The 55,519-nt window shown below is 69.9% G+C and carries 63 protein-coding genes, 1 pseudogene and 1 other annotated feature (1 of these 65 cut by a window edge); of the genes and pseudogenes, 40 read left to right on the forward strand and 24 right to left on the reverse strand.

The window, feature by feature from the left end; all coding sequences use genetic code 11:
• Positions 1–575 precede the first annotated feature (575 nt).
• The 8 genes and pseudogenes from HC251_RS24750 to HC251_RS24790 all read left to right on the forward strand — a co-directional run bounded on the left by HC251_RS24750 (position 576) and on the right by HC251_RS24790 (position 7,815).
• The gene (locus HC251_RS24750; protein ID WP_219942231.1) at positions 576–1,508 is read left to right on the forward strand and encodes a sterol desaturase family protein; all 933 of its coding nucleotides are present in this window, start codon (positions 576–578) and stop codon (positions 1,506–1,508) included.
• 25 nt (positions 1,509–1,533) lie between these two features.
• The gene (locus tag HC251_RS24755) at positions 1,534–2,241 is read left to right on the forward strand and encodes a zf-HC2 domain-containing protein (RefSeq protein ID WP_219942230.1); all 708 of its coding nucleotides are present in this window, start codon (positions 1,534–1,536) and stop codon (positions 2,239–2,241) included.
• Positions 2,238–2,708 (forward strand): cupredoxin domain-containing protein, encoded by a 471-nt coding sequence (locus tag HC251_RS24760; RefSeq protein ID WP_219942229.1) that lies wholly within the window; start codon positions 2,238–2,240, stop codon positions 2,706–2,708. Before HC251_RS24755 ends, HC251_RS24760 begins: the two co-directional genes overlap by 4 nt.
• A 95-nt stretch (positions 2,709–2,803) precedes the next feature.
• A pseudogene (locus HC251_RS26455) lies at positions 2,804–3,127 on the forward strand (copper resistance CopC family protein); the annotation flags it as partial.
• A gap of 143 nt (positions 3,128–3,270) precedes the next feature.
• On the forward strand, positions 3,271–4,413 hold the full coding sequence (locus tag HC251_RS24775) for a CopD family protein (RefSeq protein ID WP_255566802.1): 1,143 nt from the start codon (positions 3,271–3,273) through the stop codon (positions 4,411–4,413).
• Entirely contained in the window at positions 4,410–5,027 is a 618-nt protein-coding gene (locus HC251_RS24780; protein WP_219942227.1) for a hypothetical protein, read from the forward strand. Before HC251_RS24775 ends, HC251_RS24780 begins: the two co-directional genes overlap by 4 nt.
• A 493-nt stretch (positions 5,028–5,520) precedes the next feature.
• Positions 5,521–6,729 (forward strand): DUF4214 domain-containing protein, encoded by a 1,209-nt coding sequence (locus HC251_RS24785; RefSeq protein ID WP_219942226.1) that lies wholly within the window; start codon positions 5,521–5,523, stop codon positions 6,727–6,729.
• A 27-nt stretch (positions 6,730–6,756) separates the two neighbouring features.
• The gene (locus tag HC251_RS24790; RefSeq protein WP_219942225.1) at positions 6,757–7,815 is read left to right on the forward strand and encodes a hypothetical protein; all 1,059 of its coding nucleotides are present in this window, start codon (positions 6,757–6,759) and stop codon (positions 7,813–7,815) included.
• 19 nt (positions 7,816–7,834) lie between these two features.
• On the opposite strand, the gene HC251_RS24795 is transcribed toward HC251_RS24790, so the two are convergent.
• Genes HC251_RS24795 through HC251_RS24810 form a run of 4 tightly spaced genes read right to left on the reverse strand, consistent with a single transcriptional unit; the run spans position 7,835 to position 9,772 of the window.
• Positions 7,835–8,308: a hypothetical protein gene (locus HC251_RS24795; RefSeq protein ID WP_219942224.1), complete on the reverse strand. Its 474-nt coding sequence runs from the start codon at positions 8,306–8,308 to the stop codon at positions 7,835–7,837.
• 6 nt (positions 8,309–8,314) lie between these two features.
• Complete coding sequence (locus HC251_RS24800) at positions 8,315–8,506, reverse strand: hypothetical protein (RefSeq protein ID WP_219942223.1); 192 nt, start codon at positions 8,504–8,506, stop codon at positions 8,315–8,317.
• Positions 8,493–9,395 (reverse strand): cation diffusion facilitator family transporter, encoded by a 903-nt coding sequence (locus HC251_RS24805; RefSeq protein ID WP_219942222.1) that lies wholly within the window; start codon positions 9,393–9,395, stop codon positions 8,493–8,495. Before HC251_RS24805 ends, HC251_RS24800 begins: the two co-directional genes overlap by 14 nt.
• A complete protein-coding gene (locus HC251_RS24810; RefSeq protein WP_219942221.1) occupies positions 9,392–9,772 on the reverse strand; it encodes a helix-turn-helix transcriptional regulator in 381 nt (126 codons plus the stop codon). Before HC251_RS24810 ends, HC251_RS24805 begins: the two co-directional genes overlap by 4 nt.
• A gap of 312 nt (positions 9,773–10,084) precedes the next feature.
• Between HC251_RS24810 and HC251_RS24815 the strand changes: the two genes are divergently transcribed.
• The 12 genes from HC251_RS24815 (at position 10,085) to HC251_RS24870 (ending at position 17,335) form a co-directional block, all read left to right on the forward strand.
• Positions 10,085–10,666 (forward strand): DUF1775 domain-containing protein, encoded by a 582-nt coding sequence (locus tag HC251_RS24815; RefSeq protein ID WP_219945815.1) that lies wholly within the window; start codon positions 10,085–10,087, stop codon positions 10,664–10,666.
• Positions 10,667–10,716: 50 nt separating this feature from the next.
• The gene (locus HC251_RS24820; protein ID WP_219942219.1) at positions 10,717–11,280 is read left to right on the forward strand and encodes a hypothetical protein; all 564 of its coding nucleotides are present in this window, start codon (positions 10,717–10,719) and stop codon (positions 11,278–11,280) included.
• A 216-nt stretch (positions 11,281–11,496) separates the two neighbouring features.
• Positions 11,497–12,282, forward strand: a complete 786-nt coding sequence (locus HC251_RS24825; protein ID WP_219942218.1) for a DUF305 domain-containing protein — start codon at positions 11,497–11,499, stop codon at positions 12,280–12,282.
• The gene (locus HC251_RS24830; protein WP_219942217.1) at positions 12,279–12,428 is read left to right on the forward strand and encodes a hypothetical protein; all 150 of its coding nucleotides are present in this window, start codon (positions 12,279–12,281) and stop codon (positions 12,426–12,428) included. Before HC251_RS24825 ends, HC251_RS24830 begins: the two co-directional genes overlap by 4 nt.
• Positions 12,412–13,185: a CPBP family intramembrane glutamic endopeptidase gene (locus HC251_RS24835; protein ID WP_219942216.1), complete on the forward strand. Its 774-nt coding sequence runs from the start codon at positions 12,412–12,414 to the stop codon at positions 13,183–13,185. The genes HC251_RS24830 and HC251_RS24835 overlap by 17 nt, the downstream gene beginning before the upstream one ends.
• A complete protein-coding gene (locus tag HC251_RS24840; RefSeq protein ID WP_219942215.1) occupies positions 13,182–13,562 on the forward strand; it encodes a cytochrome c family protein in 381 nt (126 codons plus the stop codon). Before HC251_RS24835 ends, HC251_RS24840 begins: the two co-directional genes overlap by 4 nt.
• Positions 13,562–14,275, forward strand: a complete 714-nt coding sequence (locus tag HC251_RS24845; protein ID WP_219945816.1) for an SCO family protein — start codon at positions 13,562–13,564, stop codon at positions 14,273–14,275. Before HC251_RS24840 ends, HC251_RS24845 begins: the two co-directional genes overlap by 1 nt.
• Positions 14,272–14,760, forward strand: a complete 489-nt coding sequence (locus HC251_RS24850) for a copper chaperone PCu(A)C (protein ID WP_219945817.1) — start codon at positions 14,272–14,274, stop codon at positions 14,758–14,760. Before HC251_RS24845 ends, HC251_RS24850 begins: the two co-directional genes overlap by 4 nt.
• Positions 14,757–15,596 (forward strand): cytochrome c oxidase assembly protein, encoded by an 840-nt coding sequence (locus tag HC251_RS24855; protein WP_219945818.1) that lies wholly within the window; start codon positions 14,757–14,759, stop codon positions 15,594–15,596. Before HC251_RS24850 ends, HC251_RS24855 begins: the two co-directional genes overlap by 4 nt.
• On the forward strand, positions 15,593–16,246 hold the full coding sequence (locus HC251_RS24860; RefSeq protein ID WP_219945819.1) for a thioredoxin domain-containing protein: 654 nt from the start codon (positions 15,593–15,595) through the stop codon (positions 16,244–16,246). Before HC251_RS24855 ends, HC251_RS24860 begins: the two co-directional genes overlap by 4 nt.
• Before the next feature lie 127 nt (positions 16,247–16,373).
• Positions 16,374–16,973: a vitamin K epoxide reductase family protein gene (locus HC251_RS24865; protein ID WP_219942209.1), complete on the forward strand. Its 600-nt coding sequence runs from the start codon at positions 16,374–16,376 to the stop codon at positions 16,971–16,973.
• Positions 16,970–17,335, forward strand: a complete 366-nt coding sequence (locus HC251_RS24870; protein WP_219942208.1) for a hypothetical protein — start codon at positions 16,970–16,972, stop codon at positions 17,333–17,335. Before HC251_RS24865 ends, HC251_RS24870 begins: the two co-directional genes overlap by 4 nt.
• Before the next feature lie 36 nt (positions 17,336–17,371).
• On the opposite strand, the gene HC251_RS24875 is transcribed toward HC251_RS24870, so the two are convergent.
• A complete protein-coding gene (locus HC251_RS24875) occupies positions 17,372–18,463 on the reverse strand; it encodes a class I SAM-dependent methyltransferase (protein ID WP_219942207.1) in 1,092 nt (363 codons plus the stop codon).
• A gap of 60 nt (positions 18,464–18,523) precedes the next feature.
• Here HC251_RS24875 and HC251_RS24880 point away from each other — a divergent pair, with 60 nt between their 5' ends.
• From HC251_RS24880 to HC251_RS24890, 3 genes are read left to right on the forward strand one after another with little or no spacing between them, the layout of a single operon-like run.
• The gene (locus HC251_RS24880) at positions 18,524–18,841 is read left to right on the forward strand and encodes a helix-turn-helix transcriptional regulator (protein WP_304608316.1); all 318 of its coding nucleotides are present in this window, start codon (positions 18,524–18,526) and stop codon (positions 18,839–18,841) included.
• Positions 18,838–19,518, forward strand: coding sequence for a cation transporter (locus HC251_RS24885; RefSeq protein ID WP_219945822.1), 681 nt, complete (start codon positions 18,838–18,840; stop codon positions 19,516–19,518). The genes HC251_RS24880 and HC251_RS24885 overlap by 4 nt, the downstream gene beginning before the upstream one ends.
• A complete protein-coding gene (locus HC251_RS24890) occupies positions 19,518–19,865 on the forward strand; it encodes a DUF3703 domain-containing protein (RefSeq protein ID WP_219942205.1) in 348 nt (115 codons plus the stop codon). The genes HC251_RS24885 and HC251_RS24890 overlap by 1 nt, the downstream gene beginning before the upstream one ends.
• A 115-nt stretch (positions 19,866–19,980) precedes the next feature.
• Here HC251_RS24890 and HC251_RS24895 read toward each other — a convergent pair whose 3' ends face one another.
• Positions 19,981–20,397, reverse strand: coding sequence for a MerR family transcriptional regulator (locus HC251_RS24895; RefSeq protein WP_219942204.1), 417 nt, complete (start codon positions 20,395–20,397; stop codon positions 19,981–19,983).
• Positions 20,398–20,519: 122 nt separating this feature from the next.
• On the opposite strand from HC251_RS24895, the gene HC251_RS24900 reads away from it, so the two are divergent.
• Positions 20,520–21,740, forward strand: coding sequence for an MFS transporter (locus HC251_RS24900; RefSeq protein ID WP_219942203.1), 1,221 nt, complete (start codon positions 20,520–20,522; stop codon positions 21,738–21,740).
• Here HC251_RS24900 and HC251_RS24905 read toward each other — a convergent pair.
• The 4 genes from HC251_RS24905 to HC251_RS24920 all read right to left on the reverse strand — a co-directional run bounded on the left by HC251_RS24905 (position 21,737) and on the right by HC251_RS24920 (position 27,219).
• Positions 21,737–21,982, reverse strand: coding sequence for a helix-turn-helix domain-containing protein (locus tag HC251_RS24905; protein ID WP_219942202.1), 246 nt, complete (start codon positions 21,980–21,982; stop codon positions 21,737–21,739). The genes HC251_RS24900 and HC251_RS24905 overlap by 4 nt on opposite strands.
• Positions 21,983–22,014: 32 nt before the next feature.
• Positions 22,015–25,272 (reverse strand): MobF family relaxase, encoded by a 3,258-nt coding sequence (gene mobF, locus HC251_RS24910; protein ID WP_219945823.1) that lies wholly within the window; start codon positions 25,270–25,272, stop codon positions 22,015–22,017.
• Positions 25,273–25,606: 334 nt separating this feature from the next.
• Positions 25,607–26,781 (reverse strand): IS3 family transposase gene (locus HC251_RS24915; protein WP_219945824.1). Its coding sequence is split into 2 segments (ribosomal slippage): positions 25,607–26,511 and positions 26,511–26,781, totalling 1,176 coding nucleotides; the frame shifts between segments, so codons are not numbered across the junction.
• A 30-nt stretch (positions 26,782–26,811) separates the two neighbouring features.
• The gene (locus tag HC251_RS24920; RefSeq protein WP_219942200.1) at positions 26,812–27,219 is read right to left on the reverse strand and encodes a hypothetical protein; all 408 of its coding nucleotides are present in this window, start codon (positions 27,217–27,219) and stop codon (positions 26,812–26,814) included.
• Positions 27,220–27,367: 148 nt separating this feature from the next.
• Here HC251_RS24920 and HC251_RS24925 point away from each other — a divergent pair, with 148 nt between their 5' ends.
• From HC251_RS24925 to HC251_RS24935, 3 genes are all read left to right on the forward strand, one after another.
• Positions 27,368–28,060, forward strand: coding sequence for a hypothetical protein (locus HC251_RS24925; RefSeq protein WP_219945825.1), 693 nt, complete (start codon positions 27,368–27,370; stop codon positions 28,058–28,060).
• A gap of 310 nt (positions 28,061–28,370) precedes the next feature.
• A protein-coding gene (locus HC251_RS24930) for an IS3 family transposase (RefSeq protein WP_255566485.1) occupies positions 28,371–29,623 on the forward strand; the annotation gives its coding sequence in 2 pieces (ribosomal slippage) (positions 28,371–28,656 and positions 28,656–29,623; 1,254 coding nt in all).
• Positions 28,656–28,783: a sequence feature (AL1L pseudoknot), on the forward strand. (Overlaps the previous gene by 128 nt.)
• A gap of 17 nt (positions 29,624–29,640) precedes the next feature.
• The gene (locus tag HC251_RS24935; protein ID WP_219942198.1) at positions 29,641–31,098 is read left to right on the forward strand and encodes a bacterial transcriptional activator domain-containing protein; all 1,458 of its coding nucleotides are present in this window, start codon (positions 29,641–29,643) and stop codon (positions 31,096–31,098) included.
• A 17-nt stretch (positions 31,099–31,115) separates the two neighbouring features.
• Here HC251_RS24935 and lgt read toward each other — a convergent pair whose 3' ends face one another.
• The 3 genes from lgt to HC251_RS24950 form a co-directional block, all read right to left on the reverse strand.
• Entirely contained in the window at positions 31,116–31,943 is an 828-nt protein-coding gene (gene lgt / locus HC251_RS24940) for a prolipoprotein diacylglyceryl transferase (protein ID WP_219942197.1), read from the reverse strand.
• A gap of 100 nt (positions 31,944–32,043) precedes the next feature.
• Positions 32,044–33,396: an NAD(P)/FAD-dependent oxidoreductase gene (locus HC251_RS24945; protein ID WP_219945826.1), complete on the reverse strand. Its 1,353-nt coding sequence runs from the start codon at positions 33,394–33,396 to the stop codon at positions 32,044–32,046.
• 291 nt (positions 33,397–33,687) lie between these two features.
• Complete coding sequence (locus HC251_RS24950; protein WP_219942194.1) at positions 33,688–33,999, reverse strand: thioredoxin family protein; 312 nt, start codon at positions 33,997–33,999, stop codon at positions 33,688–33,690.
• Between the two features lie 54 nt (positions 34,000–34,053).
• Between HC251_RS24950 and HC251_RS24955 the strand changes: the two genes are divergently transcribed.
• The 3 genes from HC251_RS24955 (at position 34,054) to HC251_RS24965 (ending at position 35,373) form a co-directional block, all read left to right on the forward strand.
• Positions 34,054–34,467 carry a heavy metal-responsive transcriptional regulator gene (locus tag HC251_RS24955; RefSeq protein ID WP_219942193.1) on the forward strand — a complete coding sequence of 138 codons (414 nt, stop codon included), beginning with the start codon at positions 34,054–34,056 and terminating at the stop codon, positions 34,465–34,467.
• A 107-nt stretch (positions 34,468–34,574) separates the two neighbouring features.
• Entirely contained in the window at positions 34,575–34,904 is a 330-nt protein-coding gene (locus HC251_RS24960; protein ID WP_219942192.1) for a hypothetical protein, read from the forward strand.
• On the forward strand, positions 34,873–35,373 hold the full coding sequence (locus tag HC251_RS24965; RefSeq protein ID WP_219942191.1) for a hypothetical protein: 501 nt from the start codon (positions 34,873–34,875) through the stop codon (positions 35,371–35,373). The genes HC251_RS24960 and HC251_RS24965 overlap by 32 nt, the downstream gene beginning before the upstream one ends.
• Here HC251_RS24965 and HC251_RS24970 read toward each other — a convergent pair.
• Entirely contained in the window at positions 35,297–36,349 is a 1,053-nt protein-coding gene (locus HC251_RS24970) for a D-alanyl-D-alanine carboxypeptidase family protein (RefSeq protein ID WP_219942190.1), read from the reverse strand. The two genes, HC251_RS24965 and HC251_RS24970, sit on opposite strands and share 77 nt — an antisense overlap.
• A gap of 104 nt (positions 36,350–36,453) precedes the next feature.
• On the opposite strand from HC251_RS24970, the gene HC251_RS24975 reads away from it, so the two are divergent.
• The 6 genes from HC251_RS24975 (at position 36,454) to HC251_RS25000 (ending at position 42,636) form a co-directional block, all read left to right on the forward strand.
• Positions 36,454–36,744, forward strand: a complete 291-nt coding sequence (locus HC251_RS24975) for a hypothetical protein (protein ID WP_219942189.1) — start codon at positions 36,454–36,456, stop codon at positions 36,742–36,744.
• Positions 36,744–37,169, forward strand: a complete 426-nt coding sequence (locus tag HC251_RS24980; RefSeq protein WP_219945827.1) for a hypothetical protein — start codon at positions 36,744–36,746, stop codon at positions 37,167–37,169. Before HC251_RS24975 ends, HC251_RS24980 begins: the two co-directional genes overlap by 1 nt.
• Before the next feature lie 401 nt (positions 37,170–37,570).
• Positions 37,571–37,975, forward strand: a complete 405-nt coding sequence (locus HC251_RS24985) for a hypothetical protein (protein ID WP_219945828.1) — start codon at positions 37,571–37,573, stop codon at positions 37,973–37,975.
• An 877-nt stretch (positions 37,976–38,852) separates the two neighbouring features.
• A complete protein-coding gene (locus tag HC251_RS24990; RefSeq protein WP_219945802.1) occupies positions 38,853–40,289 on the forward strand; it encodes an SCO6880 family protein in 1,437 nt (478 codons plus the stop codon).
• 976 nt (positions 40,290–41,265) lie between these two features.
• Positions 41,266–41,580, forward strand: coding sequence for a hypothetical protein (locus HC251_RS24995; protein WP_219945803.1), 315 nt, complete (start codon positions 41,266–41,268; stop codon positions 41,578–41,580).
• Positions 41,581–41,832: 252 nt separating this feature from the next.
• A complete protein-coding gene (locus HC251_RS25000) occupies positions 41,833–42,636 on the forward strand; it encodes a toprim domain-containing protein (protein ID WP_219942267.1) in 804 nt (267 codons plus the stop codon).
• 3 nt (positions 42,637–42,639) lie between these two features.
• Here the strand turns inward: HC251_RS25000 and HC251_RS25005 are convergent, their stop codons facing one another.
• From HC251_RS25005 to HC251_RS25035, 7 genes are all read right to left on the reverse strand, one after another.
• A complete protein-coding gene (locus HC251_RS25005; RefSeq protein WP_219942266.1) occupies positions 42,640–42,954 on the reverse strand; it encodes a Fic family protein in 315 nt (104 codons plus the stop codon).
• 3 nt (positions 42,955–42,957) lie between these two features.
• Positions 42,958–43,254: a hypothetical protein gene (locus tag HC251_RS25010; protein WP_219942265.1), complete on the reverse strand. Its 297-nt coding sequence runs from the start codon at positions 43,252–43,254 to the stop codon at positions 42,958–42,960.
• Between the two features lie 22 nt (positions 43,255–43,276).
• Positions 43,277–43,987: an antitoxin VbhA family protein gene (locus tag HC251_RS25015; protein WP_219942264.1), complete on the reverse strand. Its 711-nt coding sequence runs from the start codon at positions 43,985–43,987 to the stop codon at positions 43,277–43,279.
• Complete coding sequence (locus HC251_RS25020; RefSeq protein ID WP_219942263.1) at positions 43,981–44,181, reverse strand: hypothetical protein; 201 nt, start codon at positions 44,179–44,181, stop codon at positions 43,981–43,983. The genes HC251_RS25015 and HC251_RS25020 overlap by 7 nt, the downstream gene beginning before the upstream one ends.
• Before the next feature lie 136 nt (positions 44,182–44,317).
• Positions 44,318–44,560 carry a hypothetical protein gene (locus tag HC251_RS25025; protein ID WP_219945804.1) on the reverse strand — a complete coding sequence of 81 codons (243 nt, stop codon included), beginning with the start codon at positions 44,558–44,560 and terminating at the stop codon, positions 44,318–44,320.
• 191 nt (positions 44,561–44,751) lie between these two features.
• Positions 44,752–45,024, reverse strand: a complete 273-nt coding sequence (locus HC251_RS25030) for a helix-turn-helix transcriptional regulator (protein WP_219945805.1) — start codon at positions 45,022–45,024, stop codon at positions 44,752–44,754.
• The gene (locus HC251_RS25035; RefSeq protein WP_219945832.1) at positions 44,982–45,137 is read right to left on the reverse strand and encodes a hypothetical protein; all 156 of its coding nucleotides are present in this window, start codon (positions 45,135–45,137) and stop codon (positions 44,982–44,984) included. The genes HC251_RS25030 and HC251_RS25035 overlap by 43 nt, the downstream gene beginning before the upstream one ends.
• Positions 45,138–45,319: 182 nt before the next feature.
• Between HC251_RS25035 and HC251_RS25040 the strand changes: the two genes are divergently transcribed.
• Entirely contained in the window at positions 45,320–45,523 is a 204-nt protein-coding gene (locus HC251_RS25040) for a hypothetical protein (protein WP_219942260.1), read from the forward strand.
• Between the two features lie 105 nt (positions 45,524–45,628).
• On the opposite strand, the gene HC251_RS25045 is transcribed toward HC251_RS25040, so the two are convergent.
• The 3 genes from HC251_RS25045 to HC251_RS25055 form a co-directional block, all read right to left on the reverse strand.
• Positions 45,629–45,982, reverse strand: a complete 354-nt coding sequence (locus tag HC251_RS25045) for a Mov34/MPN/PAD-1 family protein (protein WP_219945806.1) — start codon at positions 45,980–45,982, stop codon at positions 45,629–45,631.
• A 151-nt stretch (positions 45,983–46,133) separates the two neighbouring features.
• On the reverse strand, positions 46,134–46,805 hold the full coding sequence (locus HC251_RS25050; protein WP_219945807.1) for a ThiF family adenylyltransferase: 672 nt from the start codon (positions 46,803–46,805) through the stop codon (positions 46,134–46,136).
• The gene (locus HC251_RS25055; protein WP_219945808.1) at positions 46,802–47,932 is read right to left on the reverse strand and encodes a ThiF family adenylyltransferase; all 1,131 of its coding nucleotides are present in this window, start codon (positions 47,930–47,932) and stop codon (positions 46,802–46,804) included. The genes HC251_RS25050 and HC251_RS25055 overlap by 4 nt, the downstream gene beginning before the upstream one ends.
• A 575-nt stretch (positions 47,933–48,507) precedes the next feature.
• Between HC251_RS25055 and HC251_RS25060 the strand changes: the two genes are divergently transcribed.
• The 3 genes from HC251_RS25060 to HC251_RS25070 all read left to right on the forward strand — a co-directional run.
• A complete protein-coding gene (locus HC251_RS25060; RefSeq protein ID WP_255566491.1) occupies positions 48,508–50,097 on the forward strand; it encodes a type IV secretory system conjugative DNA transfer family protein in 1,590 nt (529 codons plus the stop codon).
• Positions 50,094–50,405 carry a hypothetical protein gene (locus HC251_RS25065; protein ID WP_219942255.1) on the forward strand — a complete coding sequence of 104 codons (312 nt, stop codon included), beginning with the start codon at positions 50,094–50,096 and terminating at the stop codon, positions 50,403–50,405. The genes HC251_RS25060 and HC251_RS25065 overlap by 4 nt, the downstream gene beginning before the upstream one ends.
• Positions 50,406–50,564: 159 nt before the next feature.
• Positions 50,565–55,519: the 5' portion of a methyltransferase domain-containing protein gene (locus HC251_RS25070; RefSeq protein ID WP_219945809.1), read on the forward strand. The gene runs 325 nt beyond the window's last position; only the first 4,955 of its 5,280 coding nucleotides appear in the window; its start codon is at positions 50,565–50,567; its stop codon lies beyond the right edge, outside the window.

Below are 55,519 nucleotides of genomic sequence, written 5' to 3' on the forward strand. Positions count from 1 at the left end.
TCGCCGGAGGTGGACGTAGGTCCACCCGAGGAGGTTGAAGAGCACCTCGGCATCTTCCTCTGGGTCGACGCTGGCCAGCGTTCCGTCCGCCTGTCCGTCGGTGAGGATGCGGGCGAAGGGTGCCGTGTACTCGAGTCTCGTCAGCGCGTCGTGGTCGTCGGTCGCGAGGTGGAACACCGCAGTCGGTCCGTCGAACAGACCGGCGAGGAGCGCCAGGTGCTGGTCCGCCAGGTCGAACAGGGCGTGAGCAAGCAGCATGAGGCGATCCCGAGCGCTTGTGGTCGCCGTCAAGGCCGGGAGAGCAGCGGCTCGAAACTCCTCGGCCGCAGCGAGGGCGGCGCTGGTGAGGAGCGTCTCCCGCGTTAGCCCCCGACGGTAGAGCGTGACCCGGTTCAGCCCGGCCTGCCCGGCGATCTGTTCGAGGGTCACGCCGTCGAACCCGTGCTCGGCGACGGCCGCCTCCACTGCGGCGATGAGCGCCGTCGAGGTCTCCACCGCACGATTGTGACGTAGGTGACGAGCCTCACGCAACAGAGGCGTTGCATCGTCGCAGCGGACACGTCACTATGGACTTCATGGGACGCAACGCATGTGATGCATCGGCACAACACTCCCGAACGCTGCTCGAGATGATCACCCGTCACGGGTACCTGCCCCTGATGCTCCTTGGTCTGAACGGCTTCGGCCTCTGGCTGGCCTCGCGAGGAGCCTCGAAGGTCCTGCTGGCGGCGCTTCTGATCGGAGCAATCGCGGCGTCCTTCGTGGCCGAGAGGATCGCCCCCTACGAGCCGGCCTGGAACGCCGCCCGAGGGGACGTCGGTCGTGACTTCGCCCACGCACTGGTGAACGAGGGCTTGCAGATCGGCTCCCTGCTCGCACTTCCTCTGACCGTCGAGCACTTCGGGGTCGAAGGGCTCTGGCCGAACGGCTGGCCCTTTGTGGTTCAGGTTCTCGCTGCTGTGGTGGTAGCGGACGCGGGGATCACGCTGGCCCACTGGGCGAGCCACAAGGCGCCTGCCCTCTGGCGATTTCACGCTGTCCACCACAGCGTCGAGCGCTTCTACGGCTTCAACGGGCTGTTGAAGCACCCGCTCCACCAGCTGTTCGAGACGGCTGTCGCGACGACGCCTCTCGTCGTGCTCGGGTTGCCGACCGCGGTAGCCACGGCGCTCGTCTTCATGGTCGGCATCCAGCTGCTGCTCCAGCACTCCAACGTCGACTACGCCGTCGGGCCGCTACGCCACGTGCTTGCGCTCAACTCCGTCCACCGCTTCCACCACTACCGATGGGCGGGCGTCGGTGACGTGAACTTCGGCCTCTTCACGAACATCTGGGATCGCCTGTTGGGCACCGCATCCTGGGACGAGCAGAAGCGCTTCACCTCGGACGACCTAGGCATCGACAAGCGGCCAGAGTTCCCGACTCGATACCTGGCACAGATCGCCGATCCCTTCCGCCGTTCCCCTGCGATCCCGGCGGACGAGTCGGGCACGAGGCGAGCTGGGTGACCGGACGCAACTTCCACCCGATGCGATGGCGAGGAAGGCTTCGGTCGCGAGGGAGACACCCATCCGGGCCCCGACACAGGATGGAGGGAACTGCGGCGCTCTCCGCAACGACTGGGAGAGCATGGATTGCGACGAATGCCGAGAGGCGCTCTCTGCGGATCTGGACGGCGAGGGAGACCCAGCGTCCGTGACCGGGGCGAGTCGCCACCTCGAACGCTGCGGGGCGTGTCGGGACTGGGAGACTGTCGCTGCGCGATTGCACGGCTGGGTGCGCGTCAGATCGGTGGAGCCTCTTCGCGATCGAACGGATGAGATCCTGGCGGCTGTGCCGCTGGCGATCCGTCCACGGCCGGTCAGGGAGGGGGTGCGCTACGCGCTCCTGGCGGTGGGCCTGACCCAGCTCGTACTCGCCCTCCCTGCCCTCCTCCTAGCGGAGAGCACGGCTGCCCCGATCCACATCACGAGGGAGATGGGCGCGTTCGAGGTTGCGCTCGGGATCGGCCTGCTCGCCTCGGTCTGGCGGCCTCGTCTCGCCACCGGAATGCTGCCGTTCGCAGGAGCGCTCGCAGGGGCGATGCTGCTCACTGCAGCCATCGACCTGTTCCAGGGTCAGACAGTTGCTGCGAGCGAGGGCCAGCACGTGCTCGCAATGACGGGCGTCGCTCTCCTTGCTGCGCTCACCCGACGCCCTCGTGCTGATCGGGACATGCGAAGCAGGATGTCCGCCGCATGACCTCCTTCGAAACCCATTTGCGTTTCCCTGCTGATACCCCTGCCGAGGGCAGTGACGGGGTGGTGCCCCTGACCACACTGACCCCGGCCTCACTCGACCGTCGTAGGTTCCTCCGGCTGGCCTTAGGGGCCGTGGCAGGAGCTTTGCTTGCGGCGTGTGGATCCGACGATGGAGCAGGCGGACCTGTCGGGGATCCGGTCCGCGAGTTCACGATCGTCGCGGAGAACCTGGCGTGGGACATCGACACGGTCACAGTTCCGGCAGGCGTGGAGGTCAAGGCCACGATCGAGAACCGCGATCGCAGCGTGCCCCACAACCTCCACATCCGCTCGGCAGGGGATCCCAAGTCGCCGCTCGAGGATGGCCCCGTCACCCAGACGTTGCGGTTCACGATCGATGAGCCCGGGAGCTACGACTACCTCTGCGACGCCCACCCCATGATGAAGGGCACGATCCACGCTGTCTGAGCAGTCGTCCTACGTGCTGATGTCGCCGCGAGGCGGCGCTCACATAGATTCCCCGCCCGTGCCACCGCTCGGCCGCCGTCTCGTTGTCGCCGTCGGTGCCCTGCTCGCGTTTCTCGGCACGCTGGTATTGGGCGTTGGCCCGGCCGGCGCGCACGCTTCGCTCCAGGACACCAGCCCCCGATGATGCCCTGGTCGAGGATGCGCCCGACCAGGTGACGCTTCGCTTCGACGAGCCGGTGAGCGCATCGACCGGCGCCGTCCAGGTGGTGTCGCCCTCGGGCGGGCGGATCGAGGATTCGGTCGACGAGGCCGACCAAGGGCGAACCCTCGTGGTCGGCATCGACGGCGGTGTCCGGGGGACCTACACGGTGGCGTACCGCGTCGTCAGCGACGACGGCCACACCATCACGGGTTCGTTCGTGTTCCACGTCGGCGTTCGCACCGGGCAGCGAACATCGACCAGTCGATCCCCATCGCCACCTCGGCGACAGGGGGTGTGGGCCGTTGGCTCGGCTACGCGGGCGCTGCGGTGGCGGTCGGCGGCGCGCTGCTCCTCGCTCAGTTGCAACGACGCGCACCGCAAGGCGACGTCGCCGGGGCGCGTCGGATCGGCGCCCTCATCCTCGGCGGTGCGGCGACCAGCGCGTTGGGCACGGCCGCCGCGGTCGTCGCGCAGACCGCCAGCACCAGCGGCAGGTCACCCTTCGCAGCGCTGAGCCTCGTCACCGAGGTCGCAAGCGACAGCCGTCCGGTCGCAGTCGCCCTGCTCCGGTCCGGTGTGCTCCTCGCCGCTGCGCTGGTTGGCCTGGCCGGTTGGATCCGTCACCGCCCCGGGGTCCTCGTCGGCACCGGAGGGATCGTCGCCCTTGCTGGCCTGCTCGCTCCGGTCGCTGGCCATCCGTGGACCGCCGATGCGAGAGCACTGGCCGTCTCGGCTGACGCCGTCCACCTGTTGGCCGCATCGATCTGGCTCGGCATGTTGGTCGCCCTCGTCGTCGCCGGGCCGTCGCTCGCGGATCCCGACCGAGCCGTACGTGCGGTGTCCGGTGCTGCGCTGGCGGCGGCGGTGGTGGTGTTGGTCTCGGGGTCCGCTTCGGCCTGGCTGCTCTTGGGATACCGCGACGCCATCACCCAGACGGCGTCGGGTCAGCTGGTCGTCGCGAAGGTGGTGGGGTTCGCCCTGCTGGTGGTGCTCGGCTGGATCAACCGCACCCGCCTCATCCCCCTGCTCGGTCGGGTGGCAGCCGACGGGCAGCCGGCACCCTCGGCTGGCGCCGCACGGCGCGCCCTGCTCAACGTCGTGAGGGCGGAGGTCGTGGTGGGCGCCTTGGTCTTGGCGGTGACCGCCGGGCTGGTCAACCAACCGCCTGGCCGCGACGTCCTCGCCGAGCCCTACGAGGACGTGCGGACCGAGGGGGACCTCACGATGCGACTCCAGGTCACCCCGGCGCAGGTGGGCGACAACACCATGCACATCTACCTCACCGACACCGACGGTCGAGCCGTGCGGTTCGACGCGCTGGAGGCCACGGTGGCCCGGGAGGGCATCCCCCCACGCAAGCTGGACGGCGTCACCCCGGTCACACCGGACCATGCCAGCATCTACGGCGCCTCGCTCCCGACCGCGGGGACCTGGACGGTCACGCTCATGACCGTGACCTTGACGACGACAGCCACCTTCACCTTCGAGGTATCCGTTCAATGACAACCGCCCGCTGGTTGCACCGTGCCCCGATCGTGCTGGGCATCGCAGTCGCCATCGTCCTCGGGACCGCGCCCGCCGCCCACGCCCATGGCGGGGAAGGCCAGATGGAGGTCACCTCGATCACGAGGGACGGGGATGAGGTGACGGTGACGGTCCACCTGATCGCCGTCGATGACGGTCATGGCCTTCCCGACGCCACCGTCACCGTGGTCGTTGGAGAAGCCACCCCTGTCCCCATGCAGCCCGGAGCACAGGACGGCGACTACCAGGCGACGGTGGTCGCTGCCGAGGGCGCCCCGATCCGCGTCACCTCCGTCGAACCGCCGACCACCGCCGAGGTCACCGCCCCGCCGATGGCGGAAGAGACGACCTCGACGGTGACGACAACGGCACCCGAGACGACCACGACGGCCGAGGCCTCGCCGACGACCATCCCCGAGGAGCAGGCCGCCGATCCGATCTCCGATCAGGAGGTCGATGCCGGGTCCGACGATGGTGGAGCGAGCCTGGCGCTGGTCGGTGCCGCGGTCGTGGTCGTCGTTGCCCTCGTCGCGATGGGCATCATCTTGCTGGGACGCAGGCGCGACCCGGACGAGGTAGCCGCCGACGCCTGAGCGTCCAGCGGGGAAACGCATCGGCGGCGAAATGTCCCGACCTGCCTTCCAGCAGGCCTGCCCGAGCCCGTAACGTGATCGCAACATCATCGGCCGGTCGGTCGGCGGAGCTCGCCGGACCTGTTCGGACGCCGATCGGTGCCGATGGCTAGCTGACCGACGAAGAGCAAGGCGCCTCATGGACATCCATCCCCCAGCGAAGACCGTCCAGCCTCGGTTGACGCGTCGCCGGGTGCTCACCGCCGGCGCCGCCGTCGGTGCGGGGGTCGCGTTGCGCGGCTTCCCGGCCTTCGGCCAGGAAGATGCAAGCACGACGACGAGCGAGCCGTCCCCGACCGCCAGCGCATCCTCGGGCACCACCTCCCCCACATCGAGCACCAGCACCGCACCGACACCACCGACGACCGCGCAGCCTGTCCACCCGACCGAGCGATCCGTCGGTCAGACCCGCAGCTTCGACACCCTGCTTCAGGAGAGCCCCGACCGAGGCATCATGTGGCCGCTCCTGGGCCGGCCGAACACCTCGGCCACGTGGAGCGACACCTACGGCGCCTGTCGTGACGGGTGCTCCCGAGCCCACCAGGGCCAGGACCTCATCGCTCCGCAGATGACGAAGATGCTCGCCGTGGTCAGCGGCACCATCGTCGAGTTCCGCCATCGATCCTCGGGCAACTCGCTCTACATCCGCGGCGACGACGGATGGTTCTACTGCTACCTCCACAACAACGACGAGCGCCCAGGCACCCACACCACGGACAACCGGGCGGACACGGCCTGGGGGCCGAGCCTGCGGCAGTTCGTCGGCAACGAGGCCGCAGCTCGCGGTCATCGGGTCCGGCAAGGCGAGTTCGTCGCCTACTGCGGCGACAGCGGCAACGCCGAGGGCACCTATCACCTCCACTTCGAGATCCGGAAGCCGGCCAGCGGCAGCTTCTCCAGCGAGACACAGCGGCTGTGGTCGTCGGCATCGGTGAACCCGCGCGAGTCGCTGCGCAACGCCAAGGCAGCGAAGGAGCTGACGCCAGTCCCGCCCGAGGCGTTCCGGCCGTTCGACAGCTCACGCGCCTTCATCGCCTATCAGTACGAGGACTTCTTCGGCCGGGCGCCGTCGTCGGGCGACCTCACCTACTACGGCGAGATGCTGGACTACGGCACGCGGAGCCCGGACTGGCTGATGCAGTACTTCCTCGAGTCCGGCGAGGGCGACGACATGACCCAGTGCATCGCCCGCCTCTACCAGGCTTTCTACCGGCGGCTCCCGGACACGGGCGGCTTCGTGTACTGGATGGATGCCCGGCGGAGCGGATCCTGGTCCCTCCATCGGATCGCCGAGCAGTTCGCCCGAGCCCCTGAGTTCAGCCGGATGTACGGCTCCCTCGACGACGCCGGCTACGTCGACCTGGTCTACCGGAACGTGCTCGGACGCGATCCGGACGCCGCGGGAAAGCAGTACTGGGTCGATCAGCTCGCGGCCGGGGTCACCCGGGGCCGGGTCATGACCGGGTTCAGCGAGTCGCCGGAGTACAAGGCGAGCCAGAGGTCGCGCATGCACGTCGTCGCCTGCTACGGGGTGATGTTGAATCGCATCCCCACATCGTCCGAGCTGTCGGCGTGGCAGTCCCAGGTCGATGAGTCGGGCTCCACTCGCAGCATGATCACGATGCTGCGCCAGACCGACGAGTACACAGCCGCCGTGGGCTGAACTGCGCAGCGCGCCATCATTGCCCCGGTGAGCCTCCCATCCCGGTCTGCCCGCATCGCCCGGCGGGTCCTCGTCGCCCTCGCCGTCGTCCTCGGGCTGGTCGCCGGGCTCGCCGGGCCGGCGTCTGCCGATCCACCCGGCCCGACCGACTACCGCTCGCAGATCGACGACATCGTCCCCAACACCGATGGCTTCCGAGCGTCCATCGTGGGCGGCGACGGGTTCTTGTTGCTCGAGGTCGCCGACGGTACGACGGTCGAGGTACCGGGCTACGACGGCGATCCGTACCTGCGCTTCCGGGACGACGGGACGGTCGAGGAGAACCAGTCCTCACCCACGGCCTTCCTCAACCAGTCGCGGACTCGCACCGATGCCAGCGGCGTGAACGCGGGGGCCGAGCCACGGTGGAAGGTCGTGGCCACCGATGGAAGGTGGGCGTGGCACGACCACCGGATCCACTTCATGGGCGGCGAGGTTGCGGAGGCAGCCCGCACGGACCAGGGCGTGGGGTGGGAGGTGCCGATGGTGGTGGACGGCGAGGAGGTGGTGATCACTGGCGACTACCGCCTGATCGACGCACCGTCGCCGCTGCCGTGGTTCGCGCTCGCCCTCGTGGTCGCCGTGGCGGTGGGTCTTGGGATGTCCCGCCTCGTCCCGGCGGTGCCCGCTGCTGGCGTGGTGCTGCTGTTCGCGGGCATCGGCGGCGTGGTGGCTGGCGCCGCCCAGCGCAGCGAGAGCCCTCCCGGAGCGTCCACCTCGACGCTCGTGGTGATCCTCCCAGCCATCGCCGTCATCGCCGGGGTCGTCGTGCTCATCGGTAGGAGCCGGGTGCTGCGCGGCGTCGTGGCGCTCGCCGGCGCGGCTGCCCTCGGCGGCTGGGCGTTGGTTCGCATCCAGGTGCTCTGGAAGGCCCTCCTCCCCACCTCCCTCCCGGCGAGCGTCGATCGCTCGATGACCGCGGTCGCTCTCGGAGCGGTCATCGGTGTCGCGGCGCTGATCATCAGGTCCGGCACCCTCGCTCCGGACCTGAGCGACCTCGACGAGCCGGCTTCCGAGGCTGGTCCCGCAGCTTCGGCGCCAGCCTGATCAGTGCTAGCCGCGTCGATCAGCCGGTGAACTCGACTCTGCGGGAGACGTCGAGGACGGGGGCCAGGCGTCGCCATCGGCGTTGGCGGTAGCGGTAGAAGACCTGGGCGAAGAGGGCCACGGCAGGGGTCAGGGCGCCGGCATCGATCGTGATGCGGTCCTGGTAGGTGCTCCGCCGGGCATCGACGGGTGATGTGATCAACACGTGATCCCAGCGCCGAACGGCGCCGCCGTGCTCCTCCGTGACGAGGACGCGAGCCTCGTCGTCGATCAGCTTCACCGTGAGGTGGTGACGAGAGAACGGCACGACGCGCCCCAGGAACGTCCATCCGACGATGGCGTCGTCGACCCGCCACGGCCGGTCCAGGCGTTCGGCTGCCCGGTAGCGGAGCATCGAGCCGGCGACGTGTACTAACGCGTCCGGCGTCTTCATCGCCGCCCAGATCACGTCCGCGGGCGCGTCGAGCTGGGTCGAGATCTCGATTGTCCTCACCGGCGACTACTCCTCGTTCCGATCTGCATCGTCGAGGGCAGCCTTGCGTTGGGCGAGCGTGCGCTCCGCTCGGTGGTTCGCCAGCCAGAGCAACCCGGCGAACAAGGCGATCGGGACGAGGATGAGGAGGACCTCGTCCCAGCCGCCTTGGTGGGCCAGCACCATGCCGAGGAGGGTTGGTCGATCACCAGTGGACATCGGCGCAGCCTTCGTGGTCGTCGGGTTCGACCTGCAGCGTGGCGTGGGCGATGGCGTGATCGTCGGCGAGCAGGGACCGTGCTCGGTCGAGGACGGTGTGGGTGTCGACGCCGGTCGAGACCATCAGATGGGCCGAGGCGACTTCCATGTCCGAGGTCAGCGTCCAGACGTGGAGATCGTGCACGTCGGTCACGCCCGGGATCGCGGCGAGCGAGCTGCGCATCGCGTCCAGGTCGAGATCCGGCGGTGCGGCCTGCACCAGGATGCGTACCGCCTTCGCTCCGAGGCGCCATGTCCGAGGCAGGATGAACAGCCCGATGCCCACTCCCACCACGGGATCGACCCACCCCCAGCCGGTCAGCTGGAGCACGATCGCCGCGATGATGACCCCGACCGATCCGATCGTGTCGGAGAGCACCTCGAGGTACGCGCCCTCCAGGTTCAGGCTCTCCTTCGAGCCTGAACGCAGGAGGGCGAAGGCCCCAAGGTTGGCGCACAGCCCGAGCACGGCAACGATCAGCATCGGGGTGCCCAGCACCTCGGGCGGCTCCGAGAAGCGTCGCACGGCCTCGAAGAGCACGTAGATGGCGACGCCGAACAGCAGCACGGCGTTGGCGAGAGCGGCCAGGATCTCCAGCCGGTAGAGCCCGAACGTCTGGTGCGACCGGGTCGAGCGCTGCGCCAGCTGGATGGCTGCGAGGGCCATCCCGATGCCGATCACGTCGGTGAGCATGTGCCCAGCATCCGAAAGGAGGGCCAACGAGTTCGTGATCAACCCGGCTGCTACCTCCACCACCATGAAGGTGGCCAGCAGGGCGAAGGCGGCGAGCAGGGGGCCCTTGTGGCGGGCTCCGGCGCTTATCGATGCGTGGCTGTGATCTCCGCTCATCGTGGATCCTCCGAGTCGTGACGGGCGTGCTCGAGTAACAGGTCCAGCAGCGAGCGGATGTGATCATCGTGCAGCCGGTACAAGATCGATCTCCCGTCCCTGCGGTTTGCCACGACGTCTCCGGTGCGCAGGAGGCGTAGGGCGTGCGACACGTTGCTCTCGGAAGCTCCGACGGTCTGAGCGATGTCGGCTACTCGCATCTCTCCGGCGGCCAGAAGGCAGTACAGGATCTTCGCCCGGGTCGGGTCGGACATCAGACGGAACAGCGTGGCGATCCTGTCGATCTCGACGTCCGACGGCAGACGCCCTCGCGCACCGGCGATCCGGTCGTGGTCGCCGGTCGCCGTCGAACGGGTGGCGAGAGTCGGTGGAGCCACGGGAGCACTATCCATGAAGACCTGTTCATATGTCAAGGTTCGCATGTGTCGGGCCGGCAGGAGCTTCGGGGAACCAGCCGGCGGAACGCGGCGACATGGTCGTAGTGAAGGTGTTCGCCGCCCCGCTCATCTCCGTCGCCACCCTGCTGCTGTTGCCCACCCCGAGCGGAGCGCACACCGACTCCGACACGGTGGCTGTTCCAGCTGGGGGAGAGGCGACGGTGACGTTTCGGCCGACGCACGGGTGTGCTGGGGAGCCGACGATCGAGGTAAGCGTTCGGGCGCCGGTGGAAGGCGCCCCCCGCCGGTGCGGTGGACGGGTGGCAGCAGTCGACGGAGCCTGATGGCGAGGGGAACACGGTCCTGAAGTGGAGCGGCGGTCTGCTCGCGGCGGATCAGGCGGGGGCGTTTCCGATCACGTTCGCTGCGCCCGACGCAGTCGGCGAGCTGTTGACCTTCCCGGCGGTGCAGATGTGCGAGGGCGACAAGGAGCTGGCGTGGATCGACGGTGATCCCGAGGGCGAGTACCCCGCACCACGTCTGCTGATCCTGGCGGCTGGCTCCGAGTCCGCCGCGACGATCGACGAGGTCGCGGCGGACGCGCCGGGGCGGGACCGGCTGGGCGAGATCGTCGCTGTCGACAACCCGGCAGAGGGCGAGCCTGCAACGCCGACCCCGGAGGCGGCCGAGCCGCCCACATCCCTTCCCGCCTCGCCGTCGACGACGCCGCCTCTCGCCGACGACGAGGCGGCCTCCCCGACCACCGGCGCGACCAGCTCTGATGACGACGGCGGCAGCAGTGGCGTGTCGGTCGCTGCTCTGCTGATCGTCGGACTCGGTGCCGTTGGCGTTGCCGTCTACATGATCCTGCGGCGGCGCTCGCAAGCCTCGTGACATCTGGCCCCGATGGGATCTGGTGTCAGGCGCCGCCTACCCTGCGGTCGGTGATGTCCACAGTTCGACGCCGGCACCTGATGGTGCTCCCGGGTGGCCTCGTCGTCGGCCATCTCGCGGCGTCGGTCCTGACAGGTCACCAGCCGGCCGCAGAGCTCGGCGAATGGGGGTCGATCCTCCTCCAGGCGCTCCTCTGCGTCGGCCTTCCGCTGGCCGGGTGGGCCGGTCTCGCCGCAGCTCGGGATGGGTGGCGTGGCCGTGCGACCGCGACGGGGCCCTTGGCCCTCATCGTCCAGCAGGTGCTCGCCTTCGTGGGCCTCGACCTCATCGAGCACGCCCTGACCGGGACCGATCCCTGGAGCGCCGCGCAGTCGGGGCGGTTCTGGGTGGCGGTGGCGGCGCACGCGGCTGCGGGCGCTCTGGCTTGGGTCGTGTTGCGGCTCGCCTCCCGGCTGGGTCGGACCCTCGCCCGCCTGCGCCGCGGACGCTGCGAGGCCTGGGCCGCCGTGCCGGCTGATCTCGTTGCCCGGGCAATGGCTGCGCAGATCGTCGCGCTGTCGTCGCTCTCCCGGCGCGGACCTCCGGTCGATGTGCCGGCGCCACACCTGATCTAGCCCCTCGCTGCTGTTTGCAGCGTGCGGGCCGCGGCCATCGCCGCGTGGTGCCGGACGGAGCGTCGTGGTTGCGGCGCGCCCCGTACGCACGTGGAGATGCACATGGCCGTCACCGCTGACGCCCCCTCGCAGTCCGACGCCCAAGTAGGCGCGGACGAACCTGATCAACCAAGCCTTGAACCCCGCCCCGGACGGTGGGAGCGGTGGTTCGGCCCGATGACACCGCTCAAGCTCGTCGTGCTGGTCGTCGCGGTGCTGTTCCTCGGCGCCACGGCTGGCTACGCCTTCCGGGATCGCGAGTCCCAGGCGTCGTCGGCCGTCGACGTCGGGTTCCTCCGGGACATGAGCACCCACCACAACCAAGCCGTGGTCATCGCTCGCACGGCATTGGCCGGCGAGCTGCCGGAGGAGGTCGCGGTCTACGCCCAGGAGATCATCGTCGCCCAGCAGTTCGAGTTCGGGCTGATGCAGGCCACGCTGTACCGCTACAACGAGGACCCTCTCGGCGACGGCAACGCCATGGGCTGGATGGGAATGCCGGTCCCCGAAGACGAGATGCCCGGCCTGGCGAGCGCCGAGGAGCTGTCCCGTCTTGAAGAGCTCGATGGGGAGGAGGCGGCCGAGCTGTTCTTCGCCCTGATGAGCCGACACCACCTGGGTGGGGCCCACATGTCGGAGGAGGCGGCCAAGGAGGCCAGTGACCCTTATGTGCGCGAGCTGGCGGACCGGATGGCCCGGAGCCAGGTGTCAGAGATCCAGGAGTACGGGGCCGCACGGGCCCGGCTCGGCATCGGCCTGCCCGACGGGTACCCCGAGTCGCCTGAGATCAACGTTCCTCCCGAGCGAGATAGCGACGACGGGCGGGGCCCCCTCTTGCTGATCGGCGTCGGCCTCGTGCTCGCGGCCGGCGTCGTGGCCGCCGTGGCGTGGGTCGTGGCGGGGCGAGTCGGGCGGCGAGAGGACGACGACGTCGAACCGGTCGACGATGAGGCCTCGTCGTGATCGCGGAGGCCCAGTCCGCCTCGGACGGAAGCGTCGTCGCCGCCGTCATCCTGGGAGCGATCGTGCTCGCCTTCGTCGTCGGTGGGCTGGTCATCGCCCGTTCGGCTCGGCGTAGCCGCAAGGAGCACGGTGTCGACGACCTCTGAGCCGGCTGTCACCACGCCACAGCGGGCCGCCTGGGGCGTGCGCGAGGTGATCGCCGCTGCCCTGATCGCCCTCGTCGTCAGCACCGTCCTCGGGTCGGTGCTGCTGACCGCATTGGGCGAGGAGAGCACCGATTCGGCTTCGCTCGTGACGGTCGCGTTCTTGCAGACCACGTTGTGGGTGGGCATGGCGCTATCGGTCGCGTTCGTCCTACGTGGGCGAACTGCGTCGATCTTCCGGGACCTCGGTCTCCGGTTCCGGCTCGTCGACGTCCCCATCGGGCTCGCGATCGGCGTCGCCTGCCAGCTGGTCCTGGTGCCGATCATCTCCTCCCCATGGGCGCACGTGCTCGGCCGCTCGACCGACCAGCTTCGAGAGCCCGCCTGCCAGCTGGCCTACAAGGCCGACGACCCCTTCGGCGTCGTGGTGCTGTTCGCCATCACCGTCGTAGGCGCCCCGTTCGTCGAGGAGCTGTTCTTCCGTGGGTTCGTGCAGCGGGGGATGACGACCGGCATCGGCCGAACCGTCGGAGTCGTCGCCACGGCGTTGGTGTTCGGGGCGGTGCACTACCAGCTGCTCCAGCTCCCGGCGCTGGTCGCGTTCGGGCTCGTGCTCGGCTCCATCACGGCGCGCTCCGGTCGGCTCGGCCCGGCGATCGTGACCCATGCTGCGTTCAACGCCACCACCGTCGTCACCCTCGTGATCCTGAGCTCGTCGGTTGAGGATCGCTGTGCCTCGGTGTTGGGTGTCGTCTCGTGAGTGCGCGCCTGATGCGCCCCCTCGGCGCCGCGACCTCAGCTCTCGCCGTCGCCATCGGGCTCGTGGCCTGCGGGGGTGACACCGAGCCGCGAGCGGGCCGGGTCGATGGTGCCGACCTCGTCGGTTCGCTCGGCTGCTCGACCTGCCACAGCACGAACGGCGATCGGAAGCAGGGCCCGACGTGGAAGGGGCTGGCCGGGTCTGAAGTGCCCCTGGTCGACGGCTCGACCGTCCGTGCCGACCGCGCCTACCTCGCCCGATCCATCGAGGACCCCGACGCCGAGGTCGTCGACGGGTTCACGCCGATCATGCCCGACCTCGGCCTCGAGCAGGACCAGGTCGACGCCATCGTCACCTACATCGAGGAGCTGTCCTGATGCCCGACGCCGTCACCGACGATGTCGACACCGGAGCCGACGACGAGAGGACCTCGGCGCCCGCGAAGCCGAAGGCGAAGGTCCCCCGAGCACCGTTCATCGTCGTCGCCGTCACCGTCCTGCTCCTCGGCATCGCGGTCGCCTTCCGTGCTCAGAACCCGATGGAGGAGCCGGACCGGTCAGCTCTCAACGGCACCATGCTCGGCGCGCCACAGCCTCGACCGGAGTTCACCCTCACCGACACCGATGGCCGCCCCTACGACTTCGCCGACGAGACTGCGGGCGAGCTGACCCTGTTGTTCTTCGGCTACACGTCGTGCCCGGACGTCTGCCCCCTCCACCTGTCGAACCTGGCCTTCGCGCTCGAACGACCCGGTGTCCCCACGCCGACCGTGGTGTTCGTGGGCGTCGACCGCCAACGCGACACACCGGAGGCGATCCGAACGTTCCTGGACCGCTTCGACCCGCAGTTCGTCGGCCTGACGGGCACCGAGGAGGAGCTGCGGCTCGCCCAGGAGGCCGCCAACGTGTCGGTGGCTATCACCGAGGAACCCGAGGAGCCCGGCGGCGACTACCTCGTGGGCCACTCCGCCCAGGTCATCGCCTACACCGCGGACGACCAGTCCCACGTCGTGTACCCCTTCGGCGTCCGCCAACAGGACTGGATCGACGATCTCCCGGTCCTGGCCCGCAACGAGTGGGACGAGACGTGAAGACGCTCGTCGCGCTGGTGTTCGTGCCCTTCCTGCTACTCGTCGTCGCCGGATGTGGAGGCGGCTCGGTCGCGGCCGAGGCCAACCGCGTGAAGGTCATCGACGCCTTCATCACGGAGGGCTCGATGGCCCTGGCGGTCTACCTGGATCTCGACAACCACGGCCGGGCTGACCGGATTGTCGGCGCTGACCTGGTCGGTGACAGCGCCGGCCTGGCCGCGAAGGTGACCCTCCACCAGACCGCCGAGCGCGACGGGCTCTCGGTCATGGAGCCGACAGACGGCATCGACATCGCCGGGGAGACCGACGGCGCCCTGCGTCCCGGCGATGCGCACATCATGCTCGAGGACGTCAGCCGCGAGGTCACCACCGACGACCTCGTGTCCCTGCGCCTCGACCTCGACCGGGCCGAGGACATGACGATCGAGATCCGGGTCGTCACCGCAGACGACGCCGTCGCCCTCCTGACCAAGGACACGCCATGACCTGGTGGTGCTCAGCGACCCGGCTGCCGTGGTCGTGGACGCCCCGGGCCTACCCCGGGGTGTGGGCCTTCATGGCCCTCCTCGTCGTCTCTGCGGGGCTCGCGGCCCGCCGGACGGGGGTGCGGCTCACCGGCCGCCAGCGCGCCTCCTGGATCACCGGCCTCTTCGCCCTGTGGATCGCGACGGACTGGCCCGTCGGAGCGCTCGGCTCCGGCTACCTCGCCTCCGCCCACATGGCCCAGTACATGCTCTACACCTTCTTCGCCGCGCCGATGCTGCTGCTCGCCGTCCCCGAAGATCTGGCCCGGTCGGTGATCCCTGCGGGGCTGGTTCGCCGGGTGCTCCGGGCAGCGTCGCACCCGCTGATCGCCGCCGTCGTCGCCAACGTCGTGCTGCTCGCCACCCATGCCCCCTGGACCGTCGACACCGTCCGGGTCACCCAGCTCGGATCGTTCGTCCTCGACGTGGTGTGGCTGCTCGGTGGGTTGGTCATGTGGCTGCCGATCATCAGCCCGCTGCCCGAACACCGCGCCCGGCCGCTCATCCAAGCCGGGTACCTGTTCCTCGCCGCCGGGCTCGTCCCCATGATCCCTGGCGGGTTCCTCACCTTCGCCGACGATCCCCTCTACCGCCTCTACGAGCTCGCCCCGCGGGTCGGCGGCATCGACCCGGCCAGCGACCAGCAGGCCGCCGGCGTGTTGATGAAGGTCGGCAACCTCCCCCTCATCTGGCCCGTGATCGCCGCCACCTTCGTGCGCGCCGCTCGACGAGACGACGACCTCACCGCACCGTCCACCCCCTCCGAACCAACCCTGACAGGAGCCACTACCCCATGAGCAAGAGCGTCAAGATGTCCCTCGCGCTGATCGTGTGCGCCGCCATCGCACTCGCCGCCGTCGCACTCCTCGGTGGTGACGACGGCGAACCGGAGAAGACGGCCGCAGGCGGTTCCGAGCAAGACGACCGCCTGGCCCGGGCCGACAGCATCCGCCTGGCCACCGCGGACGAAGGGGCGCCAGTGCTCGTCGAGTTCCTCGACTTCGAGTGCGAGGCCTGCCGAGCGGTCAAGCCGGTGGTCGATCAGGTCCGCCAGGACTACGAGGGCGACCTGGAGATCGTCGTGCGCTACATGCCGCTGCACGCCAGCTCGGTCAATGCCGCCAAAGCAGCCGAGGCCGCCAACGCCCAGGGCAAGTTCGAGGAGATGTACGACCTGCTCTTCGAAACTCAGCCCGCGTGGGGCGAGCAGCAGACCCCCGAGGAGCAGCACTTCTTCGATCTCGCCGAGCAGATCGGGCTCGATATGGACGAGTTCAGCGCGGTGTACGAAGACCCCGCTACCGAGGCCAAAGTCGAGCGCGACCAGGCCGACGGCGAGGATCTCGGCGTCACGGGCACCCCGACGTTCTTCCTCGACGGCGAGGAGCTTGACCTGAGCACCGTCGAGGACCTGACCGCGCAGCTCGACGAGGCCGTCGGCCGTTGAGCCCATCCCGTTCTGTCGCCCTGACGACGCCACGACCGCCGGTGGCAGCCGGCGGACGAAGGCGACCGGGAGCGACCCTCACCCGCCGCCGGCTTCGTCAGGGTTGCCGGCGGCGGGTGCTGGCCTCGTGAGCACCACCGACCGCGCCGCGCCGAGCCGGCGCTTCGCCGCCGGTCTCGTCGTCGCCGGCCTCATCGGCCTGCTCGCTGCGGCGACGCTCCTCGTCGAGAAGATCGCCCTCCTCGAAGACCCCGACCGGATCCTCACCTGCGACATCAACCCGATCATCTCCTGCGGATCGGTCATGACCACCGACCAGGCCGAGGCGTTCGGGTTCCCGAACCCGATCATCGGCATCGTCGGCTTCACCATCATCATGACCATCGGTGTCGTGCTCCTCGCCGGAGCCCACCTTCCCCGCTGGGTACTCCGCGGCCTCGGTGCCGGCGCCACCTTCGGCGTCGGGTTCGTCCACTGGCTGATGTTCCAGAGCATCTACCGCATCGGCGCCCTGTGCCCGTACTGCATGGCGGTGTGGGCCGTGACGATCCCGCTGTTCGTCACCACCGTCGCCATGCTCATCCGCACCGGTTCCATTCGCCCGCAACCAGCCCGACTCGGACGCCTGGTCACCGACTACCAGGCGGTCATCGTCACCGTGTGGTTCCTCGTCATCATCGGACTCATCACCCGCCGCTTCTGGTCCTACTGGGAGACCCTCCTGTGAACGCTTCCACCTCGTGGTTCCGCTGGCCCCTCACCTTGCTCGCCCTGGCCATGCTCGCCGGCTGCTCAGGCGGTCGAGATGTCCCCGACGACTATGGCGCCACCACCGAGCGCAACTTCACGGAGGGTTGCGTCGCCGCCCTGACGGACGACTCAGGCGATGGGCCGACCTACGACGGCGACACCGCCGAGGATGTGTGCGGTTGCGCTTACGAGGAGATCACCTCGCCCAGCGGCCTCACCTACGAGCAATTCCGCGAGATCAACGACAGGCAGGAAGAGGCACCGTCGGAGCTGCCCGACGAGCTCAGGGAGATCATCGACCGCTGTCGCCCTCCTGAAGATGGCGCCGGTGGCGGTTGATCCGATTGAGGCAAGACCCGGAGGTGCTGCGCCGAGCTAGGGGCGGATCTCGTAGAAGGCGTTGACGGCGTGGTCGACGTCGAGCTGGCGGAAGCGGGTGAAGCCCGCGTCGCGGGCGATCGCCTCGGCTCGGCGGGCCGACAACCCGAGGGTGCCTAGCCCGGCGCCGCCCGGTTCGGAAAGGCCGGAGGACATGCAGCTCATGACGCTCTCGCCGTACATCATGGCGGCGACGGGGTTGTGGGCGACGTTCTCGGCGTAGGTGTCGTAGGCCTTGATGTCGATGAGCAGCCAGGTCCCGTCCTCGGCCACCGCACCCCGGATGGTGCGAGCCATGCCGGCGGGATCGGTCATGTCGTGGAGACAGTCGCAGGTGGCGACGAGGGCAAACGATCCGTCGTCGGGGATGGGCTCGTCGCCGCCGTGGCGGAACTCGACGTTGGCCAGCCCTCGCTCGGCGAGCCGCGCTCCGGCTCGGTCGAGGGCGAGGTGGGAGATCTCGTAACCGACGATCTGGCTGGCCGGGAACGCGGCGGCCAGCTCGAGCACGACCCCGCCGGACCCGCACCCGACGTCGGCCACCGTCGCACCTGCCTCGAGCCGAGCGACGACATCGTCGAGGAGCGGGACGACGTCGGCGACGAGGTGCGCTCGCATCCACGGCTCGAAGGTCCGCTCGATGCCGATGGCGCCGTCGGGGCCGTGAGCGTCGTAGTCGTAGCCGACGCCGGTGCGGAAGCTGTCCGGGAGCCTCTCCAGCCGTTGCATCGTCTGGGGCAGCGAGTGGAACATCCCGGCCAGGTTCGCCTCGTGATCCGGGTCGGCCAGGACGACCGCACCAGCGGCCGACAGCGAGAAGCGCTCGGCGTCGTCGACGAGCACCAGTCCGGCAGCGGCCTGGTTGTAGAGCCACTCCCGCACCCACCGCTCGACCAGCCCGGCTGCGTCGGCCAGCTCGGCCGACGACACCGGTCGTTCCAGGTCGGCCAGGGTGCGGTAGAGGCCGAGCCGATCACCCAGATGGACCATCGCCGCCGTGATCGCCCCGGCGCGCACCTTGGCCACCTCGTAGGCGAACAGCGCGATCTCGACCTCGTCGGGTCCTTCGTCGACCATGGTGGATGCCATGGCGGCGACGCTACCGGTCGGACGCTGGACAGTTCAGCGGCGAGCGGTATAGTTCAGCCTGTGCTGAACACCGCTACACGGCTCGAAGCCATGAGCCGACTGGGTCGGGCCCTGGCCGATCCGAACCGTTGCCGCATCTTGCTGATGCTCCTCGATGGCCCGGCCTACCCGGCGGCCATGGCCGAAGAACTTGGCCTCAGCCGCCCGAACGTCAGCAACCACCTCGCCTGCCTCCGCGGCTGCGGCCTCGTCGTCGCCCAACCCGAGGGGCGTCAACTCCGCTATGAGCTGGCCGACCGCCACCTCTCCCACGCCCTGCGAGACCTGCTCGACGTCACCCTGGTCGTCGAGTGCCCCGAGTGCGGGAGCGAGACATGACCACAGTCCAGTTCTCGGCACTCACCCCCAACAGGGAGACGGTGCTGCGGCGCCGGGTCCGGTTCACGGTGGCTGCGACGATCACCTACAACGTCGTCGAGGGCGTCATCGCCATCACCGCCGGCACCGTTGCGGGCTCGGCGGCGCTCGTCGGGTTCGGCCTCGACTCGACCGTCGAGGTGCTCTCGGCCGCTGCGGTCGCCTGGCAGTTTGCGGGCACCGACCACCGAGCGCGAGAGCAGACGGCCCTGCGGCTCGTTGCCGTCTCGTTCTTCGCCCTTGCCGCCTACGTGTCCTTCGACGCCCTCCGCACGCTGCTCGGCGCCGCCGAGGCGGACCACAGCACCGTTGGCATCGTCCTCGCCGCCTTGAGCCTGGCGATCATGCCCGTCCTGTCCTGGTTCGAGCGCCGAACCGGCCGAGCGCTCGGTTCGGCCAGCGTCGTGGCCAACAGCAAGCAAACGCTGCTGTGCACCTACCTCTCGGCGGTCTTGCTGCTCGGCCTCGTCGCCAACAGCGTCCTCGGCTGGTCCTGGGCCGACCCCATCGCCGCCCTCGTCATTGCCGCCGTCGCCGTCAAGGAAGGACGCGAGGCCCTCAACGGCGAGGTCTGCTGTGCCGCCCCCTCGGCCCTCGCCGACGAGCCGGACGACGCCTGCTGCCCGGGGTGCGACTGATGGCCCGCCGACCTATGCCTGACGCGGTGCGCAACGCCTTCGACGCCGAGCTGCAAGCAGCCGGCTACTCCGAGGGCCAAGCCCGATGGGACCACCTCGAACGAGCCCACATCCTCTCCCAACCATGGGCCTGGCCCCATGTGAAGGTGCATGGCCTCATGCTCCGCCAAGGCCTCCGAGAACGAGACCGACGAGAGGCGATCGGCCAGGTCGTCCGCCTGATCGTCGCCGGCCCTGGCTCCCTCGCCGGCCGCTATCCGAGCGGCAACAGCGGTCGAGCCACGGTCCCCATGATGAAGCCCGCGCCCGTTCCGCCCGACCTCGCCGCCCTTCTCGACCGCGTCTGATAACGCGCGCGGTCAGCTAGACGTCGCAATGGCGCGCCAGGTCTCGGCTGAACCTTCGCTGAGCCACGACCACGTCCCGGCTTCCATCGTCCAGTCCCGCAACGGACGGTCCTGTTCACGGAGCAGCTGACTCTATGACGGTGCAGACAACGGCTTCGCGCCCGGACCGCATCGCCTGCTCTGCCTGGTCACGAGCGTTGCTGAGCGTCGCGCGCACCGCACACAGATCGGCGATGGCCCGATCTATGCCCGCCAGTCGGCGGTCGAGCAGCTCGACGACCATCCCGCAGGGACGCCCTTCGGAACGCTGAAGGTCGATGATCTGGCCGATCTCCTCGAGTCGCAGCCCGATGGACTTCGCCTGCCGCACGAACCTCAGCACGGCGATCTCCTCCGGCCCATAGGTGCGGTATCCGCCTGACGTGCGGGAGGCTGGGCCGATGAGGCCGCGAGCCTCATAGAGCCGGATGGCCTTCGGAGTGAGGCCTGTGAGGTCAGCGGCCTGCCCGATGGTGAGGCTCGACGTCGACATGATCGGAAGCTCCTTGACCTTGCCCCTAGGACAAGGTTCTATCGTCGATTCGCATCGGATCCCCCTCGCACCACGACGAGTCAGACAGCCGCGGCTCCGGGGCGACGCCGCTCCGGCGGGCGATGAGCCGACCGGCGTTCCGTCGCTTCTGGGCTGCTCAGACCGTCTCTCGCTGGGGCGACACCTTCAACTCAGTGGCCCTCGTGATCGTCGTGTACGAGTTGACCGGCTCTGGAGTGAAGGTCGCGGGCACTGTCGCTCTCGAAATCGCACCGGTGATCCTCTTCGGGTTCATCGCCGGGTCGTTCGTGGACCGCTACGACCGCAGGCGGATCATGGTGTCCGCCGATGTCGCGCGCGCCTTGGTTGCCATAGGGCTGGCCGTCTTCCACGACGAGCTCCTCGCCGTGTACCTGGCTGCGTTTGCGCTTTCGGCCTTCACCGTGCTGTTCAACCCGGCCGCTGGGAGCGCTCTCCCTGCAGTAGTGGTCGACCCAGACGACATCGTGGGCGCCAACGCTGCCGTGTGGTCGGCTGCTGTCATCTCCCAGATCGCCCTCGCACCCGTCGCCGGCCTGATCGTCGCGACGGCAGGGGCCCGGATTGCCTTCCTCCTCAATGCCCTCACCTTCGTCATCTCGGCGGTCCTGCTGGTCCGCCTTCCGATGGTGCGCGAACCAGTTCGGTCGGCGGGGAAGCACCTCGCTGACATTGCGGAAGGTCTGAAGGCCATACGTTCGAGCCGGTTCCTCGGGGTGCTGGCCTGCGTGCAGGGTCTCGCAGCGCTCTCGGCCGGCGCGACCTCTGCGCTCCTCGTGGTCCTCGCCGAGGATCACCTCGATGTCCGCGCGAGCCAGTTCGGACTGTTGATCGCAGCGATAGGAGTCGGCGCCGGTGTCGGGCCACTCGTCCTCCAGCGCATCGCGAAGGACGTGCGCCGTCGAGGATGGTTGTTCGGCCCCTACGTCCTTCGAGGCGTAGTCGATGTGGTGCTCGCCGCCAGCACCTCCTTCGGAGTGGCGCTGGGGGCTCTCGCTGCGTACGGCGTCGGGACGAGCACCGGCAACGTCACCTACAACAGCGTTCTGCAGACCACGGTGCCCGAGCGGATGCGTGGGCGGGTCTTTGCCTTCTTCGATGTGGTCTGGCAGACCGGACGGCTCCTGAGCATCGGAGTCGGAGGTCTTGCAGCCGACCGCTTCGGCATCGCAGCCGTCTACTTGCTCGGCGGGGCACTACTCGTAGGCGCCGGTGCACTCGGCCTGACCCTCGCTCCGCAGCGCCTCGTACACGCGGCCAACGTGGGTGACGCTGATTCCCGCATGGCTGGCGAGCACGGCTAGGCGGTCTCAAGGTGACGGGCGAGGTTCGGAACACTGGCCGACTCGGGGTGTTCGAGCATCTCTTGCAACGCCCCGATCGGGACGCGGAGGGTACGGCCGAGCTGGAGGCAGGGAATGCCCTCCCGGCCACCCGTCTCGCGCCAGCGGCGGGCCTGTGCGTAGGCCGCGCCGCGGCTGATGCGGAGCACCGCGGCTGCCTCCTCGATCGTGAGCACCTCGGTGCTGTGGTGTGGCGTCTTCATGGGGTGCCTAGGCCCTGGCGGGTCCGTGAACCTCACAGATGGAGTTCGGGGGGGCGCTTCGGACGACCAGCGGGTCCGTCGTCAACGTGGGCCAGCTCGTACGCCGTCAGCTCGCCGGTGGAGCGTTCAAGGCGTCGCTCGACGGCTTCGTCCGCCGAGGGGCCAGGCGCTCGCGGCAGGGCCTCTTCATCGAGCTGGTTCGCTGCTGCCGTGAGGTAGAGGTGGTTCGCCGAGCGGCCTCGGGTGATGTCGACGTAGGTCTCTGCCCGGGTCGCGGTGGGGTCGATGCGACTCGTCGACACGGCGTGGGTCGAACTTTGGACGGCGTAGCTCGTCAGCGCGTAGGCGTGGTCCAGGCCCACCTCGACACGGCCGTCTCGGTCGTGATGATCGAAGAACCTCCGGGGGACGTCGACGGTGCCGATGCCGTCGAAGGCGACTGTCAACGTGTCGCCCCCAGGATCGGTCGGGCTGTGTCGGGTAGCGGTGATGGTGCCGAGGGCCCCGTTGCGGACGTAGGCACGCCGATCGCCGGGGACGTGAAGGCTTCGATCGGGAGCCCGTGCGGTGACTCGATCGCCGATGGAGAACCGGCGGTCATCGCTGGCGGGGACCTCGTCCACCGCGACCTGGCCATGGGCTCGAAGAAGGTGGTGGGCGAGGCGGTTGAGCTGGCGTCGGGTCGCGTTGCGGCGATCGACCATCGGGTGGGCGAGCCCGGCCTGGTGGGCGTCCCACCAGCGGCCGAGGATCTGGCGGTACATGGCGAGGTCGTCGGAGGCGATGTGGAGGTGCCCGGCGGCTTCGAGGTGGTCGAGGGCTTCGCCGATTCGGCCGTCGCGGAGCGCCTCGGCTGCGGCTCGGTCGTCCGGATGGCGGACCCGGTGGGTCGTGCGCAGCTCGGGGGTCGTGGGGGGGTGTCGTTCGCACAGGACGCGGAACATGCCTCCGGCGGGCACCGCGCCGTGCTGAGCGGGATCGCCGATGAGCCGCAGCGAGGCCCCGGTGCGGGCGGCCATGGTCATGATCGCGTCGAGGTCGCGGTCGCCGATCGTCGAGGCTTCGTCGATGACGAGCACGGTCCGCGAGTCGAGGGGGAGGTCGTCGGGGTCGTCGTGGGCGAGGTACCAGGCGAGCGTCTCGCACTCGATGCCCGTCGCCGCTGCCAACGTACGAGCGGCCTCGCCCTTCACTGCTGCGCCGAGGACCCGGTGGCCGGCGGCGGCCCAGGCGTCTGCGCAAGCCGCCACAGTTGTGGTCTTGCCCGCGCCAGCACGCCCGATGGCCGCCTGGAAGCGGTGTCCGCCCGCGCACCAGGAGCGGACCAACGCGCGCTGCTCGTTGGTCAGGTGGGGGTGTCCGCCCAGGGCTGCGGTGAGCGCCGGAGCGGGCACGGCATGGCCGCTGCCATGGAGGCCTAGTTCGTAGCGGTCGGCGATGCGTTCCTGGATGCCGAGGGCCTCGACGGTCGTGTAGAGCGGTTCGCCCGAGCCGACGAGGCACACGACGTGCTCGGACGCAAGGAAGTCGTCGATCAGACGCTCGAGACGGGCGGCTCCGACGAGCAGGGGCTGCGGAGTGCCGTCCTCGTCGGGAACCGGAAGGTCGACGAGCGCTGCGACTGCGACGGACCGTGTGAACACCGAGCCCCCTTCGCAGACCCCATCCGGCGCCGCCAAGAGGGCGAACACCTCGGCGGCGTCGGGCTCGACGTCCTGGGGCGGCCGACCTCCCAGCCGCGACAGGGCATCGAGGTCGAGGCCGAGAGCGGCGGCCCGCGCCCTCCACTCGGATGTGAGCTCTGCGACCGGCGTGTGGCTCTTGGCCGGGCGGGTGCGGAGGACAATGGTCTCGATCTCCCCAGGGTGGGCGCCCCGACCGATCTCCTGTTCCAGCTCGCGGAGGGCGTCGTCGATCTCGTTGCGCCGCTTCGAGAACTCGCGCACGACGCGGTCGTCGATGCCGGCGATCTCCCATCCTCCGCGACGTCCTGGCCGCCACCGCACGCCGAGACGGGCCGACAGCTGGTGGCGCATCTCAGCCGTAGCCAGCGCGGACGCGGCCTGAGCATGGCGATAGAGACCGCGGGCGTCGAGCCCGCGGTGACTCCCGTCGGAGAGGGTGACGGCGTTAGCCACGACGTTGTGGTGGTGGGGGAAGGGGTCCAACGAGCGGGACGTCAGGTGCCGGAACGAGGCCACCATCCAACCCTCGGCCTTCACCGGGTTGCCGCCCACGCGGCCATAGGCGGCGTGCTCCTCGAGCCAGCCCATGGCCCAGTCGTTGCCGGCCTCGATCGAGCCGAGCACCGCGTCTCGCGCTGCGGTGTCACCGAGGAGCGCGAGCACGCCGAGGGACTTCTCGGTCGTCGCCGTCACGTCGTATGCCACTCGGACCGACGGCGGCCTCCGGCGTTCGAGGAAGGCGGCCAGCTCCTGGCGCGTCACCAGCCAGCGACCCTTCGTGCCTCTGTGCGCGACCAGGTAGGCACGGCGCGGCAGACGGCCGGCAGCAAGGCGTCGCTCGATCTCCGGTCCGTCGTCCTCGTAGCGACAGGCCAGCTGGCGGAGGTAGCGGGTCGTGACCCCGGCGAGGCGGGCGGCCTCGGCGATCGGCAGCTGGTCGCCGTCGTCGCCGAGCGCCCGAACTACGTCGGGATCGGTTCCGGCGCTACGAGCGACGTCGCACGACGCCAGCTCTGCTTCGGTCACCCATCGGTGTCCATCCGCGAGGATCGGCACCAGATACGAGCCTCTGACCTGGGACATCGTGCGCGCACGATCGCGAGCACGACTGAGCGCACGATCCTCCACGCCGTCGTCTTCGGCCGGCGCTGCGAGTTGAGCCACGGCGAGCGCCGCCCCGACATACAACATCCGACCCACCTCTGACCGGGTCAACCCGAGGGCGGCAGCGGCGTCCGCCTCGTCGTACAGGTGCATGCCTTCCGGCGTGGTCAGCGTGTGGCGACCCACGCCGAGGTCGTGTCGACGTCCCGCTGAGCCCTGGGCCGTGATCAGACGTTCGCCGGTCCCGGGATCACGGCCCGATAGCACCGCAGCGAAGTCGTCCGTGCGCACCCGGCCTCGGAGGCCTGCCAGCTCGGCTGCCCGCCCGGACCAGCGCCCTGGCTCCTCGCCGCTGTCGGCGTAGTACCTCGACGGACCGTCGGCCCCAGACGACGGACGGCCGGCGCTCGCCGCCCGGGGCTGGAGGTACCGGACGATGCCATCGACCACCTGCGCGATAGCGCTCCGACCCCCGCCGAGCGGGGTGACGGTGAACTTCACCGGACGGCTTGGCGACGGCGGTCGGCGGGTTCCCCGAAGGGGAACCCGCAAATGTGTGCCTGTCGTATCTGCTGGGTCGGTGGGGAGGTGGATGGGCGGGTGTGTGGGTGGCTGTTCGGTCGTGGTGGGGTCATGGTTCGAGGTGTCTGGATGGAGTGGTGGTGTTGGGTCGGTGTTCTGGTGGTCGGCGGGATTGGATGCGGTCGAGTCGGGTGGTGAGCTGAGCTGCTGGTGTCGTGGAGGTGAGGCCGGCGATGTGCCGGTCGAGCAGCTCGGTGTGCATCCGGCGGGACCTGACCTTCCCCCGGTTCTCCGGACGGGGTTGGTGTGGTGATCATGCCGCGGTGGCGGCGGGGGTGTGGGCTCGTTCGTAGGCGATGGGGCTGAGGTAGCCGAGGGCGGAGTGGCGGCGGGTGGGGTTGTAGAAGGCTTCGATCCAGTCGAACAGGGCGGTGGCGAGCTCGTCTCGGGTGGCCCAGCGGCGGCGGTCGAGCAGCTCGATCTGCATGGACCCGAAGAAGCTCTCGGCCATGGCGTTGTCGAGGCCGCAGCCGATGCGGCCCATGGAGCCGAGGAGGCCGGCTTGGCGGAGCCGGTGGCCGAAGGCCCAGGAGGTGTATTGGGCTCCGCGGTCGGAGTGAACCACGGTCCCGGCCGCTGAGCGGCGGCGCCAGCGGGCCATGTCCAAGGCATCGACGACGATGTCGGCTTCGATGCGTTCAGAGATCGACCAGCCCACGACGCGCCGGGACCAGGCGTCGAGGACCACGGCGAGGTAGACCCAGCCTTGGTCGGTGCGGTGCTGGGTGATGTCGGTGACCCAGAGCCTGTCGGGCCCGGTCGGGTGGAACTGGCGACGGACCAGATCGTCGTGCACGGCCGGCGCCGGTCGTCGGCGGGTGCCCTTGCGGCGATGGACCCCGCAGATCCCTGACTGGCGCATCAGCCGCTCGACGCGCTTGCGACCGCAGCGCAGGCCCATGCCGAGGCGGAGCTCGGCATGGACCCGAGGCGAGCCGTAGGTGCCCCTCGAAGCAGCGTGGATGTCCTGGATCGTGGCGGTCAGCTCAGCATCGGCGAGCGCACGGGCCGATGGTGGCCGGTTCCGCCAGTCGTAGAACCCCGACGGCGACACGTTGAGGACCCGGCAGGCGACCCTGATCGGTACGCCCTCGATCGCCAGCTCGGCGATCACCGGGAACATCATTTTGGGAGGACGTTCTCCCGAGCGAAGTAGGCAGCGGCGCGCTTGAGGATCTCGTTCTCGAGCTCCAGACGGCGCTTCTCCCGGCGTAGCTCAGCCAGCTCAGACCGCTCACCGGTGGTGAGTCCCTCGCGGCGGCCTTCGTCGACGTCGGCCTGGGCGACCCAGTTGCGCAGGCACGACTCCGAGATGCCCAGCTCCATGGCCAGGTCCTTCACCGGTCGCACACGCTGGCCGTCGTCATCGACCTGGCGGGCTAGCTCAACAGCACGACGCCGGAACTCCGGCGGATGAGGCAACGGCACTCGAGGCTCCCTTCGGCAAGGACATCGTCCTCACACGATCGGTGTCCGAGCAACCGGGGGAAGGTCAGACCACTCCGGCAGTCGCCGGAGTTGGTGGGTGTCCAGGGGGCGCACCTGGCGGAAGACCTCCCACTGGCCGTCCGCTGCTTGGCGGGCGAAGCGGTAGCGCACGAGGCGATCCAGCGTTCGCGAGAGCGGGCTGTGCTCGCCCCGCCCCGTGCCGACGCCGAGGGAGCGGGAGAGCTCACCGAAGTCGATGCGCGCCGGCTCGGCCTCGGCCCAGAGCGCCGGTAGGCGCCGGAGCAAGGCGGTCGACGTCGGCCCGAGCACCGGTGCCCAGCACCGCTCGACGTAGGCGTGCTCGAGGTCGAAGCCGGCGCGCGCGACCCGGGGGTCCGGGTGGCCCGCCGGCGAGATGGTGATCAGGTGTCGTTCCACGGCTCGCTAGGCCGTCGACCCCACGCCGATCCCTCATCGGAGAGACGTGATCGTGCGGGAACCTTCGCGAGCACGACTCGTCTCACGACGGTTCGCACGATGCCTCCATCAGACCCTCCCCGTGCTCATCGACACGAGGAGGCCACCGATGGCTCGAATCGCACAGGACCTGGATCAAGAGTGGGACCGCATCGCCACCGGCCCCGCCGCCCGCCGCGCCGTCATCCGGTGGGCCAACACGCACGAGGCCTTGGCGGGGCTCGTCGACCTCGACGACGTCCTCGCCGCTCGCCGCGACGCCGACCGGGCCAACCCAGTCCTCCGGGCGCTGGTGACCATGGCGGCCGACGACGACCTCGCCGCCCGGACGCTGCTCCAGGCCCTCCTCCCCGGCCTCGTCCACCTCGGCCGCACGACGGGCAACGACGATCACAACGCCATCGAGGAGCTGGTCTCAATCGCCTGGGAGCGGATCCGCACCTACCCCGTCGACCGGGAAGGGAGAGTCGCCGGCAACGTCCTGCTCGACGTGAAGAAGCGCTACCGGGCGCACCGCCGGATCGAGGCTCCGGGCGAGTGGGCGGAGATGGTGTCCGACCCACCGTCACCGACTCGCACGCCCGAGGACGAGGTCATCGCTCGCTCGGTGTTCGAGCAGCTCCGCGTCGCCGAGGTCGAGGGTCACGTCATGCCCAGGGCGGCCTCGATGATCGTGCGGACGAGGGTCCACGGCGAGACGCTCGTGGAACTCGCTCGTGAACAGGGCACCACACCCGCCGCCATCGGCCAGCGCCGCTGGCGGGCCGAGCGCCGCCTTCGCGAGCTGCGGCTCGTCGGGTGAGCTTGGAACCAGCCCGCCGAGCCGGTCGTCACATCGTGCGTCCCCCGACGAGGTGCGTCATGCGCGGCTCCTGCCTTCTCATGACATCTCATGTATGCCCCATCACACCCTTGGGTAGTGCTGAGGCGTCCCGCCTTGCGAGGACTCAACCCGCTTCGGTGCGGGGTGACACGTCGGATGCTCCGTGGTCGATGCTCCCAACCCCGTCCTCCCGTCCACGGAGTGGCCGACGCCTGATCGATCGGGCAACCGGGGAGAGTGAACCGCCCCGGGTCTTGTGGAGGCATTGATCCCACGGAAAGGTGGAGTCATGCCAGCACCGAGGAAGTACCCGGCCGAGCTGAGGGAGCGGGCCATGCGGCTCGTGAGGGAGGCCCAGGAGCAAGATCCTGAGCTGTCATTGAACGCTGCGGTGGTCCGGATCGGCCAGCGGGTCGGGGTCAACAAGGACACGTTGCGGGGTTGGTGCAAGCAGGCCGACATCGACGCCGGCCGCCGGCCCGGCACCACGACCTCGGATTCCCAGCGGATCAAAGATCTCGAGACTGAGGTCCACGAGCTCAAGCGGGCCAACGAGATCTTGTTGGCGGCGTCGAGTTTCTTCGCGAGGGAGCTCGACCCTCGACTGCCTTGGTAGTCGTCTTCATCGACGACCACCGCGACCGCTTCGGGGTCGAGCCGATCTGCCGCGTCCTGGCCGCCCACGGCGTGGCGATCGCCCCGAGCACCTACTACGCGGCCAAGACCCGCCCGCCCTCGGCACGCCAGATCGCCGATGATGCGTTGGTCGTCGAGATCAGGCGCGTGCACTTCGAGGTCGGTCGTGGCGTCTACGGGGCCCGGAAGGTCTGGCACCAGCTCCGTCGCGAGGGCCACGAGGTTGCCCGTTGCACCGTCGAGCGGTTGATGCGCGCTGAGGGTCTGCAAGGCGCACGCCGGGGTCGCAAGGTCCGCACGACCAGCGCCGACGACGCAGCGGTGCGGCCCCCGGATCTGGTGAAGCGGGACTTCACCGCCCCAGCGCCGAACCGGCTCTGGGTCGTGGACTTCACCTACGTGGCCACGTGGGCCGGCATGGCCTACACGGCGTTCGTGACCGACGTGTTCTCGAGGCGGATCGTTGGCTGGCGCACCGCAACATCGATGCCCACCGAGCTGCCGCTCGACGCGTTGGAGATGGCCATCTGGACCCGCGACGGCCACCGCCTCGACGGCCTCGTGCACCACTCCGACGCTGGAAGCCAATACACATCGATCCGCTACGCCGAGCGCCTCACCGACGCGGGAGCCGTCGCGTCGATCGGGACCGTCGGGGACTCCTACGACAACGCCTTGGCCGAGTCGGCCATCGGCCTCTACAAGACCGAGCTCGTCCACCGTGACGGCCCCTGGCGAACCGTCGGAGACCTCGAGCTGGCCACCCTCGGCTGGGTCCACTGGTTCAACGAGACCCGCCTCCACAGCAGCCTCGGCTACGTGCCGCCCGTCGAGTTCGAGAACGACCACTACCGTCAACTGAACACCCAGGATCGCCCGATCCTGGGACAACCAGCCCTCCACTGAACCCGGGGCGGTTCAGTGTGTGGACGCTGGACCAGACCATCGACCTCCCGCCCGGCGACATCTCCGCGGTGCCGCTCCTCGTCACACTGGGACAGCCTGACGACGACGGCCAGGTCTATGTCGACCTCGAGGCCGAGGGGCTGGTGAGCCTCATCGGCGACGGCCAGGCGAGCCGGGAGCTGGCGCGGTCGATGGCCATGGAGCTGCTGCTCCGCTCGACCGCCGACGCCCCCGAGGTCTTCGTGGTCGGCGAGCTGCTCGACCCGAGCGTCACCCAGGGCTTCGACCACGCCACCGTCGTGGACGACTGGGACGCCATCGCAGCAGACCTCGGCGTGTGGGTCGAGCAGACCCACCGGGCGATCGAGACCAACGGCTGGGGCAACGGGTTCGTCGGCCGTGGAGCCGACCCGGCTCACGATGTCCTCGCCCCGCTGGCCGTCATCGCTGCGTCGGCGCCACCGCAGGGCGTGCTCGATGCGCTGACGACCTGTCGGCCATCGACCGTCGGTGTGGTCGTCGTCGGCGCCGTCGATGCTCCGGCGACGACCATCGAGTGCCGGGCCGGCGTGGTGACCGTCCCCGCCCTCGGTCTCACCTGCACAGGCCAGATGGTCGACACCGAGGGCGCCGCGGACATCGCTCGTCTCGTGCGCTCCGCGGAGGCGGTCGAGCTGCCTTGGCCAGATCCCGACGAGGAGCCCGAGCCCGACCCCGGCGAGACCGAAGGCGACGAGGTCGACACCTCGGAGCCGGAGTACGACGTCCTCGTCCGCCTCTTGGGCGACATCACGATCGAGGGCGGCCGCAAGGGCATCGCGCCCAAGCCGACAGCCGTGATCGCCTACATCGCCATCCACCGGTCAGTGTCCTCGGAACAGCTCCAGGACGCCTGCTGGAGCGAGCCGGGCCTGGCCGACCACCGTCGCCGGCTGCGTGACCTCATGTCACAGTGCCGAGCCGGGGTTGGGACGAACCACCTCCCGACCTCGCACGACGGGCGATACAGCGCCGGGCCACGGCTCGTCACCGACACGGAGCTGTTCGAGCGGCGTGTTGCTCGGGCCGCCAACCTTCCGCCAGCCGAAGCGGCCGACGTCTACCGGGAGGCCCTGGGCCTCGTGACCGGAAAGGTGTTCAGCTACCCGAGTCGGGCCCGGTCCTCGTACACCTGGATCGACGTCGAGAACCTGGTGAACCGGTGGGAAGTGCGCATCGCCGGGGTCGCCCAGCAGTGCGCCGAGACGTACATCGACCTCGGCGAGCCGGAGGCTGCCGCCGATGTCCTTCACTCGGTCACCGCCGCCCTGCCCCTCCACAGCGGTCTGGCCGAAGCACTGATGCGTGCGCACGCAGCCGCCGGCAACCGCCAGGCCGTGCTAAGCGCCTACGCCGCCTACATCAAGGGCCTCGACGATCTCGACCTCGACGTCGAGGACTCCGTCCAAGCCACCTTCGACGAGCTGACGGGCTAGGAGGCTGAGAGCCGCGATCACGATGTGGAGGGGGTGCTGTCGTCGAGTGCGGCAGGCGAGCCATCCCTGCGGTGGATGAGCCACCAGACAGCCAGGACCGCTCCGGCCGCGGCGCTCACCCAGATGTTCACGCGGACCCCGGCGATCAGAGAGGCTTCGTCGATCCTGAGCGCCTCGACCCAGAGACGGCCGGCGGCGTATCCGGCGACGTACAGGGCGAAGATCCGTCCCGGCGGCCCGTCAGGTCGGCGCCTTCCGTAGAGGACCAAGGCGCCCGCAAGTGCGAGGTTCCACAGGGCTTCGTAGAGGAACGTGGGGTGGAAGGTCGCGTCATTGAGGTAGCCATCGGGTCGCCGGGAGGCGTCGATCCGCAAACCCCAGGGCAGGTCCGTCGGACGGCCGAACAGCTCCTGATTGAACCAGTTGCCCAGCCTTCCGATGGCCTGGGCGATGGGGATCGCTGGGGCCGCAACGTCAAGCAGCTCGGCCGCGGGCAGATCTCTGCGGCGGGCGACCAGGACACCGGCCACGACCCCGGCGAGCAGCCCACCCGGGATGCCGAGTCCGCCTTCCCAGACCTTGAACGCATCGAGCCAGCGACCCTCGAAGCGCTGGTAGTCGGTGAGGACGTGGTACGCCCGGGCGCCCACCACACCGACCGTCACGGCCCATACCGCCAACCCTGAGATGTCGCTGGGATCGCCACCGCGAGCCGCCCAGCGTCGCTGGGCGATGACCACGCCCACGATGACACCCAAGCCGATCGCCAGCCCATAGGCCCGTATGGTCAACGGGCCGAGCTCGAGCGCGTTCTGACTTGGGCTTGGGATGGCGCTCAGGACCACTTCGGTACGATCATGGCGAAGCGGGCGCGGGACCGAGGCCAGGGTGCGACGCGACGCGGCGAAGGCGAGCAGGGCCCTTTCGAACGCAAGATCGGCGCCGTCATAGCATGGAGCCGAGGTCCGACGTGACGGTCGGGTAGGCGGCGGTCATCGACTTCAGCTGCCTGGTGGTGAGTCCAAGCTTGATGGCGAGGGCGCAGAAGTTGATGAGCTCGCCGTACTCGGGCCCGAGCATGTGGGCACCGACGATGGTGTCGGTCGAGGTGTCGACGAGGATCTTCGCTGCTGCGGTCGTCTCGCCGGTGCGGTAGTTCGAGTACCAGTCGGCGGTGTCGGTGTAGCGGATGTCGAGATCGATGTCCTTCTGCCTGGCGTCTGCTTCGAGCAGTCCCACCCTGGCGAGCTCGGGGATCGTGAAGACGGCCGTGGGCACCCCGTGGTAGTCGGGAACGATGGTCGTGTTCTTGAGCATGTTCGATGCTGCGACCTTGCCTTCGATCACGGCGACCGGGGTCAGGGGCATGCCGGGGGTGTCGGCTGAGTCGCCGGCTGCGAAGACGCGTGGGTTGGTGGTGCTCTGGAGGTGGCCGGCGACACTCACGCCTCTCTCGCCGTGGGCGACGCCTGCGGCGTCGAGCTCAAGTCTCGATAGTTCTGGGCTGCGGCCTGCGCCGTGTACGACGAGGTCGGTCTCGATCACGGTTTGGTCGCCGGCGCGATCAACGGTCACGCGGTAGCCCGAGCCGGTCGATTTGATCGAGGTGACGACGGTTTGGCGGTGAACGTCGATCCCTACGGCCGAGCTGCGGGCGACCAGGAGCTCGACGAGATCGGGATCGAAGCCTTTGAGAGGGCGTTCGCCGCGATCGATGATGACCGGTCGGCTGCCGGCCCGGGCTGCGATGTGCGCGAACTCGAATGAGATGAAGCCGCCGCCGATGAACAGGATCCGGGTAGGAAGGCTGGCCAGGTTCAAGAAGTCGGTGCTGTCGAGCAGGTGGTCGGCGCCTGGAAAGTCCATGGTGTTCGGGCGTGCTCCGGTGGCGATCAGGAAGTGTGTCGACTCGACCGTGTCGCCGTCGATGTCGAGCAGGTGCGGCGCAGTGAACGCCGCTGTGCCGTGGAACGTCTCGACGCCGTTGCGGATCAGCCCCTGTTCCATGCTCTGCGGAGCCGGGTCGGTGAATCCGTGCTTGTGCTTCATCAGGTCAGACCAGTTGATCGTCAACCCGGCGGAGTCGATGCCTTTGCCGCTCATGAGCCTGGCGCTGTCGATGATCTCGGCGCCCCGGCGCAGGATCTTCTTGGGGTCGCAGCCCCGCAGCGCACAGGTGCCCCCGTAGGGGAGCTCGTCGACGATCGCGACACGCCAGCCTTCGGACGCGCATTTGTTGGCCGCCGCGCCGCCGGCCATGCCCGCACCGATCACGACCAAGTCATACGAGGTCGTCATCTCGCGGTCGGTCGTGTCGAGGGGCGAGTCGCCGGCGAGGGCAATCGGGCATGTTCTGCGCTCGGCGTCGAGGTGAGCTCAGCAGGCCCTTGACACCGGTCGCGTTGTCGACCGCGCCGGCGGAGCCCGATCGCCGTGACGGCGACGGCGGCGGCGGCGGCGATCAAGGTCCAATGGCCCACCGACAGCCCAGCGATGACCCCGGCCACGCCGACCGGGACCAGGATGGAGAACGCGCAACAGATGCCCATGGCGGCGCCCATGCCGATGAAGCCAACGGGGGTCTTGCGATCAGCCACGGGTCATCACCGCTCGCAGCTGGCTCAGGGTGGGGGACCCAGCCGGGCCATCAGGGGTCTGATACACCCGGCAGGACAAGCCGACCCGACCGCCGGGATCATCTTCGGGCTGGGCGAAGACGTCGACCCCGTCCACGAGGATGCTGGGCGAGCCATGGAAACCGACCCGCGCTGCATCCTCGGGGGTGCTGACCAGTTGTCGCGTGATCGTCACGTCCGGCAGCTCTCGGGCGACCTCAGCGAGATGGCCGTCGGCCACCTTCCAGTTCGGGCAGTCGGCGAAGTAGAGCAGCGTCACGTCCATCACCGGACCGTAGACCTTGATCTGCGGATCAAGGTCAAGCGGTAGGATCGGGCAATGCGGATCGGTGAGTTGGCAGATGCAGTGGGGGTGCCCCCCGAGACGGTGCGGTTCTACGAGCGGCGAGGGCTGCTCCCCGAACCGGAACGAGCGACGAACGGCTACCGGCTGTACCACGACGCTGCGTTGCACCGGCTGCGATTCATCCGCACGGCACAAGCCTCCGGGCTGACGCTCGCAGAGATCGGTACCATCATCGACCTCCGCGACGAGGGCACCGTGCCGTGCAGCCACGTCGGATTGCTCCTCGAGACCAAACTCTCCGAGGTCCAGCAACGCCAACGGCACCTCGCAGCAGTCGAAGCCGAACTTCACCAACTCCTCCGGCGCAGCCGCTCCCTCGACCCCTCCAAGTGCGGCGACGACGACGTCTGCCACATCCTCACGATCGACGGAGACGACACGAAATAGGGTCAACGCTGCATGCCAACGGCCGTTGCTGACGGCGCCGTAGGGCAGCCTCGATGGCGATACGCCGGGAGCCACCACCAGACCTTGCACACCCTCGCCGGGGTCAGGTGGAAGATCGGTTGGCTTGGGTCTTCCTGCCGGACGTAGTCGATCAGGCGGCGGGTACCCGGTCCCGAGTCGGGCAGCTCATCGGCGAGACGGTCGAGGACGGCAAGCTCATCGCTCCGGGTGATGAGGTCTGCGATGCGCTGGTTGATTTCGGCCACCTCCCGTCGAAGGACCTCGCGGACGAAGCCAAACGGTTCGAGCAGCGGGGACGACCCCTCGGCTGGTTGTTCGCAGCGATGGCCGGCGGGACCGCCTTCGGCCCCAGCCTTGGCGTGCTCGCCGAGCCGTGCTCGGCTGGTGCGGCCTGTTCCTCACGGTGTCCGCACTGAGCCAGCGGCCCTAGCCATCCTCTACGTCCAACGGGACCAACTGGGCGACCGGCCAGCCCGGCAGACGGCCAGCCTGGCCGGCCTGGCCGGCTACCGGTCGCTGCTCGGCAGCGGACGCGGGCGACGCACCTACAGCTACGTGCTCGTCAACTCGACGTTCCACTCCGGGCCCTACACCTGGTTCGGGCTGTACTTCGTCGAGCGCTACGACCTCGGCGAGGTCGGCATCGCGCCCGCCATCCTCGGCTACGGCATCCCCGGCTTCGTGTTCGGCACCACCATCGGGCGTGCCGCCGACAGGCACGGCCGCGGTCGCATCCTTCCCCTCGGCCTCGCCGTCGCCGCCGTCGGAGCCCCGGCGCTCGTGCCCACAACCACCGTCGTCGTCGCCGCTAGTTGCCGTCGATGCTCCAGTGCCAGGGCTCGCTGGACAACGGGTGGAGGCCGAAGCGGATGGCGTTGGCGTTGAGCCAGCTCCAGCACGCGGTCGATCGGGTCGAGCAGGCGTCGAAGTCGATCGCCAGGCCCTGCTCGTGCTGTGAGGTGCCGGGTCGGGCGGTCGGTGGCGAGCACTGCGAGGACGGCATCTCGTAGATCGCGTAGTGGCTGGTGCCGCAGTGGGCCCTGCGAAGGGCGATCTGCTCGGCCGGGTCCCGATACGAGCTGCCGGTGAGCGGAACTCCTTCGGCTGCCGCGGCGGCGAGGAGCGAGCGGACCTGATGCGCCCACGCGGCATTGGTCGGGCCGACTCCCTCGACATCGACGAGCTGCACGTCGCCGCTGCCCGATGTGGGTGACGTGTCGGCGGCCTCGTAGCGCCGGGCGGCCTCGAGCACGTCGTCCGCGTAGGCCTCGGAGTGGTTGTAGGCCCAGAGGCCGCGGCGCCAGTCGCTCTCGGTCGCCATGGGCGAGCCGCTTGCGCAGAGGTAGCCGGCGGCGGCCAGGGCGGCGTCGTAGAGGTTGTGAGGATCGGCGGCGCCGTCGTCGTTGCCGTCTGCGCCGTAGGCCCGCCAGGTGCTGGGGATGAACTGCATCGGACCGACCGCATGGTCGACTGTGCTCGAGCCGTCCCACCGTCCACCGTCCGTGTCGTCGCCGAGCTGGGGCAGAGGGATCCCGATGATCGGTGGGCGGACATCCCCGTTGCCGCTCGCGGTCGCACCCCCGTGGGTGCCGTGTCCGCTTTCGACCTCGCCCACGCCGGCGAGAAGGGACGGAGGGATCGAGCAGGGCGGTGAGAACGAGGGAGCGGCGGCCGCAGCTCGCTGGTAGGCCTCGGCGGCGACCGGCGGAACGCCCTCCAGGCCGGCGCCGGCCGGTCCGAAGCCGAGCTCCGGGCGGTCGAACAACCCGCTGACCGTCAGGACGGGCAGGCCGATCGTCGCGGCCAGCAGGGCGATGAGCGCCGTCGCGCTCGTGACTCCGATGGTCTTCCCCGTGGGCATGACGGCCTAGGCCGGCCGGCTGGCGATTTCTGCCGCGGTCGATGTCGCGATCCGGGTCGCTGTGGGGCCTAGGGGCGCATCTCGACCGCGAAGGAGGTGGTCCGATGAGCTCCTTCATCGGGTTGCTCGCACAGGTGGACGTCGATGCGTCGTCCGAGGGACTTCCAGGCGCTGACCTGATCCAGCAGCTGCTGGACTGGGCGCAGATGATCGCCCTCTGGGCGAGCCTGGGCTCCATCCTCCTCGGGGCAGCCATGTACGGGCTGGCTCGGGAGGGCGGTAGCTACGGGGCGGCGAGCAAGGGCAAGTCCTTCGCGCTGGGCGGCGTCGTCGGGGCGATCCTGGCGGGCCTGGCGCCCTCGGCGGTCAACCTCCTCTTCGAGGCGGCGGGCTGATGGGCACCTCGACTCACGACCTGGCGCCACGCCGGCGGCTCATGATCGCCGCTGGGGCGCTCGTGGTGGTCGCCATCCTCGTGGCCCTCGCGATGGCGACGACCGGCTCGAACGAGCGGCGAGCCCCGACTGCGACGACCGGACCGCCGAGGATCCAGACCTCGGCGGTGCCATCGGGCCCCGCCGAGGAACGGGCCGGCATGCCGGTGGGCTACTCCCGGGACGAGACGGGGGCCGTCTCGGCCGCGATCGCCTTCGCCACGGCGTCCCAGCGATGGCTCTACTTCGGCGACGACGAGGTCGAAGCGGCGGTGCGGGCTATCGCCACGCCGTCCTCGGCCGACGAGCTGGTGGCCAGCGTCGTCGAGGAGGTGAGCAAGGCGGGAGCAGCTGGGCGCGTCCCCGGGGGGTCGGGTGGTTGGTGAGGCCCCTGGCATGGTCGGTGCTCGATCGCGACGACGACCGCGCCACCGTCGAGGTGTGGGCCGTCACGGTCCTCTCGGCCGCCGAGGTCGCCGCACCACAGGCCGAGTGGGGAACCTTCACCGTCGACCTCGCCTGGAGCGGCGGCGACTGGACGCTCGAGACATCAGGAACGAGCCCGGGCCGACGCCGATGGTCGGGCCGGCGATCGGCCGTGGGATGCCATCCCCTTCGACGACGCCCTTGGATGGCTTCACCCGCCTCGACGGGGAGCCGGTGCGGTGATCGCCTTCTGGAACCCCGTGGACTGGGCCATCGACCAGGTGTCCGGGTTCGTCCAGGCACAGCCACGGCGGCTTCGAGCTGGTGATCGGAGGCTTGGTCGCCTGGGTGGTCGACGCCGTTGGTCTGGGTCGTCGGAGGGGTCTTCAACTTCTTCATCGATGCCACCGACCCGAACGTCCAGGCCGACTGGTTCATCACCGGCGATGGTCCCTACGCAACGACGGTGAGCATCGGGGGCGCGCTGCTGCTCCTGTTCCTCTTCGCCGCCATCGTCCAAGGCATCCTGAGCGCGGACGTCAGCGGGATGCTCCGGGCGATCGCTCTGGATCTTCCGGTGTCGATCCTCGGCATGGTCGGCCTCGTCACGTTGACCCAGGCGCTGATTGCCCTGACCGACGCACTCTCGGGCCACCTCCTGTCGATTCCAGGACATCGCCGAGTTCGGCGCGGTCGTCGCTTCGCTGTGAACGACTTCAGGGCGGGACCTCGACCGCCCTTGTCGTGTTCCTCCTCGGCTTGGTGAGCGTGTGCGCGGGCCTGGTCCTCATGGCCGAGCTGGTCATCCGATCCGCGCTGATCTACATCGTCGTGGCCCTGGCGCCGCTGGTGTTTCGCCGCCCGCCTGTGGCCGGCCACCAGAGGCGCCACCCGCAAGCTGCTGGAGCTGCTGTGCGCTTTGATCCTGTCGAAGCTCGTCATCGCCGTGGCCTTGGCCGTCGCTGCGGCGGCTGCCGTCGGCGCCGGGTCCGGTGGCGAGGTCACGGCGCTTCCGACCCCTGAGGCCTTCGCCGAGGACCCGCAGGGATCGGTGGGCCAGGCAGTCGGCATCCTGCTCACGGCCGCCGCGGCCTTTGGCGTGGCCGCCTTCTCGCCGCTGCTGATCGCGAAGCTGATGCCGCTCACGGAGGCGGCGGTGGTGTCCCAGGGCGTCCGGGGTGGACCCGCGCGGGCGGCCCAGCAAGGTCTCCTGCTCTCCAGCTCCACCCGGTCGTTGTCGAAGGGTCGCATCAGCCAGCTCGGCGGTGGCGGCTCGGTCCCGGCCGGGGCGGGCGCTTCGTCCGCTCCCGGTGGTGCAAGCGGCGGCAGCCTGCATCGGGTGGGGGAGCCGCATCGGGGTCGGGGGAGCGGCGGCCGGCGGCGCAGGCGCTGCGGGCCCGATCGGAGCCGCCGCGGTCGTGGCGGCCGCCGCAGGTTCCGCTGCGGTCGGCGCCGCCCGGAAGGGCGCCACCGCAGGAACCGGAAGCGCCGAGGCCGTCGCCGACGGAGGTGCGCCGACGTCATCCCCACCGCCGAGGTCACCCGCGCCCCGTGGTGAGCCGACGAGAGCCCCGGCCCACCCGGGACGTCCCGAAGGCGCTGGCGATGTCTGAGACACCGGCCCGCACCTTCGCCTCGAACCGTTGGACCAGTCGGGGGTGTTCCTGGGCCTGGGCGTCCTCCAGTGCGTGATGCTCGGAGCAGGGATCCTGGGAGCGGTCCTCGCCATCAGCGCTGGAGCGCCCGTGGCGGTGGCGGCGGCCCCGCTCCTCACCGCCGTAGCCGTGGCCTTCGGTCGCATCGGCGGTCGCGCCGTGTGGGAGTGGGTCCCGCTCCTCGTCGAGTGGTCCTGGGCTGGGTGCCGGCGTGGGCGCCGGTGGCAGGCGGCGCTCCCGCTGTGGCCCACGGTCGACCCTGCGCCGGCCCCGCCATGCCTGGACGGGCTCGAGATCGTTCCGATCGACTGGCGCGCCGCCGGCGACCTCGGCGCGGTGAGAGACCACCAGCGCTCGACCCTCACCGTCGCCGTCCCAGTGACCGGACCCGAGTTCGTGGTCCAACCGGCGATCGAGCAAGAGCGCCTGCTCGCCGGGTGGGGCGACCTCCTGGCACAGTTCGCAGTCGAGCGCAGCGTCGTCACCCACCTCGCGTGGTCCGATCTGGCTCGTCCTGCGGGCCTCCAGGAGCACACCGCCTGGCTGGACCACCACGACCGGGACACGCCTCACCCCGAGGCCGAATCGTCCTATCGGGAGCTCCTCCAGCGCGGGGCCGACGCCACCACCACCCACGAGGTCGTCGTCACGCTCACCGTCGCCCGCGACCGGCTCGGTCGCCAGGGCGGCAACGCCGAGGACCGCTTGGCACGAGCGCTGATCACCTCGGTCGAGGCCCTGCTGCGAGGGCTGCGGGCGGCCGGGCTCACGGCTGCGGAGCCTCTGGACCCGAGAGCGCTCCAACGCCTCGTTCGCCTTCGGATCGCTCCGCACGCAACGAAGCAAGGTCCGTTGGCCGGGCGACTGGCCGATCGCCTCCAGCACGTCGTCGCATCGACGGCCGGCCCCCTGGCCGTCGAGTCCCGATGGCACGAGGTCCGTGTCGACTCGGCGTGGCACCGCACCTGGTGGATCGGGAGCTGGCCTCGCCTCGCTGTCGCCCCGAGCTGGCTCGAGCCGTTCCTCGCCGCCGGCGGCATCACGCGGGCCATGACCGTGGTCCTCGTGCCCGTTCCAACCCACCAGAGCCGTCGCCGCATCGAGCGGGACCTGGTGAAGCTGGACTCGGATGCAACGACCCGGGAAGAGAAGGGCCGGCGGGTCGACGCACGGCACCGTCGTGCCACCCAGGCCCTGCTGGACCGTGAGGAGGAGCTCGTCGCCGGCTACCCGGAGGTGGCCTACGCGGGACTCGTCACCGTGTCGGCGCCCAGCCTTGAACTCCTCGACGAGCACGGCGAGATCGTCGAGCAGCTGGCACGAGAGCACGGGATGGACATCCGGGTCCTCGACGCGCGTCAGGACGTCGCCTGGGCCGCCGCTCTGCCCGTGGGCCTCGCGCCCTCGACCCTCCTCGCGTCGTGAGACCCACACTGCGACTCCCGTTGCACCGCGGCACGACCGCCCACGTCTGCTCGCTCTACCCGTTCTCGGTCCAGGCGAGCCTGGGCCACAGAGGCACGTACATCGGCATCGACCTGCTGGCCGGCAACGGCGCCTTCTACTGGGATCCGTTCGACTCCTACGCCCAGGGCCACATCACGAACCCCAACGCCTGGGTCCTCGGCGAACCGGGCAACGGCAAGTCGGCCCTCATCAAGACGTTGCTGTGGCGCCAGGCCGCGGTCTACGGAACGGGACCCAACGGCCGGTGGTTCGCAGTCGTTGACCCGAAGGGCGAGTACAGCCTGCTCGCCGAGCGGCTCGACCTCACCGTCATCCGCCTCAGCCCGGGCGGCTCGGTGCGGATCAACCCGCTCGCCCCAGGCCCGGCCGCCGATCACGAGCCCGCCTCGAAGCAGACCATCCGCCAGGCCGAGATGTGCACTGCGCTGGTCGCCACCGTCCTCGAACGGTCGCTGAGCCCGATCGAGGACGCAGCGACCTTCGCTGCGGTCGAGCAGCTCCGCCAGGCCCCGATGAGGTCGGAACCGACCCTTGTCGACGTCGCCCGGCTCCTCACGGACCCGACCACCGACATGGCCTCCCGCCTTCGTCGCACGAGCGAGGAGGTCGCGGTCGACGCGTCCGCCGTCGCCTACGCGCTCGACAAGCTCCTCACCCGGTCGCTGCGCGGAATGTTCGACGGGCCGTCGACCGTCCCGCTTCGGTGGGACGGCCCGGGGCTGGTGCTCGACCTCTCCGGCGTGCCCGTCGACTCCGACGCTCTGCCGCTGGTGATGGTCGCTGCGGCCGGCTGGCTCCAGCAGCTGATGGCCTGCCCGGGGCCGCAGCGCATGCAGGTGCTCGACGAGGCCTGGGCCCTCCTGGCCAACCGCCACACCGCGGCCTACCTCCAGAGCGCATGCAAGCTCGGCCGGACGTACGGCGTCGCCAACCTGTGCGTCGCCCACGCGCCTCCGACCTCGCCGCCCAGGCCGACGACGGGACCAGCACAGCCAAGATCGCCGCCGGCCTCCTCGCCGATGCCGCGACGACGATCATCTTGCGCCAGGCACCGGACCAGCTCAGAGCTGCCGCGACCCACTTCGGCCTCACCGAGCCAGAGGTGCGCGTCGTCGGCCAGCTGGCGCGAGGCCGCGCCCTCTGGCACATCGGCGGTCGCAGCGCCCTCGTCCAGCACCTGCTCGCTCCGAGCGAGGTCGACCTCAGCGACACCGACGCCCGCATGCACGGCCGATCCGAGGCGGCATGAGCCGTGTACGACCGCTCTGCCCTCCTGGCCTCGGTCTCGCTCGAGGCGCTCGCCGACGAGCTGCTGGGGCCACACCACGGCACGGAGCGATCGGCGACCTGGCCGTGCCCGAACCCGAATCACGCGCAGACGGGACGGACGCCGCCTCTCGGCATCTACACGACGCGATGGGGTGAGCAACGGTGGGGGTGCTTCGGGTGCGGGGCGGGGGGCTCGGCCATCGACCTGGTGCTCGCCGTCCATGGGGGCAGCGTGCGGAGCGCCTTCGACTACCTGGCCGCGAGGGCCGGCCAGCGCCCTGACGACGCCTTGGTCGGTCCGGCGCACCGTCCACCCGGGCGTCGGTGCGAGCGGGACCCGGAAGGTCTGGCACGGTACGCGCGGGAGTGCGCCGCGACGCTCTGGACCCCGGCGGGCGCACCCATCCTTCGTTGGCTCACCGACGAGCGCGGCCTGCCCGAGGACGTCCTGCGCGTCAACGAGATAGGGGCCGACACGGGGTCGCGCCGCCAGTTCCGTCCCGACGGGATGCCACGAGCGGCCGGTGCCGTCCTCCCGACCATCGTCGATGGTCAACCGATCTATGCCCACATCCGGGTGATGCGTCCCGGTCCCGATCGCACCCGCTACCTCAACCCGGCCTACGACCTCGCGCCGAGCCCGCGCATGTGCAGGTACGAGCCGGCTCGCCGGCTCCACGACGAGATCGTGATCACCGAGGGAGCGATCGATGGGCTGTCGGCCGCCGCCGCGGGGTACGTCGCCGTCCCCTTCTTCGGGACCGGGTGTCCGGATGCCTCACACGCTCTGGCGCTCGCTCGCCTTCCGGGCCCGCTCGTGATGGCCTTCGACCCGGAAGAGGGCAAGGGCCAGCGGAGCGCCGCTCACCTCAGGGCCCTCCTGGCGGCTCACCAACGCACCGCTCTCAATGTGCGCCCGCCCGACGGCGACCTCAACGAGTGCTTGTTGGCGGGAGACGACTGGCCCCAACGGTTCGAGGCGGCGATCGCCGACGCACGGAGGGCGGAGACCATCGGTCGCAGCCTCGCCGGTTGAGGCTCAGGAGGCGCCGCGACGCAGAGGCGAGGGCTGGTCGCCCGCGCCCATGATCCGGCTCAAGAGCGGCGCGAAGGCACCTGGGTCGTCGAGGGATGCGACCGACGCCGCGATGTTCTCGGCAGGGCTGACGTCCGACCAGTCGAGCATCTGGCCGTGCCGGGCCGCAGCCTGGGTGATGAGCGAGCGTTGCGTGCGGCCGTTGCCCTCCCGGAAGGGGTGCGCCTCGTTCATGTCGGACAGGACGGTGCTGAGAGCGTCGGCGAGGTCGGCGGGTTCCAGCCGTGGGCCTGTCGCCACGGTCCGGAGCTGGTCCATGCATCACGTCACCCCTTGGGCCAAGCGAGCGACGGGGTGGAAGCGGTGACCCTCCTTGTGGATGTCCACGGATCGGAGCTCTCCGGCCCACGCGTAGATGTCGCCGAACAGGTAGCGATGGACCGCCCGCCAGTGGTCGCCGTCCCAGGTCTGCCGGATCAGATCCGGGTGGGCATACAGGGAGCGCTCGGCTTCGGCGACGAGCGCAGCCTCCACGACGATGAGCTGCGCGGGGTCGGCGATCCCGAGCAGGTTGAGCAGGCATCCCGTAGCCGGGTCGGTGAAGGGATCGACCGTCACGGCCGGCCGGGTGCGTTCGGCGCTAGTTGGCGTGCGCGGGCTGCGAGAGGCGGTGCTCGGTCGGCAGGTCGACGCCGTGCTCGGCCAGGATCTTCCGCCGGGCCTGGTCGCTGGTCATCTCGCCGGCCGCAGCCGCCTCGAGGATGGCCACCACAGCGGGCTCCAGCTCGACGCCCTCCAGCCGGGCCGAGGCCACGGCGCTCCGGACGCTCGGGTCCTGTCCCATGGGCACCAATCTACTACGGCGCGGCTCGTCGCCCTCTGCCACAGAGGTGCCAGCCGGGGCGCGGCGGGCAGCCAGAGCACGCTCGATCGCCGCCGCCAGATGCCCGGCCCACGCTCCCGTGAAGGCATAGGGAGGGTCATCGGCGAAAAGGAGCGTGACGCCGGCCCCACCGGGATGACCCTGAAGCATCGTGATTGCGTCGAGCCACACCGACGCCCATGCGCCCTCGTGGTGGACCAGCAGGCGTGCGTCGTCGAAGACGACGGTGATGTCCCCGAGTGGGCGCCACCGAGGGGCGGCAAGCCGACCGGCCTCGTCCCGCCGACGGCGGTTGCCCACCATGCTCGCCCCGGCGAGTGCGGAGAACATGAGCGGGCCACCGCCGATGACCGTGCTCTGCTCGTACGCCACATCGACCCCCAGGTAGCGCCAGCCCGCGACGCGGAAGGATGCGGGCGTGGTGTCGGTGCGCTGTGACCAAGCGTGAGCGCTCGGGTCGGTCACCATCTTTCGTCGTCCTCCTCCATCACGAAGTCGATCCCGGCTTCGAGGATGTCCAAGGCCGAGTCGATGAGGCCTTCCACGGCTCCTGCGTCGAGCAGGATCGGGCGGCTGAACGGGCCCAACGCTGTCGGCGTCAGCATCAGGGCTAGGTGGTACCCCTGCCGACCGCTCGCCATGCACTGGAACGGCTCGGACATGACGACGAACTCGACCCGCCACGGCGGGGCGGGCAGCGATGCGTCCGACGACGATGGGGTGATCGCCGTGATCCGTGTGCCAGCGACCCCCCGCCCGGTGGCTGCACCTGGACGGGAGGCCGCTGGCGAACAGCGCCTACGAGGACTCGGTCCAGACATCTGCCTGGCGCTCCTCGAAGACGTGAAACCCCGCTACCTCATTGCCGCGGTCCATCAGGTAGAGGCCGACCACACACCCGTCGCCGCCGGACGGGTCGTGGGCGACGACCGCCGCTCGGGTGGGCTCGCCGCTTCGTGACCGGCCGGCGACCTCGATGGCCCCGACCTCATCGAGGCACTTCAGGCCGATCCGCTCGAAGCCGTCCTCGTCGAGCAGCACAAATCGGCAGTCCCCACCCGCCTCGGCGGTGAGGCGGGCGGGCGATGCCCGTCTCGTCCACGACGACGAGTCGCCCCGTCCTCACCTCGTCCGCGATCTGGAGGCGAAGGTCGGTCACCTCTCGCTGGAGCCGCTCGAACGCCACCGGGTCGACCCGGGCCGGAACGTCGCTGTCCTCAGCTGTCGGCCCGTCAGACATGACCGGCCCTCTCGCTCGGGGCCCCGGCCAGGGCGGGCCACGCAACGTCGCCAGCAGTGGTCTGCACGAGCTGGGAGGGCCACGGGAAGAGGTCCGCCGTGTCCGCTTCGAGCGCCTGGGCGAGTCGGGCCTTCAGGCGATCATGAGGGCAGATGCGGCCCGCCTCGATCTTCGAGACCGTCTGTTGCGACACGTCCGCGGCCTGGGCGAGCGCGTCCTGCGTCAGGCCCCGTAGCGGCGGGCGTAGTTGACGAAGTGCGCCCACAGCACGAGGGGCACCTCCCAACGGCCCAGCAGCGACACGCGGACGCCGGCCTCGATGGCAGCGTCATCTTGGGGCGGTGGATCCGCCGGCTGCGGTCCATCTTCAACGGGCACACCCTGTGGGCGTGCGCGCGTAATCTCAGCCATCGTCGGGCCCTTCTACGGAGGGTTCGGCCACGGCCCCGGGCAGTTCCAGCTGCGCCGGGGCCACTCAGCACCCTCGGTTGTCGAGGGCCCAATCAGCAGTACCACTGACGTGACCTCACGTCAAGGAGTCCGTCTAGGGTCCCAGGTCAATGGGCCGCAACGTCGACGTGGACGACCTCGTGGACGTGCGGATGATCGCTGAACGCCTCGGCCTCGCCCACCCGCAGACGGTCGGTAACTTCGCCCTCCGCTACCCCGACTTCCCGGAACCGCTCGGCATGTGGGGCCGCACCCGCCTCTGGAGCTGGCCCGACGTCGAGAAGTGGGCCCGCGACACCGGCCGTCTCGAGTAGTTCCCGGTCGCCCAACACGGGATCCGCGAACCGACTCCCAGACCCCGCAACCTCAGGGTCGTCGTCGGCAGGCGGCAGATGTCTCCTGTGGGGCTCCCTGATCGGTCAGGCGATGCCCAGCCGCACCCAGAAGGCCTCACCCGCCGTCGGCGTCCAGATAGTCGTCGGTAGGCGGACCGCGTTCGGCAGCCCAAAAGGCCATCGCCGGTCCCCCAGCGTCCACATGCCAAGCCGATAGTGCTCGTCCTCCTGAGCGAGAAGACCCATCAGCGCCACCGCCAGGCGGCTGTCGGGCTCGTCTACCGTGGCAGCCATCGTTCGGCGGTCTCGGCGGCTCATTCCGAAGCCACCGGCAGGATGCACGTGCCAGTCGCCCACGAAACTCAGCCGACCGTCGGTCGCCAGGTAGATCTGGGCCAGCTGCTCCTGCTGCCAGGCGCCGTCGGGGTGAATCCCCACGTGTGGTGCTCAGCGTTCGGGCCCGGGCCGATGATCGTGGCGACGACCAGATGCCCGGCCTCGAAGTCGTCCCAGCCGACGAGCATGCCGCCGGTCTCGACGGGGTGGCAACGGCGTGCCTCGGCCGTCATGGCGTCGACGGCCGTACTGGCTACGAAGACCGTCGGTTGGCGCACGGTTGGCAGTCCGGATGGGGCTCGATGGTGAAGGCTTCCGTAACGCCGGGCAGGGCGAGATCGGCCGTCCGGAACTCGTATCGTGCGTAGTCCCAGGTCGCTGCGGGGTAGGAGCCGTCCGTCCCCGCGCACATCGTTGCGCATGCCAGCCGGACCCCAGCCAGCGCGATCGCCGCGATGTCGAACCCGGCGCCGGTGAACGTCGGGTCGATGCAGCCGGCCGGCCAGGTGTTGGCGGTCGCGGCGTTCTGGTCACGAGGTGGCGGGGTCAAGGTCCCCGCCTCGAAGTGATGCATGAGACACGTCCAGCAGGCGGTCTCAGGTCTCGGATCGAACCGGGCGACCATCCCGCCGAACCCGCCCTCGGTGGCTGACACGACGACATATGGAATCCCACGATCCTTGGCCAGCTCGGATAAGAAGTAGTTGACGCCTCGGTCTGCGGTGGCGTCGTAGATCAGGGCGGCACCATCTAGCCACTTGTCGAGCGTGTCGAGATCCGAGGGTGCTGCATCACCTTCTCCGATCGAGTCGTCGCCTTCCCTCGGTTGCCCTAGGCGGCACGGCAGCAGCTCGATGTCGGTGTAGGGCCAGTTCTGCTTCAGGTGCGATGCGAGCGCGACGAGCTTCGGGTGCCCTGCACTCAAGAATCCGAGCGGCCAGCGGGCCCGTTGCCGGTGCTGAGCGCGTCGGACTCGATCATCCGTAGGCGCCCGGCACCGGCCTTGGCGAACTCGACCGCGCTCGGCGCGCCCACGCCGCCGAGACCGATGAGGGCGATGGTTGCAGCATCCAGCGGCCGAAGCGACGGCACCCGCTCTCGAAGGTCCGTGGGTCCAGCACGATCGGTGCGAAGCAGATTTGGAGGACTCACTTTGACGGAAGACTCTGTCACTCGCCCTCGTTGCCGCTTGGCGGGCGGGCGCGCCCGGGTTCGAACCCGCGCGACGAAGAGCCAGCTGTCGCCGCGCACCAGCGTGCTCGAGTCCAGGTCGGCGCGGACATCGTCCTCGAGTACCACGCCGATCAGGTCCACCTCCTGGTCGCCGACGCGCTCGTAGGCAGGCGCCGCCAGCGTCCTGTCTGCGTCCACGGCCGCAGACAGGACGGCCTCAGCAGAACCCTCGGCGGGCGCGCTGTCCAGCCGAACCCACCGGCCGTCGATCAGCTGGTCGTTCACGTACAGGGTGGCCAGAGCGGCATCAGCGGATCGCAGGACGGCACCCTCTTCGTCCTGGACCTCGAACACGGTGCCTCGCAGAGCCCCCTGCGCGCTCTGTGCATCCAGAGCGACCCGCAGCCGACCGCCCCGCGTCTCCATCACGTTGGCCCAGCCGCCGTCGATCCGCATCACGGTGTGTACGGCTGGGTCGTAGTAGTTGGTGATCGGGTCGACGTTCGGCATGCGGTCTGGCGAGGACGTGGGCGCTTCCCCGTTGTTTGCTGCGGCCGCGTCGGCGAGCAGCTTGGGCATCTGCTCTGCGATCAGGGACGCGGCTGTGTCGGCGACGTCCCACACCCCCTGACCGTGGAGGAGGCAGAGCCGACCCGTGAAGGGGGCCTGGTGCACCCGAAAGACACCATCACTTCGTACCGACACCTGGAAGTAGGGGTGCAGGTCGCTGTAGGTCACCTCCAGGTCGTGCCGGGTTCCTCCGGCGTCGGTGTACGGCACTTGGTACCGCCGGATGCCGCGGGCCTCCAGCAGATCTGCGTCGACGATCGGCGGTCGACCCCCGAGGCGCTCGAGGTCGCGTTCCTCGGCCTCGAGCACCTCAGGGAACCGGACCCACCATGGGGCGAAGGTCACCCGACGGGTCGATGATCCGGAGGCCGCGGCGGCGACGGCGGGCGAGGCCGATCCGGCGGCGGGCCGGGCCGGTCGGGCGGCGGACCCGGAGGGACGTCGGGCCGACCGGGCGGATCGGACGGCGGCCCCTGTCCGGGCGTGTCGTCCGGGCGGCCGGGAGAGTCGGGTCGGGGCATGAGATGCCTCCTCTGCGAGATCAGACCGCACGCTGCGGCCTGCAGCCGATGGTACGAGGGGGGTGTGACAGTGAAGCGGGCGTCGAGGGTCCGACGACGACGCCGCGTGATGTTTCGGAGGTCATAGCGGCCTAGAGGGGCGTGCATCACGACGGCCTGAGCGGGTTCGAGATCCTGGTCCTCCTTGGCGCAGGCGCAGCGCTTGCGTCTGTCGGCGTGGTCTGGGCGGGAGCGGTCCTGGCGCTGGCCATCGCCGGGGCGCCGCAGCTGGTCGGAATGGACGAGGCCGGGCAGGCCCTCGGGCGGATGCCCAGGCGGATGGGCGATCCGGCTCAGGCGTGGGGGCCATCCCTGGCTGACGCGATGCCGGGTCCGGTCACCTACTGGACCTGCACTGGGTTCGTCGCCGTGGCCCTCGTGGTACTCGGCGCCGTTGTCCTCCGCTGGTCGCCGTGGTCGCGGGTCGGCACGTCGAAGCGCCGGCCCTTGGGCGTCGATGCACGACCGGCCTTCGCCCGTCGGCGGGACCTCGCCCCCGTGCTCGTTCGGGGTCCGGCCTCAGGGCGGTTCATCCTCGCCCGGTTCGGCCGTCGGCTCGTTGCCACCGAGGTCCGCCGGCAGGGCCGTTCGCGGTGGTCGACGCGACGGGCCGGCGATCGAGGGGCAGTGGCGCTCGTCGGCCCGTCGAGGTCGGGCAAGACGAGCGCGGCGGTGTCAGGGATCCTCGAATGGGACGGCCCCGCGGTCCTCAGCTCGGTGAAGGCGGATCTGCTGGGTTCCACCGCCGGATGGCGGTCGACGCTCGGTGAGGTCCGGGTCTACGACCCGACGGGGTCGACCAGGCAGATCGGGCGAGAGGCCCGCTGGTCGCCCGTGGATGGCGCGGGAACCATCTCGGGCGCGCAGCGGGCAGCGCGTGCGCTCTGCGACGCGGCTCCTCGGGGTGGTGTCGAGGGTGGCCTGGACTTCTGGTTGTCGCAGTCCGAGATCCTCCTCTCGGGCCTGCTGTGGGTCGCGCATCACGCCCAGCGGGACATGGGGACGGTCTGCGAGTGGGTCCTTCGCCAGGACCAGCCGGGCGAGCTCGGGCCAGGTGAGGTCCGCAGCGCGCTCGACGCCTTCATGGTCGACGAGGACGACGAGGTGGCGCTCGGCGCGACGGATGCGTCCCAGGGCCTGGTGGCCGTATGGGAGATGGACGAGCGGACCCGCTCCAGCGTCTACGCGACGGCCCAGACGGTGGTGTGGCCCTGGTCTGATCCGGACGTGGCGGCATCTTCCCGCCGCGGCGAGGCCGAGGGGGCCGGCGTCGACCTGGCCTGGCTCCTCAGCGGCGCGAACAGCCTGTACCTCTGCTCGCCGATCGAGGATCAACGCCGCCTCGCGCCGGCCTTCGGCGGCCTGCTCAACGACCTCGTGGCCCAGGTGTATCGCCACGTCGCCGCCAGCGGGAAGCCGCTCGATCCGCCCCTGCTGATCGTCATCGACGAGGCGGGCAACACGCCGCTGCGGGCGTTGGCCGAGTACGCGTCGACCTTGGCCGGGCTCGGCGTGCTGTTGGTGACGATCTGGCAGTCGCTCGCCCAGATCGAGTCGTCGTACGGCCGGGCGGCGGACACCATCCTCACCAACCACCTGAGCAAGCTCTTCTACGCCGGGCTGTCGGACGGCGCTTCGTTGAAGTACGTGAGCCAGATCCTCGGCGAGGCCGAGGTCGATTCGCGCTCCCGGTCGGTGGGCGACGGCGGTGGACGAAGCTCGATGCAGCTCTCGACGGCTCGAACGCCCCTTGCGCCTCCCCACGTCCTGCGCCAGATGCGACCCGGGGATGCCCTGCTCGTGCACGGGACGCTCCCGCCGGCGCACGTGCGGACGCGGCCGTTCCACCGCTCCCGGTATCTGGCGCGCCGGGCCGGTCTGCCGCTACCTGACCGAGGAGAGCGGGGTCAGTGAAGCCGTTCATGCGTCCCGTCGACAGGGGCCGACTGGCCCCAGTCGGCTGGGTTGCAGAGCCGGCAGGGCTCTGGGGCGGCAAGCAGGTCGAGGTGGTCTACGACCCGCGGCGCCACCAGCTCGTCAGGACCGACTCCGACATCGGCGATCGCACCCGAGTCGCGCTCGGGACAGCGGGCTTTCGCCGCGTCGCCTCCGCTGGGGAGCAGGAGCTGTGGGTGCGGGATCGAGTTGAGGCGGCTCGTGCGGCCCTCGACAGCACGCAGGCGCGCAACCACCCGCAGCGTGTCGCAGGGCTTGGCCGGTGAGGTGGATCAGGGGCGGAGGGTTCCGCCGGCGCGGGGGAAGGCAGGCGTAGGCTGTGAGCCGCGATCGGAGCGCTCGCCATGGTCCGGTCGAACAGCTCTCGCTGTTCGATGATGTGCTCCCTCCCACCGAGCCGGCATCGGCAGAGGAGGCCCCCGACCATGAACCACTACGGACGACTCGCCCTCGAGTTCAGCCAGCGGCACCGCCCGACGGCGCTCGCAGCGATTCCCGATCCCGACCTCTACTTCGCCCGGATCGGCGAGGAGATAGCCGCCGAGGTGATCCGATTGAGGGACGAGATCCTCGGGCCGCCTCGGGAAGGCGAAGGGCCAGAGGCCCTTCGCATCCGCAGCTCCCAGGCACAGGCGGCGGCGGCGGAGGTCGTGCTGAGCCAGCACCCCCTCTTCCAGCCGGAGGCGACGGACCTGGAGTCCGAGGACTGGGCCCGACGATCCGGACCTCGATCGCTACTACCAGGGGCTGGCGGACATCAACGCCCTGGGCGAGCCGAACTAGAGACGGGGCAACCGGCCGAGAGCCGCCCATCCGCCTTCTCGCCCCGAAGCCAGGCCGACCTCGCCCCGCCGGGCGAGCGAGCCAAGCTCGACGCCAACCTCGCCGCACTGCGCGTCCTCGCCGCCTGTCGTGCCGAGAAGCGCTGGGCGACCGAGTCCGAGCAGGCCGTCCTGGCCCGCTGGTCGGGGTGGGGCGCCGTCCCGCATGTCTTCGACGAAGGCTCCGATCGGGACGGACCGGCCCGTGACGAGCTTCGGTCGCTGCTCGGCACCGACGAGGCGTGGGCGCATGCCCGGCGGAGCACGTTGAACGCCCACTACACCTCGGCCGAGGTTGCCCAGGCCATGTGGGGCGCCGCGACAAGGTTGGGCTTCAGCGGAGGGAGGGTTCTCGAACCCGGGTGCGGATCGGGCACCTTCCTCGGCCTCGCGCCGAGTGACGCCTCGCTCGTCGGCATCGAGCTGGACCCGACGACGGCCGAGATCGCACGGCACCTCTACGGAGCCCGCGCCACCGTCCACCACTCCGGCTTCGAGGATTTCCGGGGCGCTGACGGTGCCTTCGACCTCGTGATCGGGAACGTGCCCTTCGGGCAGGTCCGCCCTCACGACCTCGAGCACAACCGGGGTCGCCGATCGTTGCACAACTACTTCTTGATCAAGAGCCTCCACCTGGTGCGGCCCGGTGGGTTCGTGGTCGCCCTGACTTCCCGCTACACGCTCGACGCTCAGGGGTGCGCCGCCCGCGAGGAGATGGCTGCACTCGCCGACCTCGTGGGGGCCGCCCGCCTGCCGGCCAGGGCGTTCGCCGAGTCATCGGGCACCGAGGTCGTCGTCGACCTCCTCGTGCTGCGCCGCCGCCAGGAAGGTGACGAGCCGGTCAGCGAGGAGTGGGTGCAGACCGTCCCGGCGGACCTGACGGGCGAGGGCGCGACCAGTGACCTCCGCATCAACTCCTACTTCGCGTCGCACCCCGATCGGATCCTGGGACAGCTCTCGGCCACGCGGGGGATGTACCGCGAGAACGAGATCACGGTCACCGCCACCGGTCCCGTCGTCGGTCACCTCACCGTGGCGCTCGACCAGATCGTCGCCGACGCGCTGGCCCAGGGCCGGGGGTTCGGCGGCGACAACGTCACCGCGTGCTCGCCTCGTGCAGCCGACACGCCGGGCGGCGGCGACTTCGATACCCGCTGGGCTCAGGACGGAAGCCTGGTGGTGAACCCCCGCGGTCGGGTCGGCCAGGTCACCGACGGGCACGCTCACCTCTACGCCCCTCGGTTCGCCAAGGATCGAGGCGAGCTGGTCCGTCTGGTGGGTCTCCGGGATGCGGCGAGAGCCGTGCTGGACGTGCAGGTCGAGGGCGGGTCAGATCAGGCCCTGGCAGAGGCCCAGGCGGTCCTCACCGACCGCTACCGCGCCTACGTCCGCCAGCACGGGCCGCTCAACCGCTCCAGTCAAGCCCGCACCGGTCGGCGCGACGCGGAGACGGGCGCCGAGGTGCTCCGTCGCGTGCGCCCGCGCATGGGCGGGTTCCGCATGGACCCGGACTGGCCCCTCGTCGCTGCGCTGGAGGACTTCGACCAAGCGACCCAGGAGGCACGCCCCGCTGCGATCTTCACCGAGCGCGTGATCGCCCCTCCAAGCCAGCGCGAGGGAGTCGAGACGCCAGCGGAAGCCGTGTCCGTGTGCCTGGACGAGACGGGCACCGTGACCCTGGGACGGGTCGCCCGCCTCCTCGGTGTCGAAGACTCCGAAGCGCGGGAGCGCCTCGGTGAGCTGGTCTTCGACGACCCCGATACCGGCGAGCTCATTCCCGCGGCCCTGTACCTCTCGGGGAACATCAGGCACCGGGTCGAAGCAGCCCGTGCAGCGGCCGAGACTGATCAACGGTTCGCCGTCAACGTCGCCGCCCTCGAAGCGAGCCTGCCCCGCCAGCTCGATCCATCCGAGATCACGGCTCGACCGGGCGCAACCTGGATCCCTTCCACGGATGTCGAGGCGTTCTGTCGCGAGGTGCTCGACGTCGGGGTCGACGTCGAGCGGCTCGCCGAGCTCGGCTCGTGGACCGTCCGCCTCCGCGACGGCTCCCGACGGGGCGTGGCCCTCACCTCGGAGTGGGGGACCTCACGCGCCGACGCACTCGTCCTGCTCGATGCCGCGCTGAACCAGAGGCTCCACACGGTCACCGACGCAGTGGAGGGCGGAAGGCGCGTCCGCAACGACGCCGAGACGCTGGCGGCCCGCGACAAGCAAGAGCTGCTGGCCAGTCGCTTCTCGACGTGGATCTGGGAGGACCCGGCGAGGTCCGCCCGGCTCGCAGACCGGTACAACGAGCTGTTCGCCAGCACTCTCCTGCCTCACCACGACGGATCGCACCTCACCTTCCCGGGGTTGGCAGAGACCTTCACCCCCCGGCCTCACCAGCGTGACGCTGTCGCCCGCATCCTCTCGGATGGGCGCGCCCTTCTCGCCCATGCGGTCGGCGCCGGCAAGACCGCCACCATCGTCATGGCGGCGATGGAGCAGCGGCGGCTCGGACTCGCCAACAAGCCGGCGGTCGTGGTCCCGAACCACATGCTGGAGCAGTTCAGCCGCGAGTGGCTCCAGCTCTATCCGACGGCCCGGCTCCTGATCGCCGACCGCGAGCACCTGTCGAAGGATCGACGCAAGGAGTTCGTCGCCCGAGCGGCCACGGGTGACTGGGACGCCGTGATCTTCAGCCACTCCGGCTTCGCCCGCATCCCGCTGGGCACCGATCTCCTGCGGGCGTACCTGGGAGAGGAGATCGACACGGCGCGTGAGGCGCTCGGCCAGTCCAAGGGGGGCAAGGGCCTCTCGGTCAAGAAGCTCGAACGGCGCATCGCGAAGATGGAGGAGGTCTACAAGCGGCTGCTCGCAGAGGAGTCGAAGGATGACGGCGTCCGGTTCGAGGAGACCGGGATCGACTACCTCTACGTCGACGAAGCGCACGCTCACAAGAACCGGCGCGTGGACTCCAGCATCGACGGCGTCGCCACCACCGGCTCCCAGCGTGCTCAGGACCTCACCGCCAAGCTGTGGGCGCTGCGGCGAGACCACGGCCCGAAGGTCGTCACCCTCTCGACCGCAACGCCAGTCGCCAACTCCATGGCCGAGCTGTGGGTCATGCAGTCCTACCTACACCCCGACCTGCTGGAGGAGGTGGGACTGCGGGCGTTCGACGCGTGGGCCGCCACGTTCGGCCGCACCCACACGGCGCTCGAGCTGTCCCCCGACGGCAGCAGCTACCGGATGCAGACCCGCTTCGCACGGTTCCAGAACGTGCCGGAGCTGCTGGGCCTCTACCGGCAGGTGGCCGACGTCCGGACGGCCGAGGACCTTGGTCTGCCGGTGCCCGCCATCGTCGGTGGCAAGCCGGAGACGGTCGTCGTCGAGCCCAGCGACGAGCTCATCGAGTACGTAGCCGATCTCGCCGCCCGGGCCGAGAGGGTCCGCGCCGCAGCGGTCGATCCCTCGAAGGACAACATGCTCAAGGTCACCGGGGACGGCCGGAGGGCGGCACTCGACCTTCGCCTCGTGGACCTCGACCAGCCGTACGGGGGCAAGGTCGCCGCTGCCGCCCAGCGTGTCGCCGCTCTCCACCACGCCACCGCCGATCGCACCTACGAGGGCCCCGACGGTCAGCTCACCATGCGTCCCGGCGCTCTCCAGCTCGTCTTCTGCGACGTGTCCACGCCCGCAGCGGCAGGGTGGAACGCCTACGACGACCTACGAGCCCAGCTCGTGCGGCGCGGCGTGCCGGCCGACACGATCCGCTTCATCCAGGAGGCCAAGTCCGACGATGCCAAGGCGGCCCTCTTCGCTGCGTGTCGGGATGGCTCGGTCTCGGTGCTCGTCGGTTCCACGGAGACGATGGGCGTCGGTACCAACGTCCAGAACCGCGTCGTGGCCGTCCACCACCTCGACGCACCGTGGCGGCCGGCAGACGTCGAGCAACGAGACGGCCGGGGAGTCCGGCAGGGCAACCAGAACCCGGAGATCCACATCACCCGCTACGTCACCGAGCGCTCGTTCGACACCTACCTGTGGCACACCCTCGAACGGAAGGCAGCGTTCATCGGCCAGGTGACTCGCGGCGACCTCGGCGAGAGGGAGGTTGAGGACATCGGCGACCAGACCCTCTCGTTCCAAGAGGTCAAGGCCCTCGCCACCGGCGACCCGCTCATCCTGGAGAAGGCCAAGGTCGACTCCGAGGTGGCACGGCTCACGCGGCTGGAACGGGCCCACCACGACGACCAGCGGAACCTCCGCCGCACCCACGACTCGGCCACGGCGAGGGCCGATCACCTCGACGGGCGCATCGCAGACCTGGAGGCCGCCGTCGCTCGCCTCGAAAACACCCGGGGCGACCGCTTCGCCATGACTGTCGACGGTCACGTCCACCGGGAGCGACCTGACGCTGGCGAGCACGTGCACCGCCTCGTGGCCGATCGGCTGGTCCCGGGCGCGTCGCCTTCCGACGAACGGATTGATTGGCCTGTGGGCCACCTCGGAGGGCACGAGGTGCGAGGCCGCCGCCTCGCCTACGGCGCCGATGCCGAGGTGCGACTGTCCGT

The organism is Iamia sp. SCSIO 61187 (assembly GCF_019443745.1).
Taxonomy (GTDB): domain Bacteria; phylum Actinomycetota; class Acidimicrobiia; order Acidimicrobiales; family Iamiaceae; genus Iamia.

Bases quoted from the DNA above. Each gene is read 5' to 3' on its own strand.
- HC251_RS24895 (WP_219942204.1), bottom strand. From the start codon at position 20,397: ATGTCGACGTCGAGCCTCACCATCGGGCAGGCCGCTGACCTCACAGGC.
- HC251_RS24945 (WP_219945826.1), bottom strand. From the start codon at position 33,396: ATGACGACCTCGTATGACTTGGTCGTGATCGGTGCGGGCATGGCCGGC.
- HC251_RS24925 (WP_219945825.1), top strand. From the start codon at position 27,368: ATGGCTCGAATCGCACAGGACCTGGATCAAGAGTGGGACCGCATCGCC.
- HC251_RS25015 (WP_219942264.1), bottom strand. From the start codon at position 43,987: ATGGTGACCGACCCGAGCGCTCACGCTTGGTCACAGCGCACCGACACC.
- HC251_RS24825 (WP_219942218.1), top strand. From the start codon at position 11,497: ATGACACCGCTCAAGCTCGTCGTGCTGGTCGTCGCGGTGCTGTTCCTC.
- HC251_RS25060 (WP_255566491.1), top strand. From the start codon at position 48,508: ATGCCGGGTCCGGTCACCTACTGGACCTGCACTGGGTTCGTCGCCGTG.
- HC251_RS25005 (WP_219942266.1), bottom strand. From the start codon at position 42,954: ATGGACCAGCTCCGGACCGTGGCGACAGGCCCACGGCTGGAACCCGCC.
- HC251_RS24955 (WP_219942193.1), top strand. From the start codon at position 34,054: ATGCGGATCGGTGAGTTGGCAGATGCAGTGGGGGTGCCCCCCGAGACG.
- HC251_RS24760 (WP_219942229.1), top strand. From the start codon at position 2,238: ATGACCTCCTTCGAAACCCATTTGCGTTTCCCTGCTGATACCCCTGCC.
- HC251_RS24975 (WP_219942189.1), top strand. From the start codon at position 36,454: ATGAGCTCCTTCATCGGGTTGCTCGCACAGGTGGACGTCGATGCGTCG.
- HC251_RS24805 (WP_219942222.1), bottom strand. From the start codon at position 9,395: ATGAGCGGAGATCACAGCCACGCATCGATAAGCGCCGGAGCCCGCCAC.
- HC251_RS24875 (WP_219942207.1), bottom strand. From the start codon at position 18,463: ATGGCATCCACCATGGTCGACGAAGGACCCGACGAGGTCGAGATCGCG.
- HC251_RS24800 (WP_219942223.1), bottom strand. From the start codon at position 8,506: ATGTCCACTGGTGATCGACCAACCCTCCTCGGCATGGTGCTGGCCCAC.
- HC251_RS24845 (WP_219945816.1), top strand. From the start codon at position 13,562: ATGCCCGACGCCGTCACCGACGATGTCGACACCGGAGCCGACGACGAG.
- HC251_RS24860 (WP_219945819.1), top strand. From the start codon at position 15,593: ATGAGCAAGAGCGTCAAGATGTCCCTCGCGCTGATCGTGTGCGCCGCC.
- HC251_RS24785 (WP_219942226.1), top strand. From the start codon at position 5,521: ATGTGGCCGCTCCTGGGCCGGCCGAACACCTCGGCCACGTGGAGCGAC.
- HC251_RS24905 (WP_219942202.1), bottom strand. From the start codon at position 21,982: ATGAAGACGCCACACCACAGCACCGAGGTGCTCACGATCGAGGAGGCA.
- HC251_RS24980 (WP_219945827.1), top strand. From the start codon at position 36,744: ATGGGCACCTCGACTCACGACCTGGCGCCACGCCGGCGGCTCATGATC.
- HC251_RS24970 (WP_219942190.1), bottom strand. From the start codon at position 36,349: ATGCCCACGGGGAAGACCATCGGAGTCACGAGCGCGACGGCGCTCATC.
- HC251_RS24780 (WP_219942227.1), top strand. From the start codon at position 4,410: ATGACAACCGCCCGCTGGTTGCACCGTGCCCCGATCGTGCTGGGCATC.
- HC251_RS24900 (WP_219942203.1), top strand. From the start codon at position 20,520: ATGAGCCGACCGGCGTTCCGTCGCTTCTGGGCTGCTCAGACCGTCTCT.
- HC251_RS24890 (WP_219942205.1), top strand. From the start codon at position 19,518: ATGGCCCGCCGACCTATGCCTGACGCGGTGCGCAACGCCTTCGACGCC.
- HC251_RS24755 (WP_219942230.1), top strand. From the start codon at position 1,534: ATGGCGAGGAAGGCTTCGGTCGCGAGGGAGACACCCATCCGGGCCCCG.
- HC251_RS24750 (WP_219942231.1), top strand. From the start codon at position 576: ATGGGACGCAACGCATGTGATGCATCGGCACAACACTCCCGAACGCTG.
- HC251_RS25020 (WP_219942263.1), bottom strand. From the start codon at position 44,181: ATGTCCGAGCCGTTCCAGTGCATGGCGAGCGGTCGGCAGGGGTACCAC.
- HC251_RS25040 (WP_219942260.1), top strand. From the start codon at position 45,320: ATGGGCCGCAACGTCGACGTGGACGACCTCGTGGACGTGCGGATGATC.
- HC251_RS24885 (WP_219945822.1), top strand. From the start codon at position 18,838: ATGACCACAGTCCAGTTCTCGGCACTCACCCCCAACAGGGAGACGGTG.
- HC251_RS24950 (WP_219942194.1), bottom strand. From the start codon at position 33,999: ATGGACGTGACGCTGCTCTACTTCGCCGACTGCCCGAACTGGAAGGTG.
- HC251_RS24855 (WP_219945818.1), top strand. From the start codon at position 14,757: ATGACCTGGTGGTGCTCAGCGACCCGGCTGCCGTGGTCGTGGACGCCC.